The 55,787-nt window shown below is 71.5% G+C and carries 53 protein-coding genes and 3 pseudogenes (2 of these 56 only partly in view); 27 read left to right on the plus strand and 29 right to left on the minus strand.

The features are described 5' to 3' along the window. Both JK361_RS07035 and JK361_RS07040 read right to left on the minus strand, forming a co-directional pair. A protein-coding gene (locus tag JK361_RS07035) for a carbohydrate-binding protein (RefSeq protein ID WP_201814774.1) crosses the window boundary here: on the minus strand, window positions 1-186 show its 5' end (the start). The gene continues 1,182 nt to the left of window position 1, outside the view; only the first 186 of its 1,368 coding nucleotides appear in the window; its start codon is at window positions 184-186; its stop codon lies off the left edge, out of view. A 137-nt stretch (window positions 187-323) separates the two neighbouring features. Beyond that, the gene (locus tag JK361_RS07040; RefSeq protein WP_201814775.1) at window positions 324-1,307 is read right to left on the minus strand and encodes a LysR family transcriptional regulator; all 984 of its coding nucleotides are present in this window, start codon (window positions 1,305-1,307) and stop codon (window positions 324-326) included. 114 nt (window positions 1,308-1,421) lie between these two features. Between JK361_RS07040 and JK361_RS07045 the strand changes: the two genes are divergently transcribed. Then, window positions 1,422-2,360 carry a helix-turn-helix domain-containing protein gene (locus JK361_RS07045; protein WP_201814776.1) on the plus strand — a complete coding sequence of 313 codons (939 nt, stop codon included), beginning with the start codon at window positions 1,422-1,424 and terminating at the stop codon, window positions 2,358-2,360. A 192-nt stretch (window positions 2,361-2,552) separates the two neighbouring features. After that, window positions 2,553-3,446, plus strand: coding sequence for a dioxygenase family protein (locus JK361_RS07050; RefSeq protein WP_201814777.1), 894 nt, complete (start codon window positions 2,553-2,555; stop codon window positions 3,444-3,446). Between the two features lie 183 nt (window positions 3,447-3,629). Here the strand turns inward: JK361_RS07050 and JK361_RS07055 are convergent, their stop codons facing one another. Beyond that, complete coding sequence (locus JK361_RS07055) at window positions 3,630-4,700, minus strand: alkene reductase (RefSeq protein WP_201814778.1); 1,071 nt, start codon at window positions 4,698-4,700, stop codon at window positions 3,630-3,632. A gap of 253 nt (window positions 4,701-4,953) precedes the next feature. On the opposite strand from JK361_RS07055, the gene JK361_RS07060 reads away from it, so the two are divergent. Next, window positions 4,954-5,484, plus strand: a complete 531-nt coding sequence (locus JK361_RS07060; protein WP_201814779.1) for a MarR family winged helix-turn-helix transcriptional regulator — start codon at window positions 4,954-4,956, stop codon at window positions 5,482-5,484. 154 nt (window positions 5,485-5,638) lie between these two features. Here JK361_RS07060 and JK361_RS07065 read toward each other — a convergent pair whose 3' ends face one another. Then, window positions 5,639-5,992 (minus strand): hypothetical protein, encoded by a 354-nt coding sequence (locus tag JK361_RS07065; RefSeq protein WP_201814780.1) that lies wholly within the window; start codon window positions 5,990-5,992, stop codon window positions 5,639-5,641. A gap of 301 nt (window positions 5,993-6,293) precedes the next feature. On the opposite strand from JK361_RS07065, the gene JK361_RS07070 reads away from it, so the two are divergent. Then, window positions 6,294-6,674, plus strand: a complete 381-nt coding sequence (locus tag JK361_RS07070) for a hypothetical protein (protein WP_201814781.1) — start codon at window positions 6,294-6,296, stop codon at window positions 6,672-6,674. Window positions 6,675-6,907: 233 nt separating this feature from the next. Here JK361_RS07070 and JK361_RS07075 read toward each other — a convergent pair whose 3' ends face one another. The 6 genes from JK361_RS07075 to sigJ form a co-directional block, all read right to left on the minus strand. After that, on the minus strand, window positions 6,908-7,822 hold the full coding sequence (locus JK361_RS07075) for an NAD-dependent epimerase/dehydratase family protein (RefSeq protein WP_201814782.1): 915 nt from the start codon (window positions 7,820-7,822) through the stop codon (window positions 6,908-6,910). Next, a complete protein-coding gene (locus tag JK361_RS07080) occupies window positions 7,819-8,940 on the minus strand; it encodes a cytochrome P450 (RefSeq protein ID WP_201814783.1) in 1,122 nt (373 codons plus the stop codon). The genes JK361_RS07075 and JK361_RS07080 overlap by 4 nt, the downstream gene beginning before the upstream one ends. Further along, window positions 8,937-10,421 carry a class I adenylate-forming enzyme family protein gene (locus tag JK361_RS07085; protein WP_201814784.1) on the minus strand — a complete coding sequence of 495 codons (1,485 nt, stop codon included), beginning with the start codon at window positions 10,419-10,421 and terminating at the stop codon, window positions 8,937-8,939. Before JK361_RS07085 ends, JK361_RS07080 begins: the two co-directional genes overlap by 4 nt. Further along, window positions 10,421-11,161, minus strand: a complete 741-nt coding sequence (locus JK361_RS07090) for a glycosyltransferase family A protein (protein WP_201814785.1) — start codon at window positions 11,159-11,161, stop codon at window positions 10,421-10,423. The genes JK361_RS07085 and JK361_RS07090 overlap by 1 nt, the downstream gene beginning before the upstream one ends. Beyond that, complete coding sequence (locus JK361_RS07095; RefSeq protein ID WP_201814786.1) at window positions 11,158-12,186, minus strand: 3-oxoacyl-ACP synthase III family protein; 1,029 nt, start codon at window positions 12,184-12,186, stop codon at window positions 11,158-11,160. The genes JK361_RS07090 and JK361_RS07095 overlap by 4 nt, the downstream gene beginning before the upstream one ends. 149 nt (window positions 12,187-12,335) lie before the next feature. Then, on the minus strand, window positions 12,336-13,286 hold the full coding sequence (gene sigJ / locus JK361_RS07100; RefSeq protein ID WP_307787198.1) for an RNA polymerase sigma factor SigJ: 951 nt from the start codon (window positions 13,284-13,286) through the stop codon (window positions 12,336-12,338). A gap of 238 nt (window positions 13,287-13,524) precedes the next feature. Between sigJ and JK361_RS07105 the strand changes: the two genes are divergently transcribed. Then, window positions 13,525-13,953, plus strand: coding sequence for a YybH family protein (locus JK361_RS07105; protein ID WP_201814788.1), 429 nt, complete (start codon window positions 13,525-13,527; stop codon window positions 13,951-13,953). 180 nt (window positions 13,954-14,133) lie between these two features. Here JK361_RS07105 and JK361_RS07110 read toward each other — a convergent pair whose 3' ends face one another. Next, on the minus strand, window positions 14,134-15,441 hold the full coding sequence (locus JK361_RS07110) for a phosphatase PAP2 family protein (protein WP_201815017.1): 1,308 nt from the start codon (window positions 15,439-15,441) through the stop codon (window positions 14,134-14,136). 754 nt (window positions 15,442-16,195) lie between these two features. On the opposite strand from JK361_RS07110, the gene JK361_RS07115 reads away from it, so the two are divergent. Next, window positions 16,196-17,344 carry a DUF6215 domain-containing protein gene (locus JK361_RS07115; RefSeq protein WP_201814789.1) on the plus strand — a complete coding sequence of 383 codons (1,149 nt, stop codon included), beginning with the start codon at window positions 16,196-16,198 and terminating at the stop codon, window positions 17,342-17,344. 90 nt (window positions 17,345-17,434) lie between these two features. On the opposite strand, the gene JK361_RS07120 is transcribed toward JK361_RS07115, so the two are convergent. After that, window positions 17,435-21,001: a helix-turn-helix domain-containing protein gene (locus tag JK361_RS07120; RefSeq protein ID WP_201814790.1), complete on the minus strand. Its 3,567-nt coding sequence runs from the start codon at window positions 20,999-21,001 to the stop codon at window positions 17,435-17,437. 255 nt (window positions 21,002-21,256) lie between these two features. On the opposite strand from JK361_RS07120, the gene JK361_RS42000 reads away from it, so the two are divergent. Next, a complete protein-coding gene (locus JK361_RS42000; RefSeq protein WP_262418164.1) occupies window positions 21,257-21,391 on the plus strand; it encodes a hypothetical protein in 135 nt (44 codons plus the stop codon). Window positions 21,392-21,621: 230 nt separating this feature from the next. Here JK361_RS42000 and JK361_RS07125 read toward each other — a convergent pair whose 3' ends face one another. The 3 genes from JK361_RS07125 to JK361_RS41030 all read right to left on the minus strand — a co-directional run bounded on the left by JK361_RS07125 (window position 21,622) and on the right by JK361_RS41030 (window position 24,118). After that, a complete protein-coding gene (locus JK361_RS07125) occupies window positions 21,622-22,215 on the minus strand; it encodes an RICIN domain-containing protein (protein WP_201814791.1) in 594 nt (197 codons plus the stop codon). A 767-nt stretch (window positions 22,216-22,982) separates the two neighbouring features. Next, window positions 22,983-23,507: a hypothetical protein gene (locus JK361_RS07130; RefSeq protein ID WP_201814792.1), complete on the minus strand. Its 525-nt coding sequence runs from the start codon at window positions 23,505-23,507 to the stop codon at window positions 22,983-22,985. Window positions 23,508-23,734: 227 nt separating this feature from the next. After that, on the minus strand, window positions 23,735-24,118 hold the full coding sequence (locus tag JK361_RS41030; protein WP_236052520.1) for a hypothetical protein: 384 nt from the start codon (window positions 24,116-24,118) through the stop codon (window positions 23,735-23,737). A 299-nt stretch (window positions 24,119-24,417) separates the two neighbouring features. Between JK361_RS41030 and JK361_RS07140 the strand changes: the two genes are divergently transcribed. Continuing rightward, window positions 24,418-24,996, plus strand: coding sequence for a hypothetical protein (locus JK361_RS07140; RefSeq protein WP_307787199.1), 579 nt, complete (start codon window positions 24,418-24,420; stop codon window positions 24,994-24,996). A 127-nt stretch (window positions 24,997-25,123) separates the two neighbouring features. Here JK361_RS07140 and JK361_RS07145 read toward each other — a convergent pair whose 3' ends face one another. Beyond that, entirely contained in the window at window positions 25,124-25,795 is a 672-nt protein-coding gene (locus tag JK361_RS07145) for a hypothetical protein (protein ID WP_201814794.1), read from the minus strand. A gap of 421 nt (window positions 25,796-26,216) precedes the next feature. On the opposite strand from JK361_RS07145, the gene JK361_RS07150 reads away from it, so the two are divergent. The 3 genes from JK361_RS07150 to JK361_RS07160 all read left to right on the plus strand — a co-directional run bounded on the left by JK361_RS07150 (window position 26,217) and on the right by JK361_RS07160 (window position 28,166). Further along, window positions 26,217-26,702, plus strand: a complete 486-nt coding sequence (locus JK361_RS07150) for an SUKH-3 domain-containing protein (RefSeq protein WP_236052521.1) — start codon at window positions 26,217-26,219, stop codon at window positions 26,700-26,702. 178 nt (window positions 26,703-26,880) lie between these two features. Further along, complete coding sequence (locus JK361_RS07155) at window positions 26,881-27,588, plus strand: helix-turn-helix transcriptional regulator (protein WP_201814796.1); 708 nt, start codon at window positions 26,881-26,883, stop codon at window positions 27,586-27,588. A gap of 32 nt (window positions 27,589-27,620) precedes the next feature. After that, window positions 27,621-28,166, plus strand: coding sequence for a DUF3291 domain-containing protein (locus JK361_RS07160; protein ID WP_201814797.1), 546 nt, complete (start codon window positions 27,621-27,623; stop codon window positions 28,164-28,166). A gap of 25 nt (window positions 28,167-28,191) precedes the next feature. Here the strand turns inward: JK361_RS07160 and JK361_RS07165 are convergent, their stop codons facing one another. After that, complete coding sequence (locus JK361_RS07165; RefSeq protein ID WP_201814798.1) at window positions 28,192-28,830, minus strand: VOC family protein; 639 nt, start codon at window positions 28,828-28,830, stop codon at window positions 28,192-28,194. Window positions 28,831-29,076: 246 nt separating this feature from the next. Between JK361_RS07165 and JK361_RS07170 the strand changes: the two genes are divergently transcribed. The 5 genes from JK361_RS07170 (at window position 29,077) to JK361_RS07190 (ending at window position 33,237) form a co-directional block, all read left to right on the plus strand. Next, window positions 29,077-29,364: a metal-sensitive transcriptional regulator gene (locus JK361_RS07170; protein ID WP_201814799.1), complete on the plus strand. Its 288-nt coding sequence runs from the start codon at window positions 29,077-29,079 to the stop codon at window positions 29,362-29,364. Between the two features lie 581 nt (window positions 29,365-29,945). Then, window positions 29,946-31,304 (plus strand): MBL fold metallo-hydrolase, encoded by a 1,359-nt coding sequence (locus JK361_RS07175; protein ID WP_201814800.1) that lies wholly within the window; start codon window positions 29,946-29,948, stop codon window positions 31,302-31,304. Between the two features lie 46 nt (window positions 31,305-31,350). Continuing rightward, the gene (locus JK361_RS07180; protein WP_201814801.1) at window positions 31,351-31,716 is read left to right on the plus strand and encodes a rhodanese-like domain-containing protein; all 366 of its coding nucleotides are present in this window, start codon (window positions 31,351-31,353) and stop codon (window positions 31,714-31,716) included. Continuing rightward, entirely contained in the window at window positions 31,713-32,456 is a 744-nt protein-coding gene (locus JK361_RS07185; protein ID WP_201814802.1) for a sulfite exporter TauE/SafE family protein, read from the plus strand. The genes JK361_RS07180 and JK361_RS07185 overlap by 4 nt, the downstream gene beginning before the upstream one ends. A gap of 205 nt (window positions 32,457-32,661) precedes the next feature. Beyond that, window positions 32,662-33,237, plus strand: coding sequence for a rhodanese-like domain-containing protein (locus JK361_RS07190; protein ID WP_201814803.1), 576 nt, complete (start codon window positions 32,662-32,664; stop codon window positions 33,235-33,237). A 7-nt stretch (window positions 33,238-33,244) separates the two neighbouring features. On the opposite strand, the gene JK361_RS07195 is transcribed toward JK361_RS07190, so the two are convergent. After that, the gene (locus JK361_RS07195) at window positions 33,245-33,709 is read right to left on the minus strand and encodes a nuclear transport factor 2 family protein (RefSeq protein WP_307787200.1); all 465 of its coding nucleotides are present in this window, start codon (window positions 33,707-33,709) and stop codon (window positions 33,245-33,247) included. A gap of 85 nt (window positions 33,710-33,794) precedes the next feature. Here JK361_RS07195 and JK361_RS07200 point away from each other — a divergent pair, with 85 nt between their 5' ends. Both JK361_RS07200 and JK361_RS07205 read left to right on the plus strand, forming a co-directional pair. Further along, the gene (locus JK361_RS07200) at window positions 33,795-34,361 is read left to right on the plus strand and encodes a TetR/AcrR family transcriptional regulator (protein WP_201814804.1); all 567 of its coding nucleotides are present in this window, start codon (window positions 33,795-33,797) and stop codon (window positions 34,359-34,361) included. Between the two features lie 141 nt (window positions 34,362-34,502). Then, the gene (locus tag JK361_RS07205) at window positions 34,503-35,024 is read left to right on the plus strand and encodes a hypothetical protein (protein ID WP_236052523.1); all 522 of its coding nucleotides are present in this window, start codon (window positions 34,503-34,505) and stop codon (window positions 35,022-35,024) included. A gap of 235 nt (window positions 35,025-35,259) precedes the next feature. Here the strand turns inward: JK361_RS07205 and JK361_RS07210 are convergent, their stop codons facing one another. Beyond that, a complete protein-coding gene (locus JK361_RS07210) occupies window positions 35,260-36,159 on the minus strand; it encodes a hypothetical protein (protein ID WP_201814805.1) in 900 nt (299 codons plus the stop codon). After that, window positions 36,156-37,169, minus strand: a complete 1,014-nt coding sequence (locus JK361_RS07215; RefSeq protein WP_201814806.1) for an SPFH domain-containing protein — start codon at window positions 37,167-37,169, stop codon at window positions 36,156-36,158. The genes JK361_RS07210 and JK361_RS07215 overlap by 4 nt, the downstream gene beginning before the upstream one ends. Window positions 37,170-37,631: 462 nt before the next feature. Between JK361_RS07215 and JK361_RS07220 the strand changes: the two genes are divergently transcribed. The 3 genes and pseudogenes from JK361_RS07220 (at window position 37,632) to JK361_RS07230 (ending at window position 39,526) form a co-directional block, all read left to right on the plus strand. Continuing rightward, window positions 37,632-38,261 (plus strand): class I SAM-dependent methyltransferase, encoded by a 630-nt coding sequence (locus tag JK361_RS07220; RefSeq protein WP_201815021.1) that lies wholly within the window; start codon window positions 37,632-37,634, stop codon window positions 38,259-38,261. Between the two features lie 348 nt (window positions 38,262-38,609). After that, a pseudogene (locus JK361_RS07225) lies at window positions 38,610-38,750 on the plus strand (DUF4440 domain-containing protein); the annotation flags it as partial. 2 nt (window positions 38,751-38,752) lie between these two features. Further along, window positions 38,753-39,526: an alpha/beta fold hydrolase gene (locus JK361_RS07230; protein WP_201814807.1), complete on the plus strand. Its 774-nt coding sequence runs from the start codon at window positions 38,753-38,755 to the stop codon at window positions 39,524-39,526. A gap of 63 nt (window positions 39,527-39,589) precedes the next feature. Here JK361_RS07230 and JK361_RS42340 read toward each other — a convergent pair whose 3' ends face one another. The 3 genes from JK361_RS42340 to JK361_RS07245 form a co-directional block, all read right to left on the minus strand. After that, a complete protein-coding gene (locus JK361_RS42340; protein WP_201814808.1) occupies window positions 39,590-41,692 on the minus strand; it encodes a tetratricopeptide repeat protein in 2,103 nt (700 codons plus the stop codon). A 348-nt stretch (window positions 41,693-42,040) separates the two neighbouring features. Next, window positions 42,041-42,964 carry a DUF4232 domain-containing protein gene (locus JK361_RS07240; protein WP_201814809.1) on the minus strand — a complete coding sequence of 308 codons (924 nt, stop codon included), beginning with the start codon at window positions 42,962-42,964 and terminating at the stop codon, window positions 42,041-42,043. A 79-nt stretch (window positions 42,965-43,043) separates the two neighbouring features. Further along, window positions 43,044-43,520 (minus strand): type II toxin-antitoxin system Phd/YefM family antitoxin, encoded by a 477-nt coding sequence (locus JK361_RS07245; protein ID WP_201814810.1) that lies wholly within the window; start codon window positions 43,518-43,520, stop codon window positions 43,044-43,046. A 412-nt stretch (window positions 43,521-43,932) separates the two neighbouring features. Here JK361_RS07245 and JK361_RS07250 point away from each other — a divergent pair, with 412 nt between their 5' ends. Further along, window positions 43,933-45,378 (plus strand): GntT/GntP/DsdX family permease, encoded by a 1,446-nt coding sequence (locus JK361_RS07250; protein ID WP_201814811.1) that lies wholly within the window; start codon window positions 43,933-43,935, stop codon window positions 45,376-45,378. A 167-nt stretch (window positions 45,379-45,545) separates the two neighbouring features. Here the strand turns inward: JK361_RS07250 and JK361_RS07255 are convergent, their stop codons facing one another. After that, complete coding sequence (locus JK361_RS07255) at window positions 45,546-46,427, minus strand: vanadium-dependent haloperoxidase (RefSeq protein ID WP_236052525.1); 882 nt, start codon at window positions 46,425-46,427, stop codon at window positions 45,546-45,548. Window positions 46,428-47,055: 628 nt separating this feature from the next. On the opposite strand from JK361_RS07255, the gene JK361_RS07260 reads away from it, so the two are divergent. Further along, on the plus strand, window positions 47,056-47,349 hold the full coding sequence (locus JK361_RS07260) for a DUF1330 domain-containing protein (protein WP_201814813.1): 294 nt from the start codon (window positions 47,056-47,058) through the stop codon (window positions 47,347-47,349). A 201-nt stretch (window positions 47,350-47,550) separates the two neighbouring features. Here the strand turns inward: JK361_RS07260 and JK361_RS41040 are convergent. Beyond that, window positions 47,551-47,796, minus strand: a pseudogene (locus tag JK361_RS41040) (PadR family transcriptional regulator); the annotation flags it as partial. Between the two features lie 155 nt (window positions 47,797-47,951). On the opposite strand from JK361_RS41040, the gene JK361_RS07270 reads away from it, so the two are divergent. Further along, on the plus strand, window positions 47,952-48,392 hold the full coding sequence (locus tag JK361_RS07270) for a nuclear transport factor 2 family protein (protein WP_201814815.1): 441 nt from the start codon (window positions 47,952-47,954) through the stop codon (window positions 48,390-48,392). Window positions 48,393-48,583: 191 nt separating this feature from the next. Further along, a complete protein-coding gene (locus tag JK361_RS07275) occupies window positions 48,584-49,651 on the plus strand; it encodes an LLM class flavin-dependent oxidoreductase (protein WP_201814816.1) in 1,068 nt (355 codons plus the stop codon). A gap of 96 nt (window positions 49,652-49,747) precedes the next feature. Here the strand turns inward: JK361_RS07275 and JK361_RS42590 are convergent, their stop codons facing one another. Then, window positions 49,748-50,359 carry a CoA transferase gene (locus JK361_RS42590; RefSeq protein ID WP_372448694.1) on the minus strand — a complete coding sequence of 204 codons (612 nt, stop codon included), beginning with the start codon at window positions 50,357-50,359 and terminating at the stop codon, window positions 49,748-49,750. Between JK361_RS42590 and JK361_RS07285 the strand changes: the two are divergent. Next, window positions 50,283-51,043, plus strand: a pseudogene (locus tag JK361_RS07285) (FAD-dependent oxidoreductase). The gene JK361_RS42590 and the pseudogene JK361_RS07285 overlap by 77 nt on opposite strands. A gap of 65 nt (window positions 51,044-51,108) precedes the next feature. On the opposite strand, the gene JK361_RS07290 reads toward JK361_RS07285, so the two are convergent. Both JK361_RS07290 and JK361_RS07295 read right to left on the minus strand, forming a co-directional pair. After that, a complete protein-coding gene (locus tag JK361_RS07290) occupies window positions 51,109-52,521 on the minus strand; it encodes an MFS transporter (RefSeq protein WP_236052652.1) in 1,413 nt (470 codons plus the stop codon). Between the two features lie 316 nt (window positions 52,522-52,837). Continuing rightward, a complete protein-coding gene (locus JK361_RS07295) occupies window positions 52,838-53,419 on the minus strand; it encodes a winged helix-turn-helix domain-containing protein (RefSeq protein ID WP_201814819.1) in 582 nt (193 codons plus the stop codon). A gap of 123 nt (window positions 53,420-53,542) precedes the next feature. Here JK361_RS07295 and JK361_RS07300 point away from each other — a divergent pair, with 123 nt between their 5' ends. Then, complete coding sequence (locus JK361_RS07300; RefSeq protein WP_201814820.1) at window positions 53,543-54,490, plus strand: DUF2218 domain-containing protein; 948 nt, start codon at window positions 53,543-53,545, stop codon at window positions 54,488-54,490. Between the two features lie 187 nt (window positions 54,491-54,677). Here JK361_RS07300 and JK361_RS07305 read toward each other — a convergent pair whose 3' ends face one another. Beyond that, a protein-coding gene (locus JK361_RS07305; protein WP_201814821.1) for an FAD-dependent oxidoreductase crosses the window boundary here: on the minus strand, window positions 54,678-55,787 show its 3' portion. 6 nt of this gene lie beyond the right edge of the window; the window shows 1,110 of its 1,116 coding nt (coding positions 7-1,116); the start codon falls outside the window, past its right edge; it ends in the stop codon at window positions 54,678-54,680.

Below are 55,787 nucleotides of genomic sequence, written 5' to 3' on the forward strand. Positions count from 1 at the left end.
GAGGTCCCGCTGGAGCGCGCCGAGAAGGGCGGGGGACGTGTCGGCGGTGCGCAGGGTCTCGGCCGCCGTGGGCAGGGCGGGGGAGGTGGACGGCTGGGCGCTCGCGGAGCCGCTGAGCCCGGCCACGAGCAGGGCACCCGCCGCCGCGGCTGCGGCGCACGCGGCTCTGAGGTGTCGTTGGAGCATGGGGAGGTCTCCTCGGATTCGGTGGGAGTGCCGAAACCGTAGGGAGAGCCCACCGCTGCCGATAAGACGTCAGCCGACCCCCTGCCCCCGTGTTATGGCACGCGCCCGGCTCGCCCCGGGCGCCGGCGGCCGGCTCCTCAGGACGCGCGGTCGGTACGCCGGTGTGCCGCGGCGTCCGGTTCCCCGCGCAGGGAGAGCCAGCGCGCGTAGCTGTCGCCGCGCGCCGCCGCTCCCGCGTGCGCCTCGCGGGCCTGTGCCAGCACTGTCGCCGCGGTGCCCGGCTGCTGACCGGCCGGAAGCCAGCCCAGCAGGTGCCGCCACACCAGCGGTGTCCCGGCGAGCGGGCGGGTGGTGAGCCCGGGCGTCGGCGGGAAGGTGGCCCTGCACAGGCCCACCGCCCGGCCCACCTGCACCAGGTGGACGCACGAGGAGGTGTCCGTCTCGTACATACGGCGGGGCGTGAAACCGGCCCGGGCGCAGGCCGCGGTGAAACAGTCCGCGAAACAGCCGTCTCCCGGTACGCACGCCCACTCCTCGTCCGCGAGCGCGGCCAGGTCGATCTCCCGCCCGCTGGTGAGCGGATGGCCGTCGGCGAGCATGACGAAGACGGGGTCGACGGCGATCTCCTCCCAGACGAGGTGCGGCGTGTCGGGCGGGGGAGCGGAGCCGCAGACGCCGGCGAGCGCGAAGTCCAGGCGTCCCTCGGCCAGCAGCCCCGCCAGCTCCCGCTCCGACCAGGAGGCGCGGGTGGTCACGGTGGTGCCGGGAGCGGCGTCCGCGAGCCGGTCCACCAGCGCGCCGAGCAGCGGCCCGTGCGTGCCGCCGAGCCGCAGTCGCTCCCCGGCCCGCCGTGTGCGCGCGAACCGGGCCGCCTCCCGCTGGAGTTCGCTCACCGCGGGCAGCACGATCCGGGTGCGCTCCAGGACCAGCTCACCGAGGGCGGTGGCCCGCACGCCGTACCGTCCACGCTCGAACAGCGGCCCGCCCAGGGCGCGTTCGATGCGCCTGAGCTGTGCGCTGAGCGCGGGCTGCGCGAGTCCGAGCGCCGTCGCCGCCTTGGTCAGGCTGCCCGCCTCCGCGATGGTCCGAATGGTCTTGAGATGCCGCAACTCCAGCTCCATGAGGGGAGCTTGCGGTGCCGGAGGGCGAGGGGCAAGGGGTTGGTCTGTACCTGATCGGTGCCGGTGGGGTACCGATGAGTGACCCGACAGACCGTCGAGAGGGGAGCACGGCCGATGCGCAGCACCACCGTCCTACCGGGAACCCCCACCCTTCCGCCTCCGCCCGGGGACGTACCCCTGCACCGGCTGGAGATCGCCGGGCCCGGCGCCGCCCCGTTCGCCGCCGGCTCCTTCGAGGCGGTGGGGCCGCTGTCCCGGTGGGACCGGCCGCACCGGCACACGTTCTACGAGATCGTCCACGTCAGCGCCGGTTCCGGCACCCACGTCGTCGACCTCGCGCGCTGGCCGCTGCGCCCCCCGCACCTGGCCGTGGTCCTGCCCGGCCAGGTGCACCACTGGGAGGGCGGCCAGGGGCCGGAGGGCACGCTCGTGCTGTTCACCGACGACTTCCTGGTGGACCACCCCGGCGACCGCGAGGTGCTGCGCAGGCTCGGCGAGCAGTGCTGGTTCGGGCTGGACGCCGCACACGACCGGTCCGTCCGGCACCTGATGGCCGAACTCGTCGCCGAGCACCGGCAGCGGGCCCCGGGGCACGAGAGCGTCCTGCGCTCCCTGCTCCATGTCCTCGTCGTGCGCGCCTCCCGGCTGCCGGGCCCCGGCGGCACCGGCCGCGACCCGCGCGCCCAGGGGCGCCCGGCCGCCGTGGCCGAGGCCTTCACACGGCTGATCTCCCGCCCCGAGGCGGCCGGCTGGTCCGTACGCGAGTGCGCCGACCGGCTGGGCGTCACGCCCCACTACCTCACGCAGGCGGTGCGGACCGCCACCGGCCGCCCGCCCGGACGGCTGCTGATCGAGGCGCGCGCGTACCAGGCACAGCGGCTGCTCGCCCACACCCAGCTGTCGGTACGGCAGGTCGCCGCCCGCACCGGATTCGCCGACCCCGCCTACTTCAGCCGGTTCTTCCGGCGGGAGACCGGCAGCAGCCCCGGCGACTTCCGAAAACACCACAGCCGCCCACATGAGTCCCTCGAAGCGCCGCCGACGCCCGCCTAGGTTCGTTCCCGATCCGACCCGCAACGGTTCCGACCCGCAACGGTTCCGCCCCCGCAGGGGCTACGCCCCGCATCCGTTCCGCCCCGCGCAACGGATCCGCCCCCACGACGGATCCGCCCGCGGACGACCCGCCCCGGGACGGAGCCGCGCCCCATCGGATCCGTCCCGGCCCACCCGCCCCCAGGAGGAGACATGGACGACGGAGCAGGTACGCACGGCGCAGGTACGCACGGCGCAGGCAGGAACGGCACGGGCCCGGACGGCGAGGGGGCGGCGGGCGAGCCGAGGTCTCCACGGCTCGTCCGCCGCAAGACGGTGCTGCGCGCGGCGCTCGCGGCCACCGTCGCGGCCCCCGTCGCCCTGGCCGCCGGCCCCGCCCTCGCCCGCGACCTTGCCACCGGCGGCACGGCGCCCCGGCTCACCCCGCCGTGCGACGACGGTGACGATCCCACCCCGGAGCAGATGGAAGGCCCCTACTTCAAGCCCAACTCGCCTGAGCGCACCAGCCTGCTGGAGCCAGGACTGCCCGGCACCCGGCTCACCGTGACCGGCTACGTCTTCGGCCGGGCCTGCCGTCCCCTGACGGGGGTCCTGATGGACTTCTGGCAGGCCGACGCCAACGGCGGGTACGACAACACCGGGTTCCGGCTGCGGGGACACCAGTACACCGACTCCCGCGGCTCCTACGCGCTCACCACGATCGTGCCGGGCCTCTATCCGGGGCGCACGCGGCACCTCCACGTCAAGGTGCAGGCTCCCGGCCGGCCCGTCCTGACCACACAGCTGTATTTCCCGAACGAGCCCCGCAACAACACCGACACGATCTTCGACCCACGGCTGCTGATGACCGTTCGTGACGCGAACGGGGGCCGGCAGGCGGCATTCGACTTCGTCCTCGACGTTCCCCAGGACCCGGGTCCCGGGCCCGGCCCCACCCCGCCCGGAACCACCTGGACCGTGGGCGCCGCGTACCGGGCGGGAGACTGGGTCACCTACGCGGACCTCGCGTACGTCTGCGTCCAGCCGCACACGGCCCAGCCGGGCTGGGAGCCCCCGGCGGTGCCGGCTCTGTGGCACCCGGCCTGAGCCGGGGGACACAGGGGATGCTCAGGCCGTGCCCGGCGCCGGTGCGGTGACCTCCGACAGCCGCAGCACCTCAGGAGTGCCGTACTCGGAGAAAGTGATCGCTTTGGGCGTCATCGACTCCCACGGAGAGGGGGACCGCACGCGCTCTGACCCACTGTGCGGTCCTGCCGGCGTCCTCGCCGCTCAGGAGGTGAGGGCGGGGTAGTCGGTGTAGCCGCGGTGGTCGCCGCCGTAGAAGGTGGACGGGTCCGGGGTGTTGAACGGACCGCCGGAAGCGAGGCGCCGGGGCAGGTCGGGGTTGGCCAGGAACAGCGCCCCGTAGGCCACCATGTCGGCGGTGCCGTCCTCGATCAGCTTCAGCGCGTCGGGGCCGGTGGCATCGGGGTGGGTGAACGGGTTGAGGAGGAACGTGCCGGGCCAGGCCTTGCGCAGCGACGCGGTCAGGTCGCGGTCCGGCCCTTCCAGCAGGTGCAGGTAGGCGAGCCCCTGGCCGGCGAGCCGGTCCAGCAGGGCGGAGTAGACCTCGCCCGGGTTGTCCTCGGCGATGTCGTTGTAGGGGTTTCCGGGCGAGATCCGCAGACCGACCCGGTGGCCGCCGATCGCCTCGGCCACGGCCGTGACGACCTCGACGGCGAAGCGGATCCGGCCCTCGGTGCCGCCGCCCCACGCGTCGGTGCGCTGGTTGGTGCCGGGGGCGAGGAACTGATGGATCAGGTAGCCGTTGGCACCGTGCAGCTCCACGCCGTCGAACCCGGCCTCCACGGCGTTGCGGGCCGCGGTGGCGAAGTCGGCGATCGTCTGCCGGATGTCCGCCTCGCTCAGTTCCTTGGGGGTCACGAAGTCCTTCGGCCCCTCGTGGGTGAAGACCTGGCCCTTGGCGGCCACCGCCGACGGTCCCACCGGCACCAGACCGTCGGGGAGCAGGCTCGGGTGGCCGACCCGGCCGGTGTGCATCAGCTGCGCGAAGATCACGCCACCCGCACGGTGCACGGCATCGGTCACCGGCCGCCATGCCCGGACCTGGCCGGGCGTGTGCAGGCCGGGGGTGTCGGGGTAGCCCTGTCCGACGGCGGACGGCTGTATGCCCTCGGTGACGATCAGCCCGGCGCTCGCGCGCTGCGCGTAGTACGTCGCCATCAGCTCGGTCGGCTCCGCGCCGGGCCCGTAGGCGCGGCTGCGGGTCATCGGCGCCATGACGACGCGGTTGGCCAGGTGCTTGCCGCTCAGCTCGATCGGGTCGAATGCAGTGGTCATGGTCTCTTCCTCGGGATGAGTGCTGCTCTGCGGCCGGGGCCCGTGTGGCCCGGCGCCACGTTTACCTGTCCGAACAAGTAAATCACCTGTCCGAACAGGTAAATGCAGCGAGAGCATTCCTGAGGCGGGGTGTGAAGCGCATCACTCGCTGGCTGGCTGGCTGGTCGTGTCGCCGCCGAAGCGTGGACGGCCTGTCGGATCGCCTACCGGGAGGTAGGGTCAAGTTGTCCGGACAGGGAAGCGAGAGGAAGAAATGGCACAGGACACACCGGAAGCCGCGGAGGGTCCCGTGGGGCCGGGGCAGCAGGCCACCGTGCCCGTGCCGACCGCGGCCGGCAGCGGTCCGATCAGCCATGCGATCTTCCGCCTGGCCCGCCTGCACCGCATGTTCGCGGGACAGCTGCTGCGCCGTATCGGCCTGCATCCGGGCCAGGAGCTGGTCATGATGCACCTGTGGGAACTCGGCGCCCGGCGGCAGGCCGACCTGGTGCGTCTGCTGGACTCCGACGCCGCCACCATGACCCGGACCGTCCGGCGCCTGGAACAGGCCGGCTTCGTCCGCCGCCGGCCCGATCCCACCGACAAACGCGCCTCGCTCATCGAACCCACGGCGGCGAGCCATGCTCTGCGCCGCGAGGTCGAGCGGGTCTGGAGTCAGCTCGAGGACATCTCGACGGCCGGCCTCTCGGACGAGGAGCGCGCCGCGGCCCTGCTCACTCTGGAACGCCTGGAGCAGAACCTCGTACAGGCCGCCGCCTCCCCGGACGCCGTCGCGGAGCCGTGACGCCCGTCGCGCTCACGGAGCCGTGACGCCCGTGGTGCCGTCACGGAGCCGTGACGCCCGTCGCCGGTGGGGCGACGGCCAGTCCGGCGCGGTCGTCACAGTCGGGTTCCGGGGCCCGTGTTCCGGTTGCGCCCAGGGGGGCGAAGTACTCGCGTCATGTGCCCTGCCGTACGGCACGGTAGGCGGCGATAAGAGCTGTGAGCTGCCGGTTGAATCCCTCGGCCTCCTCCAGAGCCGCGTCCGGCATCGGGTCGTCGGCGGCGCACCCGGGAGCGGGGTGTCCGTCGAGGTGCCCGCACAGGGCGTCCAAGTGGTCCAGGAGGGCCGCACGGCGCGCCTGTTCGGGATCGAGTGACCGCAGCCAGGCGAAGCGTTCCGCGGCCGTCTCGGGACGCGGGGGCAGCGAGCGGCGGATGTCTTCGGCCCGCGCAGCGAGGGTGTTCCACACCGGCCTGCGCAGCGCCGCGACCAGCGCGTCGGGAGCGGCTTCCATCGTGGTGGGCGTCATGTGCCCACGGTCGCAGGGGGCACTGACAATGCGGTGCACCCCGGAAGCCGAGTCAGCCGTCCGGGGCCTGCTCTGAGTGCAGTCGGCCCAGCCGATGCCGGGTGTCGCCGCCCCACGGGGGGCTCGGCGCCTTCCTCCCGGACGACACGGCCGCGAGCGGCACGCGGCGTGTCGGGCGTCCTGACGGGCACGCTCCGTCGAATCCGTGCGGGGACGCATGTGAGTGACGAGGCACGCGGACCGCCTACGATGTTTCAATGCGGCGCCGGCCGGGGACCGGCGTCCTGGGGGAGGGAATCCAGTGACCAGAGCCAGGTTCACAGCCGCCGCCGCAACCGTGATCGCGGTCGCGCTGGCCATGGGTCTCGCCATCGGCTTCAACCCCAAGGGCACCGACGCCGCCGAAGGCCCCTACTACGGAGCGATGCCCTGCTCCCAGTGGTTGGCCAGCGACGACGACGCGATGCGCCGAGAGGCGGTGCGCTCCCTCCTACAGGTGGAGCGCAACAACTACGAGGACTCCAGCGGCGAGATGGAAGCCAGACGTGCATCCGCCGAGGTGGTCACGGAGTTCGAGGCGCACGTGGAGCGTCTGTGCGAGAAGGAGAGGGCCTCGGACCCGATGCTCCTCCAGGCGGCAAGCGACGCCTTCGCATCGAACAAGAGCTACTTCGCCCTCTAGGGTCTTTCGTTTTGATCGGACCGCGCGAGCCCGGCATGATTCCAAACCGCGGGTGCTAGCCGTCCGGCGCCACTCGATTCCGGGACCCGATGCCGCCTGCCCATAGCGAACAGCGCTCAGGTGCCGTGCCCGGGCCGGGACCTCGCCGTCGACATCACGCGGGACGACCACCGGCTCGGCAAGCCATGCCCGGCCCTACCCGCTGCGACCGCGCGGCACGGCTCTGGCGCCGCCTACGTCGTGACCGACAAGGCCGCCGTGTAGTCGGTCAGGACACGACGGGCCGTCCAGCCCTGGGACTCGGCCTTGGAGACGTCCAGGACGACCGAGTCGGCGAGCTGGTCGACCGCGTACAAGGTGAGCAGCGGCTCCGCACCCGGACGCAGCCGCCCCAGCAGCTGCGCGGCCCTCGCCGCGGCACGGGCGGCCGCCGGCGGAACATGCCGGATCCGCGCCCGTACCCCGTGGGCCCGCAAGACCGCCTGGACGGCCTGGTCCCGGTCGTACGGTGCCGGGTCGGCGATGTTGTAAGCCCCCGGCGGCCAGCCGGCGGCGGCCAGGCAGGCGTCGGTGAGGTTCTCCACGGCCGTAAGGCTGAGGCGGACACTCGGCCCCGGCAGCAGGAGCAGACCGTGCCGTACGCGCGACAGCAGCCGGGGCACCAGATGCGGATCCCCGGCGCCGTAGACCGCCCGGGGCCGCAGGACGACGGCGCCACCGGCGAGCGCCAGCGCCTCCCCGGCGGCCTTGGTACGGCCGTACGCGTTCAACTGGCTCCGCAACGGGTGGTGTTCGGTGACACGGGCGCGGCCGGGACCCGGCTCGTAGACGCTGGCGCTGCTCACCCACACCACCGGCCGGCCCCCGGCCGCCTCCAGCAGCCGCGCCGTACCGTCGACGTTGACGGCCCGCATCCGGGCCTCGGCGCGGGGGCCGGGCACCGGATCGCCGACCGCCGCCGCGCAGTGCACGACGAGGTCGGCGCCGGACAGGTCCGGCGGCCGGCGGGTGGCGTCCCACGGTATGTGCCGGCCGACCGGCCCGGGCCGCCGCCCGACGCACAGCACCTCATGGCCCCGGGCCGCGGCGGCGACGGCGACGTGGGAACCGCAGAAGCCGCTCGCGCCGGTGACGGCGATCGTGGTCATCGGCCCTCCCGCAGGGCGCTCGTGGCACGGACGGTCAGCGACCGCCAGCCGGGCAGCGCGCCGCGCCGGTCCACGCGTGCGCGTACGACGACGGGGCGGTACGGCGCCAAAGCTGCCAGGGTGTCATCCAGTTGGGCGTGGGCCAGCCGGGCGCCGGGGCAGGCGTGGGGCCCGGCACCGAAGACGAGCCGGGCCACGGCGGGTGGCGCGGGCCGGCGGGCGTCCGGAGGATCGGCGTGGGCCCGCGCGGCATGCCGGGCCACCAGGATCAGGCGGTCACCTGCCCGGACCGGACACCCGGCGAGGTCCGCGTCGGCCGCCGCCACACGGGGCAGCAGCGGGGAGGGCGCGGTCACCCGCAGCAGTTCGTCCACCAGCGAAGGCCGCAGCCGGTCGTCGGCGGCCTGGTCCCACAGCGCCGCGTCCGCGCACCAGGCGGCGGCGCGCGGGAGTGCCGCCACGGTGGTGTTGACGGCGGCGACCGCGAGCATCGCGCGCAGAGCCGGCTCCTCGCCCGGTGCGGCCCGGGAGAGCAGAGCCTCCAGCCGGGCCGTCGCCACGGCGGCCGCCCGGGACGTGCCGGGCGGCCGGGGCCCGGGCAGATGGTCGCGCACGGCCGCCGCCGCGGCGCGGGCGGCGGCCTCGGCGATGCGCTCCGAAGCTCCTGGGGCGTCCAGGAGCGCACGGACCGTGGCCCCGGCCAGTTCGCGGGCCACCGGTACGAGGTCCACGGCGCCGCCCGCGCCGAGCGGGGCCAGGCGGCGGGAGAGGACCTCCCGCCACACCGGGCGCAGCCGCTCCACACCGGCCGCACCCAGATCCTGGGCGACCGCGCGCCGGGCCGAGCGGTGACCGGTGCCCTCCTGGTCGAACAACGCACCGCCGGCGGAGAGTTCGCGGGCGGCACCGCCGGTGGTGCCCGCCGCGGCGCGGTCCAGCGGAATACGGGTGAGGGCGTGCCGGTACGCGTCGCCGTCATGCACCAGCACCGCACCGCCCAGGCGCGCCACGGCCCGGCGGCGGGTGACGGCGAGCAGCGCGAACAGCACGGGGTGGGAACGGGTGTACACCCGCCGATCACGACGGCGTGCCGCCCGCAGCCCGGGTGTGGTGGTCATCGCCGGCCCCCTTCCGCCTTCGCGAGGCACCGGGCGGCGAGCCGGGCGGTGGCGAGGCGGTCGGGTTTGCGGGACCGCCCGGACAGCGGGACCTCGGCGAGCAGCACCGCGTCCGGCCGGGCGGACCCCATCCGCCGGAGCGGACCGGCCAACGCGGCCCGCAGCGCCGCCCGGTCGGCGCCCCGCGACGGCTGCACGACGGCGACCAGACGCTCGTCGCCGTCCTCGGCCGGTACGCCGACCAGCAGCGCCAGTTCGACGCCGGGCACGTGCAGCGCGGGCTCGTACAGCCCCGGATAGATGTTCTCCGCACGCCTGAGGACCATGTCCTTGGTGCGGCCCTCCAGCACGATCCGCCCCTCCTCCAGACGGGCCCGGTCACCGGTGGCGACCCATGGGTCCGGTTCCTCGCCCAGACAGCGGTCGCGGGTCGCCGGACCGGACAGCAGCAGCTCACCGCCCACGTCCACCTTCGCCGACACCCCCGGCAGCGGAGCGCCGACCAGGTCGCCGCCACCCGTGTGGGCGGCCTTGTGAGCCTGCTCCACCGCCGCGGCGGGGAACAGCTCGGTCAGCGCGTACACGCCCCACGCCTCCGCGGCGCCCGCCTCCTTGACGCGGGTGAGCAGCCCGGCGCTCGCCGGGGCCGAGCCCGTCCACACCCGGCCGGTGAAACGGGCCCCGTGCGCCAGCGCCGACCGCAACTGCGGCGGCGTCAGATACGTGGCCTGCGGGGACAGTTCCCGCAACTGCCGGGCCAGGACGCGCGGGGAACGGGCGGGCAGCGCGACCGGAGCGCCGCTGGCGAGGGACGGCACGAGCACGAAGAACGTACCGCCCAGGACGGGCCGGTCCGCCCGCGGCCGCACCAGGCCGGCCACGGTGGTCATACCGGCGGCGAGCGAGGAGCGGGTGTGCACCACCGCGCGCGGCCGGGAGGTGGTGCCGGAGGTGAAGACGATGACCGCGTCCGCGTCCTCGTCCACCGGCCGGGGGAGCACCCCGGCCCGCACGCCGCCCTCCAGGGCGGGCGCGCAGCCGGGCAGCCGGCGTCCGACCGTGACCACCGGACCCAGCTCCGCAAGGTCGGGCAGCGCGAGTTGGGCCCGGCGGGCGAGCGGCCGGGCCCACCCGGCGACGGCCTGCGCGGTCGCGTCGGCGAGGACGAGGTGGGGCCGGGCGAGGGCAAGCCGGGCGCGGAGCACGTCCGGCCCGGCGCCGGGGTCGAGCACCGCCGCCCGCGCGCCGAGCCGGTGCACGGCGAGCAGCACGGCCAGCGCCCGGGGCCCGGGCCGTACGGCGACCCCGACCGTCCCGCCCGGACCGACGCCGCGTGCGTGCAGGGCGGCGGCGTAGCGGTCGGCGAGATCGGCCAGGTCCCCGTACGTGGCCTTGACGCGGGTGGCGCCCGTCCGGGTCGCGCCGAGGACGGCGGGCCGGCCGGCGTGGGCGCGCAGGGTGTGGGTGAGGAGGTCGAGCATCAGCGCGGGTCCTCCCCGTGCCGGCCCGGACCCCGGTCCAGGTACCAGCGGGCGGTGCCGAGCAGGCCGTAGGCGCGCAGCCGCCGCGTGGAGTTCTCCACGACCATGTCGCGGGCGTGCACGACGGCGGTGGTCCGGCGGCGCACCCGGTTCAGGAACAGCCGGTCGGTGGGGGAGGGACGGCGGGGCATCCCGCCCACGGCCTCGTACAGCGCGGCGGTGACGGCCATGTTGTTCCCGGCGTGCATCCGGTACGGGGCGAGGTAGCCGTGCCGGCGCCGGTGCGCCGGTCGTACGCGCCCGAAGAGGGCCGCGAGGCCCACCAGCCCCCGGAACACCGCCCGCCCCAAGGGCCCGTGCTCGTCGCGGCGTGCCTCGATCCGCCCGCACACCAGCCCGGCGCCACGCCCCAGCGCGTCGCGGGCCGCGGCCGTCCAGCCGGGCCGCGGCAGACAGTCGGCGTCGGTCCGGGCCAGCAGCGTCGCACCGTGCCCGATGGCGTAGCGGAAGCCGGTGTCCACGGCACAGCCCACACCCTTCTCCTCCTCGCGCAGCACGTGCACCGGGAAGGGAGCCCGGCGGGCGAAGCGGCGCGCCTGTTCGGCGGTGGAGTCGGTGGAGGCGTTGTCCACGACGACGAGCGTGAAGTCCCTGTCCCGCTGGGCCGCCAGCGCGTCCAGCGTCGCGTCGAGCCGCGCCGCCTCCTGGTGGGCGGGCACCACCACCCACAGGGCGCTCATGCCTTCTCCCAGACCATCGTCATGATGCTCACGCCGCCGCCCAGGCCCACGAACAGCACCCGGTCCCCGGCGCGCAGTCCGTGGTGCACGAGGTCGAGTTGTACGCCCAGCGTGGCGCTGGCCATGTTGCCCAGCTCCGGCACGGTGACGACGAGCCGGTCCCGGGGCACGCCGGTCAGCTCCACGAACCGCTCCAGGTACGGCACGGTGACCTGGTGCACGAGAACGTGCCGGAAGTCGTCCCAGCCGAGCCCGGTGCGCTGCCGCATCCGGTCCAGGACCGAGGTGCCCACCTTCTCGAACACCTCGCGCAGCTCGGCTCCGTCGCCCCGGAAGTAGGTGTGCTCGTCGCCGCGGGGATGGCGGGACCCCCCGCCGAAGATGCCGCCGACCCGCCAGTGCTCGGAGTGCGTCTCGGTGTCCACGTCGACGATGCCGCCCCGGTCCGCCATCTCCAGCACGACCGCGGCGCCCGCGTCGCCGAAGGTGTAGCCCGCGAAGCCGTCCCGGAGCTGTTCGGGGCCGGAGGGGGCGTGGCGCACCGCCCGGCTCGGGGTCTCCCCGGTGACCACGAGAGCCCGGCGGGCCCGGCCGGCCAGCATCATCGCCCGTGCCGTGTCGATCCCGTTGACGAAGCTGTTGCACGCGTTCGTCACGTCCAACGCGTGTGCCCGGGAGCCCAGTTCGGCCTGGACGATGTGTGCGGTGGCCGGCTCGGCGACGTCGCGCGTGGCGGAGGCGAACACCAGCAGGTCGATGTCGTACGGGGTGAGCCCGGCCCGGGCCAGCGCGGTGCGCGCCGCCCGCGTCGCCAGCGTGGAGGCGTACTCGTCGGCCGCCACGACCCGGCGCGCCGAGATGCCGGTGGCCCGTTCGAGCATCCGAGCCGGCAGGCGCAGCCCGGAGGCCGCGGCGACCTGCTCCTGGAGGTCCCGGGAGGTGAGCCGGGACTCGGGCAGGCAGGACGCCACCGCTGTGATGCCCGGCCGTGGCACCGGGGTGCGAGCAGCATGGTCTATGTGCATGGGGTGCACGCTATGACCGGTTCAGGACAGGCGGCCTGAGCACTCGTACCTAGTCGGCCTCGGTAATCGCACTCTGCCGGGGCCGGGGCGGCGACGGGCACGCGGGCCGCCCCACCGAGGCACGGCCCGACAGCGCACCGGCCCCGGCCTCACGGATACACGGTCCCGGTGGTCCACGGCCGCAGCTTCTCCGGGTTGCCCACGGCCCAGATGTGCTTGATGCGGTCACCGTCGATGTCGAACGCGTACACCGCCACGGTGGCCCCCGCCCGCTGGGCCACCAGACCGGGCCGGCCGTTCACGGCCCGCTCCAGGAACACCACGCCGGACGCCTTCTCGGCGAGTTCGAGCAGGAAGCGTGCCACCCGCTCACCGCCTTCGACCGGGTGGAGCACGGCGGTGACGCGGCCGCCTCCGTCGCCCACCGCCGTCACACCCGGGTCGAGGAGGCCGATGAGGGCACCGATGTCCTTGGCCTCCCAGGCGTGCTTGAAGTTCCTGACGATGCCGGCGTGGTCGGCCGGCATCGGGTGGGACGCCGGCCGAGCGTCGCGGAGGCGCCGGCGCGCGGAGGAGGCCAGCTGGCGGCAGGCGGCCGGGCTGCGGCCGACGATCTCGGCCACTTCGGCGAAGGCATAGTGGAAGACGTCGTGCAGGATGAACGCGACGCGTTCGGCCGGGGTCATGTACTCGAGTACGACGAGGAAGGCCATGTTGACCGACTCGTCCAGGGTCACGTGGTCGGCCGGGTCGCCGGCCGCGGCAACCGGGCCCCCGCCGGGCCGCTCGGTGGGTTCCGGCAACGGCTCGGGGATCCACTCACCCACGTACCGCTCACGCCGGGCCCGTGCCGAACGCAGCAGGTTCAGACAGATCCGGGTGGCGACCGTCGTCAGCCAGCCGCCGACCGACTCGACGGCGTCCTGCTGCTGCCGGGACATGGTGTACCAGCGGGCGTAGGTCTCCTGTACGACGTCCTCGGCCTCCGAGAGGGAGCCGAGGAGCCGGTAGGCGAGGTTGATCAGCCGCCGCCGTTCGCCGATGAGTGCGGCCAGGCTCGGATCGGGCAGGCCGTCTTCCGGCCCGGGCTGGATGGTCACGGTGTCCCCCGTCTGCTTGTGTCGCCATGCGCTGCCGACAGACAGGACAAGGCAGCCCCGTCGAATGTGAGGCCGGAGCGTCATCCGAACCGATCCGTTCGCCCCCCTGCGGTCCCGCGACCGTGGCACCTCACATCCCGTCGGGCCGCACGGTCTGACCAAGTGGGACCGCGGGGACCGATCCCGGGAATGGGGCCGGTGAGTCGGCCGCGGTCCGGATTCCTTGAAGGAGGGTGCGATGGTTTCGCACGAGTCCGACGTGAGGGCACTGCTGGAAGGCCGCGTCGACGCCAGCCGGTCGAAGGACGTCGACCGACTCATGTCACATTATTCCGATGACATCGTGTACTACGACGTCGTTCCCCCGCTCCGGTTCACGGGACACGAAGAGGTCCGCGGCAATTTCGTGCGGTGGTTCGACGAGTACGACGGTCCCATCAGTCTGGAGACCCGCGACCTCACCGTCGTGAGCGGTGAGGAGGTCGCGTTCGCGCACATGCTGCATCTGGACTCGGGCACCCGCAAGAACGGGCTGCGCACCGCGATCTGGGTTCGCTCGAGCGTGTGCTGCCGACGGTCGAACGGCAGGTGGCTGATCACACACGAGCACATTTCGGTGCCGGTCGACCCGGAGAACCTCCGGGCCTGGTTCCCGTCGGACATGTGAAGCGGTCCGACCGGTCCACGACTCTCCCGCCGGGGGTCCGCTCGCCCGTCGGGGGACCGCTCTCGCTTTGAGGGTCCGGCCTCCTCCAGGGGACCGCTCTCCCTCCGCGGGGCCGCGTCGCGGCAAGGTGTGCGGGTACCGCCTTGCCGCGACGCTTGTCGTTCCTCCGCCCGGAGAAGATCACGGGACGGGTCGCAGTTCGGGTTGCGGTTCCGGTAGCCGTCCTGGTGCCACCGTCGGGTCCCACAGTCTGGTGGTCCTCGTGTAGCCGTGGATCACCGAGATCATCGCCAGAATGAGCAGGGGCCCGAACACCCACGGGTGCTCGGCCATTTCCATCGGCACATAGCGATAGGACAGCAGGAGCACGGTGAAGACCGCCGTGCCGTAGGCGACCAGCCGCATTCCCGCACGGTCCCAGCCGCGGTCGAACGAGCGCAGGGCCACCTCCACCGTGAGTGCGAACACCACGCCGGCGACGAGATCCGTGCCGTAGTGGTAGCCGAACCCCAGCGTCGCGGCGAGCGTGGCCGTCAGCCAGAAGGCGCCCGCGTAGCGCAGAAGCCGCGGGCCCTTGCGGGAATGCAGGAAGATCGCGGTGGCCCACGCCGTGTGCAGGCTGGGCATGCAGTTGCGAGGGGTGATGTCGTCGTACGGCACCGGGTGCAGGGGATGCAGCGGTGGTGGCGTGTTCGGCCACAGGTTGGCCACCGCCCACTGCACGCCGCCGGTGCCGGAGGCGCCCGGACCGTAGGCGAAGACGGGTCCGACCACCGGGAAGATCATGTAGATCGCCGGCCCGACGAGACCGATCACCAGGAAGGTGCGCACCAGATGGTGCCTCGGGAAGCGCCGCTCGACCCCCACGTCGCGCAGCTGGTACAGCGCGACGACGACCGCGGCCACCGCCAGCTGGGCGTAGACCAGGCCGAGAACATGGCCGGTGATCGGACCGCTGGCTTCGAGGGCCCGGCCTGCCAGCCATGACGGGTTGCCCAGCGCGTGGTCGGCGGTCGCCACGTACGGGTCGAACACTGTCGGCCGGGTCCTGGACGTGATGAGCAGCCAGGTGTCACCGGTCTTGCGGCCGGCCACCAGCAGCAGGCCCAGCCCGACGCCCTTCAGCAGCAGCACGCGCTCCCGGCCGGTGCGACGCGTGACGGCGATGACCGCCCAGCCCAGCATGACCCACAGCGCGCCGTTGCCGAAGGTGTGGCCGTCGGTCATCTTGGCGCCGACCGCCAACCGCACCAGCACGAGGACGACGTCGATGCCGATCGCGACACCGGCCGCGATGAAGCGTTGCCGCCAGGTGAGCACCACCATCATCAACGCCAGACCTGCGTACAGCGGCCCCGGCTTGGGGGCGAACACCACCTCCCTCGCCTGCTCGGTCAGCGGCCCCGGTACGCCGGCGCAGCGACGGGCGATGATCTCCAGCGTGATGAGGAACCCGAGGCTCACCACTCCCGCCGCGGTCCACAGCATCGCCCGCGGCTGGCGCCACGCGTCGAACGCGGCTCTGCCGTTTATTCGCGAAAACACCCGCGAGACTATAGGTATCAATTGTTTGCCGATTTGTTAGATGTGGGCCAACGAGGTCACTCTGCGTGCCGGATGGCGTGCTTTCCCGTGCAGCACGGGCGACGAGGGCGCTCGTCGGAAGTCTGATGATGCCATTGGGGTCGTGCGGGTGGCTTCGCTGGTCAGCGCCGCGGTGCGCCCGGGGGCGAGCAGGCTTCGGTAGCCACACGGCAGGCCACCGGGTCGCGGATCCTCAAGTGGCGCCGGCGGGCCCGCCGATCGGCGCGCGCCTGTCGGCAGCGGGTCGTCGCCGCCCGCGACCGCCTTGGTGGATCCGGGTGCCGCTCTTGCTGCCGGGGGCCCGCGCGGCCGGAACGGCGGGAGTGGACACGGCAGGAGCGACGCCCACTGCGGCGGCAGAGGCACGGATGCGCATGTGTTGTCCCCACGTGTGGATCTGCGAAGTCGGATGACCCCCTCATAGGAGACGCGAGGCCAAAGGGAAAAGTTGTGCGACTGGTGAACATCTCGGGCTGTTCGCGACGCGTACGCGCCACGGGGGACCACCCCGCCGGGACTTCGGCTTCGGCTGGGTTCCGCGGGTTCTTCGGCTTCGGCTGGGTTCCGCGGGTTCTTTGGCTTCGGCTGGGTTCCGCGGGTTACCGGAATTGTGGCTTCCGCCACGGCGGACCCGGGATCGACCTGGTGAGATCGCCGGATGCTCGGTTTCCTCCTCCGGCTCCTGCCCTTCTGGGTCCGTGAGCCCCTGCTGATCGTGCTCGGGTCCGTCCTCGGCGTACGCATCATGTATCTCGCCGTCAGCGATCACGACTGGGGCGCCGCCGGTATCGGCACGGTGTTCCTCGTGTTCACCGCTGTACGTGTCCACGTGGTGGTCCGGGCCCTGCGTGCCCGCCGGAACCCGAGTCCGGCGGCTACCGCGGCCGGGGCACCGGTCGAGGTCGGCGCCTTCGCGGGCGGGGTGCCGGTCGACGCCGGCGGCCAGGCCCAGTCCCCGGTCCCGGCTCAGGCCCCGGTCCCGGCCCAGGCCACGGCCACGGCCACGGCTCAGTCCAGGATTCCGGCCCCGGTTCAGCCCCAGGCCGGAGCCGGGCCGTACCCCGGCCCGGCGACTGCGGGGCCTGCGGGGACTGCGGCGACTGCGGAGAAGGAGCCCAACGCGTGGGGCCAGGCCCTCGCGGCCGTGGCCGTGTTCGGGGCGATCGCGGCCGTGCTGTGGCTGGCACCAGACATCCTGCCGTCCGACGACAGCACGACGCAGGCCGTCTCGTGTCCGGGCGGGGAACACGAGAAGCTGCCCAGGGCCTACAAGGAGACGCCGGAGGCTGTGACCGGTGACGAACTGTGCAAGGCGCTCAACCGGCCCGATCTGGCCCAGCTCCTCGGAACCCCCGGGGAGACCGCGACCACTGCTTCGGGGTCCAACAACACCGCTCTCCTGACCGACGGAAAGGTCGCCCAGCCGGAGGCCGAGGTCTCGTTCGACACGTACACCGTGCACCTGTCGGCCACCTACAACGAGCTGTCGACCGCCCAGTACGTGAAGCTGATGAAGATCGGCGGAGAGCAGGAGACCAAGACGCTCACGGTTCTCGGCCGGCCCGCGGTCTTCTCCTCGGACCACACCATGAAGTTCGAGATCAATCTCGGGAGCGGCGGATCCGGCGGACCGGTCGAACAGGGCCCCCTGGCCAGGACGCTGTCCGTGGCCCTCGACCCGAAGGACCGGGGCGGCTCCTACGACATCACCGTGTGGAGCAAGTCCGGAGCCCTCCCCGACGACGGCGTTCTCGTCGGCATCGCGGAGAAGGTCCTGCCGACGATCCACGAACGGAATGTCCGTTGAGGCGCCGAAGACTTCCCGGCTCCGACAGCCACGGGACGCCGCGCCGTCCGGCAGCTCACCCGGACGGCCCGCTCCCTCCGCGCCCCGCGTTCACTTCGTCCGCTGCCGCAAAGTCAGATCGTTGCGAGCGGCACGCCGGCGCAGAAAGCGGAAGCTGCCCAGGACCAGTCCGCTGGCGTCGAGGGCCCACAGCACGTCGTCCGACTCCTGCCACCGCGCGTCCGCGACGAGCTCCATCACCGCCTCGAGCCAGTTGAGGTGGGCCGCCCGCCACAGGACCAACCGACAGGCGTCCGTACGCCCTTCGTCGCGCAGCAGCGTCGCCAGAAGGACGGCGCAGAGCATGTCGTCGGAGAACTGCTCACCATCACCCCGGAATCCACTCAGCAGATCCACGGCGTCCTCCCTGGCCCCGAGGCGCACGTAGTGCCGCGCCAGCGCATATCGGGCACCGGCATCGGACGCGGCACTTCGGCCGAGCAGCGCCGAAACCTCCGGAGTGCGGTCACCGGCGACGAGCAGTTCCGTCACGGTGAGCCAGACCGGGTGCGTCGAGTGCGGGGGAAACACCGTCAAGTGGTGCAGCAGCTCACCGACCGCCTCGTCCACCGCGCCGGTGCCTGCGAGAGCGCGCGCCAGCGCTCTCCGGTCGAAGGGGTCCCTGGGCGGAGTGAAGTGGTCCGCGACCTGGATGGACTGATCCCTGACCAGGCTGGACCGGTCCCGCAGGACGCGGATGGCGTCCTTGTACCTTCCCCGGCTGACCAGAAGCCTGCCGAGCCCGTCGCGTGCATCCCGAGCGTGTTGCGCCGACCCGTCACGCCACATCCTCTCCAGCAGTTCCGCGGCCTCGTCCGGCCGGTCCTGCCGAACCATGAGATCGGCCAGCACGAAGGCGTAGGAACCCTCACCGCCCTCGAACAGGTGCCGTGCCGCACGCTCGGCATCTCCCAGCCGCCCCTGCCCGACGAGGGCGTGCACCACGTAGTCGACGCCGGTGGGGATGACCTCGAACCGCCGGTCGTCAGGGGCGTGGGGCGGCACCACGGCCAACAGGCGCTCCCACTCCTGGGCCCGCCGGTACAGCTCCATGGCGGGGGAGGGGTCGCCTTCCCGCGCCCAGTCGTCCGCCAGGGCCATCGCCTGGTCCGCGAGGCCGCGCACGGCACACAGTTCCACCAGGTCCTCACGCAGGTGGTGCTCCGAGGCCTGACGGGCCGCCTCACTCAGTTCCCCCTGCTCCACCAGCCGGCCGAGACGAAGGTGGGCGTCCCTCTCCCCGTCACGCTCGCGCCAGGCCCGGCTTTCCGCCCGCCGACCGGTCAGCCGCAGCAGCCGAACCAGGACATGGGCGGCGCCATCGTCGGTGGCAGCCGCCTTGCGCAGCAGCTCCTCTGCTTCCCCGAGGCGACCCTGGGACCATTTGAGGGCGATCAACCCGTGCCACGCCTCGGACCGGGACCACGCCCCCTTGCGGGTGGTCGCCGCGAGCAGCTCCGCCTCATCGGGTTCGCGCCGGGTGACGGGGGCGGTCACCGGAACGGGCTCGTGATCGGTCGCCTCGCCAGGCTCGGACGCTTCGTCAGGCTCGGACGCTTCGTCGGGTTCGGCCGTTTCATCGGGTTCGGCCGCTTCGTCGGACGTGGACGGTGCAGCGGCTGAGCACTCCGGCGAGCGGTCGCCCAGGCGCTCGACGAGCTCCTCCACCCGGGCCTCCCACCAATGACGCCGGACACGCTCGGCGAACAGCTCGACCAGCTCGTCCTCGGTCGCCATGTGCCGCCCTTGCGGATCCCACTCGGCCAGCAGCCGCACACACCAGACGAGGTGTGCCGAAGCCATCTCGCCATCGGCTTCCCGGAACCGCCGCACAACCGTGCTCAGCTCTTCCCACCGGGCCAGGCCGGCCAGCACATTGCACAGCGCCCGTCGGGTCCCGCGGGCGCTGTCCGCCGTGGCCCGCCACCGGAACACGGCAAGGGCCTCCTCGTACCGGCTCCGCGCCGCGTACCAATCGATCGCCATCGACCCGGCCCACCAGTCGCCGCCCTGCGCCCCCTGCAACAGGTAGGGCAGTGCCTCCTCGGGCTCCGCACGCTCCATCAGCAGCCGCCCCAGAACCGCGGCCGCCCCGGTCGCCACCTCGGCCACGGACGAACGGGCCGCCCTGCGCCAGGCCGTGACCACGACCTCCGCCCGCCGCCACCGCTGGGCATGATGGCCGAGTTCCAGCGCCTCCTGTGGCGTCGCGGCGCCCAGCAGGGCCGACCACAGCGCGGCAGGCACCGGGGCCTGCGGAAGACGGGTCTGTGCCTGGTCGACCAGATAGTCGAAGGCCACCACACCGTCGCCCGACTCGTCGTCCACCAAGAGCCGGCTGAACCCGCGGCGCCGCCTTCTGGCCCACCGCAGGGACCGCTCGAACATCGCTTCGTCGACTTCCTGGCGCAGACCCGGCGGCACGTAGTGCGGCAGCAGTTCCCGCAGCACGGCGGGCGAGAGCGGACGGCGCCATCCCACCCGAGCCGCGTCCACACTGGCGTGAACCAGTGCGGCGCCACCGAACTGACCGTCCGGGGCATCGGTGTGCGCCCGCAGCAGTCTCAGCAGCTCCGGTCCTGCGGCCAGTGCCTCCGCCACGCCGTAGCGGCCGGCCGACTTGAGCGCATCCGCCAGCCGCGTGTCCTCACGCAGCTCCTCGGCGCGGTCCAGCTCGGCGGGCGAGAACATCCGCTCCAGCCGCACCCGGCGTGCCCGTCCCAGCAAGCCGGCCACCATCGCCGCCGTCCGCCGGTCCGGCAGTTCCTGCGACGGCCTGCGGCCGTCGTCACCGCCGGGGCGCTCCTCGTCCTCCTCGAGGTCGGACAGCTGATGCGCACGGACGGTGGCGATGACCAGGGGCTTCTCCGGCTGGGCCACGAGCCGCATCAGCGCCTCGGCCTGTCGCCTCCCGGCCCCCAGGTACACATCCAGCTCGTTGAGCCAGATCACCGTGCGGGTCAGGTCCAGGCGTACCCCGGCAAGGTGTGCCAAGGACTCCGGGACGACAGGCACCAGCAGTGCCCACCCGGCCAGCTCCGCCCACATGGCCTCTGCCGCGGCACGTGTCTTGCCCGCCGTCGACGGACCGTGGACGAGTACCAGGCCCCCGTGATCCCGGCCGTGACGGACGTGCCCGCGAAGCTCGCCGTCGGCGTCACGCAGCACATAGGACGGCAGCTCCGCATCCAGCACCACACCGGGCCGGCTGGACTGGAGGGGAGCGGCGGGGTGGATCCCCAGCAGCGCTCGGTCACGCACCTGCGAGACCAGCGGAAGATCGCCGTCGGGCCGAACGTGGGCGTGGCCCGCCAGGAGCCGGCGGCGCTGTTCCCTCTCGGGCGCCGACCGCGACCGGAAGACCGGCGGGGCGGTACGGGCGGCCGCGGCCCGTTCCAGCTCACGCCGCTCGTCCCGCTGACGCAGCCCTGCCGTGGATGCTTTGCGCAGCAGTTCGCGCCACTGGTCGTCGAGGGTGAGCCCGAAGGCCCGCAGCAGGCGTCGCAGCGTCTGCTCGGTCGGCGGCCTCACCGCCCGCAGAGCCTCGCTGACCACTGTCTCGCCGACTCCTGCCCGCTCGGCGAGTTCGGTGACGGTCCGCAGATCCGTCTCGGCCATCACGGCACGAAGTCGCTCGGCGAGCCCACGCATCTCGGCCGGAGCCGAACTCTCGACAGGCCCCAGCCTCCTGCCCACGACCATCCCCCGCCGTTTTCCCGCGCGGGTTTCCCCGCCCCATCGCCCGTTCCCCCTGCAATACCCCGCATTTTCCCCGCGCCACCCTCTGCGCCGGTACCGGGAAATCCCGCACCGCCCATGGTCGGACCACCTGCGGGCGACGGGCCCGCGGGGAAGTCTCAGGGAGGGTCATCCATGCAGGTCGTCTACGACATCTGTCACCATCTCGCGCTGCTCCAGCCCCTGTTGACCGCGGGCTCGGTCCTGGTCGGCGCGGCCAACCTCACCGTGGGGATCCTCCGCATGCGCCACGCGAAGATCACGAAGTAGGCCCGCCCCGGAGGCGAGACCACCGCTCGGCGCCGGCCGGGAACACCCTCGGGCCGTTCCCGGATCCGCGGCCATACGCCCTCCGCTCAACCCTCGACCTCAACTCTAGCTTTAGATCTGGTAGGCCCTTGCGGGGGCGAGCCGGCACGAGTGCCCGCCCGGCACCCGGTCGGTCTCGCCCCCTTCCGGCGTCTCACCTGCCGTAGCCCCGGCGAGGGCCTACCGCCCGGTCATCCGTAGTACGACCACTGCTGGTTGGCCGATCCGCTGATGCAGCCCCAGAGCTGGATCTTCGTCCCGTAGTTCGGGATGGTGTTGGCGTCGGCGTCCAGGCATGTGTTCGACGCGAGGTTCCGCAGGGTGTTGCCCGCGGGATACCACACCTGGTTGCGGCCGCCCGTGCACCCCCAGAGCTGGACCTTGGTCCCGTTCTGGGGAATCGTGTTGGCATCCGCGTCGAGACACTGGAAGCCCTGGCCGGTCTGAACGTAGTAGTTACCGGTGGACACGACGGAGAAGTACCAGACCTGGTTGTCGTTGCCGTTGCATCCCCAGAGCTGGACCTTGGTCCCGTTCTGGGGAATCGTGTTGGCGTCCGCGTCGAGACACAGGTTGCCGGTCGCCCTGCTGGTGATCCGCTGGTAGCGGTACATGATCCAGTCCGACGGCTTCCGTGTGGTGTGGGCGTTCGCGTCCGGGGGAGCGGGCAGTTCGCTGAGCGACGAGATGTCCACGATCCGGGGCCCCGTCGCGGCAGGGGCGGAGGGCGACGCTTCGACCGGCTGGGTGGCGCCCAGGGTCAGGGCGAGCGAGGCGACGCCCACGGCAGTGGTGGTACGGAGCCCGGTCCGGGCCTTCCGTCGTGACGGCTGACGAGACATGTAGCCTCCGTGTTCCCATGTGATTGACGCCGATCGCCCCGATGGGGACTTCGCGGCAAGTCGATCAGGCCCGGGGGTGTCAGGCAACGCGACACGGCCTCAAGGCCACCGGACGGCCCATCACCTCCCCGATTCCTCGGCATCGCCGCTCAGGGACATCCCGGAGAAGGCGAGGGCGACCGCTCGGGTCGCCCGCCACCCGGGACGCCACCGGTTCGGGTTCCCGCAGGGACGGTGTCTGCCTTCGGCGGACCCGGGCGGCATGCGCCGTGTGCGGCCGCAAGGTGCAAGCGGAGGCCGGCGAGTGGCGACGGAGAGAGTGACGGCGACACCGCAGATGCGTGTACCGAGGGCAGTGAAAAAGCAAGCTCCGCTCAGGGCTTGTGACTTGAGTGCGTGTGAAGCGGCCGCCCCGGCTCTGAGCGGTCCGTGGTGGCCTGCTTCGAGCTGTACGGAGTGAATGCCTATGTCCGCGACACCTACGGAGTTGGCGGTGGTGGAGTACGTCGTGCTCGCGCCCGAACCACTACTGGCGCAACGCTCGCCGCACCGGCCTCGGGTATTCGGCGAAGGAGAGCGAGGACGGCCTGGCGCTCATGCGGGCCTGGACCGGGACGAGTTGGCGGCCGACGCCTCCGCCGCGCCGGCTGCGGCGCGCACCGAGGCCGGGTCGGGGCGTGGCATTCCTCGGGCTCGGTATGGGCGGTTGGTCAGGCGGCGCGGCAGAGTTCCGCGGGGCCGGCCGGTGCCGCGGCGCGGGTCAGGGTCGCGGGCTCGGGACGGGCGGTGCGGACGGGGTTCGCAGCCTGCGAGCGGTTCCGTGCGAAGACGAAGAGGCGCAGCACCGCGAACCGCGCGAGGCCGGCGAATGCGGAGGCGGACAGGTAGACGACCTGCTCCAGCAGCGCACCGGGAGCCGCCACCAGCTGCTCCAGCACCAGCATCGCCACGCAGGTCACCGCATACGCGCCCGCCGCGGACCCGGCCGACTGAGCATGCTGGCGCCAGGTCGCGTGCCCGCCCGCGCCGAAGGTGAAGCGGGCGTGCAGCTCGGTGGCGAGGAGCGTGGAGACCACGGTGATCAGGGCGTTGGCCACGGGCCAGGGAATCCAGGTGGCGAGGGCCGCCACGGCGAAGCTGGAGGCCACCCCCACTCCGCCCCCGCAGACCACGAAGCGGACGAAGGCGGTAACGGCGCCGGGTGCCGCCGACCGCCGTCTCTGTGCTGTCTCCATGATCTCCCCCTGATGGCTCACCCCGTGAAACACGCACCTCGACCGGCCAGGGCCTCGGTCCACTGTTTCCAACACTGGAAACGCTACGTTGTCTTCATGGCGTCAGCAACTGATTTATTGCATGGGGAGGGTATCGCTGCAGGTGAGAGGATATAAATCGTTGCAACGATGGCGCCGGTAATGCAATGACTGCGCCTTCGATCATTGCAATGAAGCGACAGTGCCTGTCAGCGGGTCAGCAGGATCGCGGCTGCCGACGTGACGAGCAAGGATGCGCCGCAGAACGCGAGGTGTGAGCGCGGGTAGTCGTACCGCTCGCGTGTCACTCCCTGGTTGATCTCGTGCGCCCACTCCGCGAACAGCTTGCGAGTCGGGTACATGCCGATCGTCAGTCCGATGAGCGCGAACGAACACAGGACAAGCATGTTTTCCAGAGCGAACCCGCGCCATGCCCCGTACTTCACCGCTCCCGTGCCGCACACCACCCAGATGAAGGGGTACACCGCCCAGAACCTCTGGATCGGAACCCATTTCGCCATGGCGGAGCAGTGGAGCACGAGAGCCGCGATGGCCAACAGCCACAGCCACTCCGTGGCAACCGACGTGAGCACGGACTTCCCCCCGAGTCATGTGAACCCGCAGAGGGTAGCAGCGAGGGGCCGGGTAGCCCGGTGGGGGCTCGCCTGCCTGCGCCGCTGCGCGCCGGCCGGCGACTTCGCGCATCGCGCGGGCCGGTGTTGTGTCGGCGGTATGTCACGCGGACGGCAGCCAGCAGGTGATGCGTTCACCCCACCACCGGCGCACAGGCCGGATATCGTGCTGTGTCCCCGGCAAGAAAGGCGACGACGCCATGGACAGGTCTGCCCCCAGGAGCTTGGTCCGTGCGAGCCTCGGGCTGGTCGCAGCCCTGGTGTCGACCGTGCTCTGCGCCACGGCGAGTGGGGCCGCCCCCGAGGACACGGGGGGAGACACGGGAAGGACCACCGCTGCACATGCGAGCAGCGAACGCGGCTGTCCGGTCGTGTACTTCGACCTGGGTGAAACCCTCCTGCACACCGCCGACGACGGCAGCACCGACTATCAGCGGGGTGCGGCCTCCTATCTGCGCGCCCTACGTGAACGACACATCGAAGTCGGCCTCATCACCAATGTTCCGCCCTCCTGGGGCACGACCGACGCCGAGCGTGCCGCCAGGCTGAAACAGGAGGTCGACGCGACGTGGCGGGGTCCGGTTCCCTTCGCCTGGGCGGATTTCGAAGGCCGAATCCTCACTCCGCGCACTGAGGCCGAGCGCAAGCCGGCTCCGATCCTCTGGGAGCGCGCGAAGGCCGCCTCGGGCCGCTGCCGAGTCGTCTACCAGGCGGAGACGGCCGAAGAGGTCGAGGTGGCCGCCACGCTGGGCTTCGTGCCGTACCAGGTCGGCCGACCCCACCGGCCCACGTTCCTTCCGGTGGGGCTGATCGAACTCCTCGGCCGTCGGTCCCGCTGACCGAGGTGGACCGTGCGGGCGCCGGCCGCCGACGCTTCTCGGCCGTCGGTCCCGTTGACCGAGGAGGGCCGTGCGGGCGCCGGCCGTCGACGGTCTCTTGCCCGGCGATCGGCCGTGCGTCGCCCGGTCACTCGCAGCCGCGCCGCCAGTTCCATCCGATGAAGGTGTGCTTCAGCTCTACGTCGAAGTGACAGGAGGCACCGGAGCCGGCGTCGATCCGCACATACGAGTGGTGCGTGTTGGCGTACACGGTGCCGGAGGGGTCGAAGATGCCGGCGTAGGTGAAGGAGGCGTACGCCTCGGAGTTCACCACGGCGCAGTCGGTCGCACAGTCGTCCTTCTCGGACGACGACAGCAGCGACCAACCCGCGTTCCATGGCTCCCGGTTCCACTCCTGGCGGGCCCGGGTGGCGGCGTCCACGACGCGGCCCGAGGCGGTGTCCCAGGTCGACGTGGTGTAGAGGCCGGTCATGCGGATGTTGCAGCAGTCGTACATCTCGTTCCACGTGCGCAGTTGATGGGTGCCCGCAGCGGCGGCGTCCGTACCCGCGCCCTCGACCGCCTTCGTGGCCGAACCGGCCGGCACGTATCGGACCGCTCCCAGCTTCGGCTTGCAGTCGTCGCCGATGGTGACCTGCTGCTGAACCGCCATCCCCGCGGGCGGCGCGGGCAGCGAGCCGGACAGGTTCACGCCCCCACAGGACTTGGCAGTCTGCGCCTCACCGGCGCCCTGCCCCGTCCCGGCGGCCACCGCCGAACCGCCTGACGCGCCTCCCAGGGCGATCGTGGCTGCGAGCACACTTGCAATCCGCCTGGCCAAATTTCCCTCTCCTGCCTACGAGTTCACCGGTGCTGCGCTGGTCGGGGTCATCACTTCTCCGGGTCCAACGTACCGACGATTCGGTCGGACGTCCGGCGTCCGCGCCGCCCCGCGCCTGGCGGTCCGGTGCTTGACGTATGACCGGCGGCTGCAGACAGGGTTGAGGGCGACGAGTTCGGCGACTGCCGAAGCCGTCGATGGCCGGGGGCTGAGGGCATGTACTGGCGACGGCAGCGCATCACCCTGGAACCGGCCGACGCTGTCGAAACCGAAACAGCCGCACCGGAGACCCCCGGTGGCCGGCGTCCTGCGTCACCGGGGTCACGTGATACTCGGAGTGGCGCAGCCGACGGTGAACGCTGCCGCTCCTCGGTGCCAGGGCCGTTCGACGTGGGAGAGTATGGGAACTGTGCACATACTGAAGTCGTCCGAGGCGGTTGACGCCTGGCTGGCCGGTGCCGGGTGGCACCCGGGGCGCCGGTGTGACGACCTCGCCGCTGCCGAGGTGGAGTTCGCTGTCGAGAGTTTCCGCAACGACGGCGGAAGTCTCGATGTCATCGCCCCCGCTCTCTTCTTCCTGCGCGAGCACGTCGGCCTTGTGGCGCCCCGGCGCGCCTCCACCGAGGACAGGGTGATGTTCTACCCGCGTCTCATGTACGTGGGCGCAGCCGAAGACGTCCAGGACATCGCCGACGGACTGGGCAAGAAGGTCTTCCCCGTCGCCCACGACACGTACGACGGCGGGACGATTCTCATCGATGAAGTGGGGCGATTCTTCTACCTGCACCACAGCGGCGGATACTTCCTCGGCAATGACAAGCACTCGGCTCTGATGAGTTATTCGCGGGGGTACCCGCTCGATGATGCGGAGGACTACTACGCCTGAGCATGCGACGGTACCGACAGGGCGGCTGTCCGCAGCGCGCCGCGCACGGAGCCCTGGCGCCAAGCGACACCGGGCTCCGCGACCGTGCGGCCAAGGCGGGTCCGGCGAGCCGGGTGCGGTCCGGTCAGGCTGTGTGTGCCCTTCTATCGCGAACCTGTGTTGTTCCTAGAATGGCCATGTGGAGGACATCGATGCGATCGCGGCGCTACAGGATCCGGTCCGGCGCCGTCTGTACGAGTACGTGGTGGCACAGGGCCGTGAGGTCGGCCGGAACGAGGCCGCCGAGGCTGCCGGGGTGGCGCGCACGCTCGCCGCGCACCACCTGGACAGGCTGACCGAGGCCGGACTGCTGGAGAGCGGCAGCCGCCGCCTTACGGGCCGCTCGGGACCGGGAGCGGGCCGTCCCGCCAAGGTGTACACGCGGGCGCGGGCCGAACGGGCGGTGTCATTGCCCGCCCGCGACTATCGCACCGCCGCCGAACTGCTCGCCGAGGCCGCCGAGCAGGCCGGGCTCGACGCCGGGCTCTGCGCGGCCGCGCGCCGTCGGGGCGAGGCCCTGCGCGGCTCGGCGGCGCCCTGCGGCGGCCTCGAGGAGGCCATGGCGATGCTGGCCGCCCGCGGCTACGAACCGCACCTGGAAAGCGCCGGGGTCGTCCAGGACGCCGAGGGTGCCGAGGCTGCGACCGCCGAGGCCGGGACGGTCGTGCGGATGCGCAACTGCCCCTTCCATGCCGTCGCCGAACGCTTTCCGCCGCTCGTCTGCGGCATGAACCTCGCGTTGCTCGAGGGCCTGTTCGGCACGGACGGTCCCGTCCGCGCCCGCATGGACGCCCGGCCGGGGGAGTGCTGCGTGGTGGTCGAGAACTCTAAAAACAATCTCCATTGACATAGAAAGTGGCCGGGTGCTGGGATGTGACCATGACTGCATCCGTGCATGCCGCCCACCTCGCCCAACTCAACGTCGCCACGCTGCGGCACCCCCTCGACGACCCGCGCATCGCGCCGTTCGTCGAGATGCTCGACCCGGTCAACACCGCCGCCGACGGCACGCCCGGCTTCGTGTGGCGGCTCGTGGAGGAAGGCGCGGCCGACGCCACCGCCCTGCGTCCGGCGGGCGAGGACGTCATCGTCAACCTGACGGTGTGGGAGACCCCGGAGGCGCTGTGGGACTTCACCTACCGCAGCGGGCACCTCGAGGTGATGCGGCGGCGCCGCGAATGGTTCGAACGGCATGTCGAGGCGCACCTGGTGCTCTGGTGGGTCCCGGCGGGCCACCTCCCCACCGTCGGCGAGGCCCTGGAACGGCTGGCGGACCTGCGGGCCAATGGTCCGTCCCCGCGCGCGTTCACCTTCGCCTCCTCCTACACCGCTGCCGAGGCCGCCGAGCACCTTCAGACCGTGCCGCAGGGGCAGCACGTCCAGGGCCGCCCGTTCCGCGAGGGCGACCGGCTGCCGGCCGAGTAGCACGGTCGCAGGCCGGTGGTTCCGCTCAGGCCGTGGCGGCCAGCGAGGACCCGGCGCCGGCTTCCCAGGCGAAGTCGTCCAGGTCGTTGCAGGGGCCGGCGGCGCCGGAGAGCACGATCCGGTGCGATCCGGTGCCCTCGGCGGAGACGCCCACGTCCTTGGCCAGAGCGCGGCGCTTGTACAGAGCGAGCTTGACGTGCCCCGGGTCCGCGGCGAACTCGACGTACTTGCCGCCGAAGCTCCTGCCCACGCTCAGGCCCCGGTCGGCGTAGAACTGCTTGGTGGCCTTGACGTCCTCGACGCCCAGCAGGAGCACGAACTCGTCGAAGTCCCGGGTGACCGGGGCGGTGTCCTTCTTCGCCGACGTCGCGACCTTCAGGATCGTGCCGTCCGGGGCCTGGACGACGCCGCCGTAGCCCCACAGCGACTTCGAGGCCGGCTTGAGGGAGGTGGCACCGGCGTCGAGGGCGGCCTTGATCAGGGCGTCGGCGTTGCCCGGCTGGGACACCACCAGCGACAGTGAGAATCCGCGGAAGCCGGTCGTAGGGTCCCCCGACGCCCGCAGGCGCAGGTACGGCGAGTCGGGTCCGAGGACGGCGGAGTAGAAGCGGGTGGCGGCCGCGAGGTCGGCCACTTCCAGGATGACGGCGTCGATGGAGTTCATGCCTTCGAAGGTAGGGGCGGCCGGGCCTCCGGCGCTTCTCGAAAACTGACCGGTCGAGTGCTCGCCGACCGGCAGCCGTTTCCCGAGAGGATACGGCCGGTGAAGATCGCGTCCGGTCGGCGGGCATCGCGGGGCGCCTCGCCCACGCGCCGCACCCGTACGGGCTGAAGGGGAGGCCCCGAGCGGGGTCGCCGCTTCGCCGGACCGGGACGTAGAGTACCCCTAGGGGTATTGCGAGGAGTGATCGTGGAACTGGAGCTTGAGGGTGCGTCCCTGAAGTCCGTGCTGAACCGGCTGCGTCGCGCACAGGGCCAGATCTCCGGCGTGATCCGGATGATCGAGGAGGGCCGGGACTGCGAGGACGTCGTCACGCAGCTGGCCGCCGCCTCGCGGGCGCTCGACCGTGCCGGTTTCGCGATCATCGCCACCGGATTGCAGCAGTGTGTGACCGACATGGAGTCGGGCCGCAAGAACGGCGAGAACGCGGAGGCGATGCGCGCCCGCCTGGAGCGGCTTTTCCTCTCGCTGGCCTGAGAAAGTCCGGGTGCGGGCCCCCGGGTGTTGCCGGCCTGAGGGACTCCGGGGAGGGCAGCAGGTCACCGGATGGCGGGGCGCGGCTTCGGCTACCGCCGAGACCGGTCCGCTTCGGCTACCGCCGAGACCGGTCCACTTCAACTACTGCCGAGGCCGGTCCACTTCAACTACTGCCGAGGCCGGTCCAGCTTCAGCTACCGCCGAGGCCGGTCCGGCTACGGCTACTGCCGAGGCCGGTCCGGCTACGGCTACCGGCCGGCCCAGAGAGGCTGCGTTCCGACGTGCGGCCCCCGCAGGTGCGGTACGGCGCTGCCGCTGTCGGTCACCTCGCGGATGACCGCCCTTCGCCCGCCCGCACAGATCTGCCCGGCGTGAGCGGGAAACAGCCCGGCTCCGCATGCTGATCAGCCGTCTCCGACCGCCCGGCCCGGCTTCCCGCGAGCCGGGCCCCCGCAGATGAAACTGAACGGCCGGTCCTCCGGTCCAGGTCCTTCCACACTCCCAAAAATACCCCCAGGGGTATCCGTGTATGGTGGTGCGCATACCCCGGGGGGTAATCGCAGTGGGAAGGAAAGATCTCCGTGTTCTTCATCGACGCCATTGACCTCGAGGGCCTCGGCAACCGCAGCTACCTCGCCGGCGGCCGGCGGACGGCCGTAGCCGTCGATCCGCCGAGGGACTTCGACCAAGTGCTGGCAGCGGCCGCGCGTCGCGGAGTGCGGATCTCACACGTGGTGGAGACCCACGTGCACAACGACTACGTCACCGGCGGTCCGGAGCTGGCGCGGGTGACCGGCGCCGCCTACCTGGTGCCCGCCGGGGCCCATGTGTCGTTCACGCGGATACCGGTGGCCGACGGCGACACCGTCACCATCGACGGCGGGCTGCGCCTGCGCGCCGTCGCCACGCCCGGCCACACACCGCACCACACCTCCTACGTCCTACAGGAGCAGGGCGCGCCGGTGGCGGCTTTCACCGGCGGTTCGCTGCTGATCGGCACGGTGGGCCGGCCGGACCTGGTCGAACCGCGGCTGACCGAGCAGCTGGCCCGTGCCCAGCACGCCTCCGCACACCGCCTGGCGGCCGAGCTGCCCGACGAGACGCCCGTGCTGCCCACGCACGGCTTCGGCAGTTTCTGCTCCTCCGCGCAGGCGGACGGGAACGCCACCACCATCGGCGAGGAGAAGTCCGCCAACGCTGCGCTGACCACCGACGCCGACTCCTTCGTCGCGCAACTGCTCGCCGAGCTGGACGACATTCCCGCGTACTACACGTACATGGGTCCCGCCAATGCCGCGGGTCCCGCACCCGTGGACCTGACCCCGCCCGCCGTCGCGGATGCCGACGAGATATCCGCCCGGCTCGCGGCCGGCGAATGGGTCGTGGACCTGCGCAACCGGGTCGCGTTCGCCGAGGGCCACGTCGCGGGGTCCTTCAACTTCGAAGCCGACGGCAAGATCGCCACCTATCTGGCCTGGATGATCCCGTGGGGCAGGCCCGTGACGCTGCTCGCCGCATCCCCGGAGCAACTGGCCGACGCACAGCGCGAACTCGTCAGGGTCGGCATCGACCGGCCCGCGGCCGCCGCGACCGGTTCACCGCGGGAATGGCTGCCCGAGGGTGACCGCCCCGCCTCCTTCCCCCGCTCCACCTTCGCCGGCCTGGCCGAGCACGGCACGGACGGCATCGTCGTCCTGGACGTACGGCGTGACTCCGAGCGGGCCGCCGGCCACATCGAGGGCTCCGTCCACATCCCCGTCCATGAGTTGCACAAACGGCTCGGCGAGGTGCCCGCCGGCACCGTCTGGGTGCACTGCGCAGGCGGAATGCGGGCCGCGATCGCCGCCTCCCTGCTGGACGCCATCGGCCGGGACGTCGTGGCCGTCGACGACGGTTTCGATGCCGCCGAGACCGCCGGCCTGAACGTCGTATCCGGCTGAGCCGACGAGTCCGGACAACCGGCAGAACCCTCCGAGAGGTTGTGTGATGTTCCTTCTCCGTCGTAGCGCGGACCGTGTCACCGTGGACGAGGCCCACCGGCGCACCCACGGGCCCGACGCCGTAGCCGTCCTGCTGGACGTACGCGAGCAGGTCGAGTGGAGGGCCGGGCACGCCCCCGGGGCCGTCCACGCGCCGCTGTCCCGGCTGACCGCCGGCGCGGCACTGCCCGGCGCGGCCCGGGCACGGCCGCTGGTGGTGATCTGCCGCAGCGGGCACCGCTCACGGCAGGCCGCCGCACTACTGGCCGCACGCGGCGCCGACGCCGTCGACGTCACAGGCGGCATGCGGGCGTGGGCCGCTGCCGGTCACCCGGTCGTCGACGAACGCGGGAACAACGGCTCGACAGCATGACCGCCCTGATCCTCGCGCTCCTCGCCGGTGCCGTCATCGGCCTGGCCCTGGGCGGTCTAGGCGGAGGCGGCAGCGTCCTCGCCGTGCCCGCCCTGATCTACCTGGTCCATTTCACTCCTGCGGAGGCGACGACGGGCGGTCTGGTCATCGTCACCCTCACCTCGGTCACGGCATTGACCGCCCACGCCCGGGACGGCAACGTCGCCTGGCGCACGGGGCTGCTCTTCGCCGCGGCCGGCATCGTGCCCGCGATGATCGCCGGAGCGGTCTCAGGCCATCTGCCCGCCACGGTGCTGACCGGTGCCTTCGCGGTGATCGCCGGGCTCGCCGCCCTGCGCATGCTGCGGCCGGCGCGCACCGAACCGTCCGGCACGGTGCACCCCGGCAAGGCCGGAGCGGCCGGCGCCGGGCTCGGCACCGTCACCGGGTTCCTCGGTGTCGGCGGCGGTTTCCTCGCCGTTCCCGCACTGGTGAGTGTGCTGGGACTGACCATGCGCCGGGCGGTCGGCACCAGCCTGCTCGTCATCACGATCAACTCCCTGGCCGCCCTCGCCGCCCGGGCCGGCACCGGCATGCACCTGGACTGGGCGGTCATCGCACCGTTCACCGCGGCAGCGATCCTGGGCGCCTGGGACGGCAAACGCCTGTCACACAGACTCAAAGGCACGACACTCCAGCGGATCTTCGCCCACGTGCTCCTCGCTGTCGCCGCCTTCATGCTCGTCGATGTGCTCGTCTGACCATGTCGCCCGAGTTCACGGACCGAGCCGACAGGGCCAGGCCGGAGAGGAAGAGCTTCTCCTGGCACCCGCACAACTACGCACGGTCCGCACCGGCTTCCGGCGCCCGCCGGATCAAGTTCCGCGACCACTGCTCACAGACACCCCACGGGACACAAGCGCTCCACCGGTCGGGGCACCTCAACACCAAGGAACGACATCAGCCATGAACACCCCCGCCACTCTCGACCCCCGCCAGGCCCGCAGCCGCCTGCACGAACTCACCGTCATCGACGTCCGCGCCCCCGGCGAGTACGCCGACGGTCACATCCCCGGGGCCCTGAACATCCCCCTGGACCAGCTCGACCGGGCGCTGCCCGACATCCGTACCGCGGCCCGGCGCGGCGAGATCCTTGTCGTCTGCGCCTCGGGCGTCCGCTCCGAGAACGCGTGCCGGACACTCGCGGAGAACGGCATCCACACCGCCACGCTCGCCGGAGGCACAAGTGCCTGGGCCGCCCAGGGCCATGACCTGCACCAGGCCGACGGCACTCGGACCACCACATGGGGTATGGAGCGCCAAGTCCGTCTCGCCGCGGGTTCGTTCGTCCTGCTGGGCCTGGCGCTGGGCGAGGTGGTTCACCCGGCCTTCCGGCTGCTGTCCGCCGGCATCGCGGGCGGCCTGGTCTATTCCGTCCTGACGAACACGTGCGGCATGGCCGCCGTGCTCGCCAAGCTCCCGTACAACCGCCCCCGCACGGCCGACCTGGACGCGGCACTCGGCCGCCTGCGCGGCAACTGACCAGACGTCAGGGCCGATCGCGCGGTCCGGCGGCGCCGCCGTCCCCCGGCACCGGCGCTCCGGCGCCGGCGACTCCCGAGTCGTCCATGTAGTCACGGACTCGTGTGATCAGTCCGTCGCGGACCTGGAGTATCAGGAGGCCGGGGACGGTGAACGTGGTGGCCTTGGTCGTCAGTGTTCCCACCACGACGTGCTCAGCGATGATCACCTCTGGATCGGCGGTGTCGTAGGCCGCGATCCTCCTGACCTCCCGCACCCGGGCGGGGCTGGCCCCCCAGGCCGCCCGGTATCCCGCGCGCACGGCCTCACGCCCCTCGTAGAGCGGGGGGAAACCGGGAAAGGCGAAGGGGAACTCGTGGACCGCGTCCTCGGCATAGAGATCGGCGAGATCGTCCGGGGACTTGTCGAGCATGGCCTGGTAGTAGCGGCTCAGCACCTCATGAGGGGTGCGAGCAGCGTTGTCCGGATGCACAGTGACCTCCCGTTCGCTCAACACTTGTTGACCCACTCACCGTAGGGCCGGTCGCCAGTTCGGTCAACGGCTGTAGAGTGAATAGATGTCCACTCCTCGCCAATCCCGCGCCGACCGTCGCCGAGCGACCGAGGCGCGCATCCTGGACAGCGCCCGCGAGTTGTTCGCCGAGAAAGGATTCGAGCGCACCACCATCCGCGCCGTGGCTGCCGCCGCGAGTGTCGACCCGGCTCTGGTCATGCAGTACTTCGGCTCGAAGCGGGAGCTGTTCACCCAGGCTGTACAGGCGTTCCCCGCCCCGCTGACGGCCACTGACACCGACGTGCTCGTCGATCAGTTGCTGGCCTCGCTCGGTCTCAAGCTCGGCGGACTTCCCGAAGGCACGCTGGCGATGATGCGGTCCATGCTCACCGATCCGGCGGCAGCCGATCATGCCCGTGCCGCTCTGGGCCGGCAGATCGAAGGCGTCGGTGCCGCGCTTCCCGCTGCCGAGGATCCCGAACTGCGCGCCGCGCTGGTTGTCACGACGTTGCTGGGCGTCACCATCGGCCACCAGCTCCTCGGCTTGGCCCCCCTTCGTGAGGCGCCCGCCGATCGCATCGCCGCGTTGCTCCGCCCGGCCATCAAGGCCCTGGCAGAACCGCCGGAGTGAACACGGTGCAACCGATACCGGGAGCAGGGAGCGCGGCAGGTTCTCAGGGGCGCCGCCTGAGCACCTTGGGGGGACAGCCGTCCAGGTTCGCCCTCGAGCCTATCTGGTGCTGCTGTCACGGGATGGCCCAAGCTGGCGCGCATGGATTGGTTGCCACTGCTCTCCACCCTCGCCGGGGCCGCGATCGGCATCGTCGCCACTCTCATCGCCGACCGGAACCGGTGGAAGCGCGAGGATGCCAAGGACGCTCGTCGGCTGCGGCTCGACGTCTACACGCAGTACACCACCACCGTGAAGGTCCTCGGCGAGACCCTGCGGGCCCTCGCCCGGCAAGGGCACCCTTCCGGCGACGAGCGGTCACTTGCGCTGCGCGAGGCCTTTCGCGATTCGGGCCTGGCCGTCGCATCGGAACGGATGTGGCTCATCGCGCCCGAACCCGTCGTCAAGGCCTCCAACAGCGTGTTCCACTGCCTGCGACGCATCTGCGACGGCTACATCGACGGCACCGCTGTCGGCAGTCCGGAGGATCACGCCCGCTGGGAGGCGCGTGGCGAAGCAGCCGCCGACATGCGCAGGCTCATGCGTGAAGACCTCGGCGTAGGCCCGCTCACCGAACGTCACAGCCCCCGTCCGAACGACGAAGGAAACCCCGCCGCGCAGTGATCGTGGCCGTGGCACCGACGCCAGGAGACGGGCAGCCGCAGCAAATGCCCGACTCTCACGCTGCCGCCTGCCGCCTGCCGCCTGCCGCCTGCCGCCTGCCGCGTGCCGCCTGCCGCGTGCCGCCTGCCGCGTGCCGCCTGCCGGCACCGGTCACGGTGAGGCGTGAAGACGGACCCACCGAGGTCTGCCGCCGACTCGTCGCCGGCATGACGGCTGGGCCGGGCGGCCGGCGCGTTCACGTCACCAGGCGCAGCGACGTCGCCGCGATGCCCAGCCGTACGCTCTGGCCCCACGTCAGCTCCAGGGCGTCGGTCTCCATCCCGTCCCCGAAGACCACCATCCGGTCCGATTCCACGGTCAGCCGCAGTCCTTGCCCCGGCCCCAGCTCCCCGGCGACCCTCGACGTCCCGGTCGCGGGCGATGGCCAGGCCTCGCGCACGAACCACAGGAGCCGCGGGTCGCGGGGCGCGGGCATCGGCACGGTGCTGCCGCGCTCCAGCCACAGGGAGCGGAGCCACCCGGTGGCGCCCGTGCCGGTGCCGACCAGCACCCCGGAGGAGGCCTGGGCCTCGCCCGGGTCCGTCCCGCCGTCGCTGCCCAGGCGGTAACGGGCCGTCTGGTGGCCGGGCGGACCCAGGTAGATCTCGTTCAGCGCGAGGAGGCGCTGGGTGTCGTCGGCGACGGCCTCGACCATCGTCAGTTCCTCCGCCCGGCCCCCGGCGGCGGTCGCGGCCCGCAGCAGGGAGGCCGCGTCGCCGCAGCGGTGCCGGACCAGGACACCCGGATTGCGCCCCGGGTCGGTGTCGATGCCCACCACCGGCTGCCCGGAGAGGTACTTCGCGGTGTTGGCGACCAGACCGTCCTGGCCGACCACGACCACCACGTCCTCGGGGGCGAACAGGAAGCGGTCCAGGTCCGCCCGCTCCACCGTGGAGCTGCGCCAGGTGAGCGGCACCGCCGACGCCACGTCCCGCAGTGCCTGCCGCGTGTCGTCGTGGCGGCGGGCCACCTCGTCGATCGAGCGGCCCCGGCTGGAGAGGAAGAACGCGGCCTGTCCGTGCGTCCCGTGCCGGGCGAGCAGTTCCTCGTACTCGGTCCTGCGGTGCACGAGCACCGCACGCGGCGCCAGGCTCACGCCTCCTCCTGGCCTTCCGGACGCCCGAGCCTGGCCAGGAGTCCGGTGAGCACGTCGGGGGAGAGCGTGACGCTCTCGATCCGCGGCAGGTTCTCCGCCAGCCGGGTCGCCGCCAGGGCGTGCAGCGTGGCCGGGTCGACCTCGCCGTGCACCCGCAGCCAGGCGGCCTGCGCCTCGGCGCGCGCCGCGCCCGTCGCGCGTGCGGCCTCGGCGTCCGCGTGGGCCAGGCGGACCTTGCGGGCCGCCTCGGCCTCGGTCCGTACGCCGTCGGCCGCCGCCTTCTCCTCGGCTTCGCGCCGCGCGTTCGTGCCGCGCTGGTCGACCAACTGCTCCTCGCGCCGGGCCAGTTCGATCTGGCTGGCCAGCTCGTTCTCGGCGATGGCACGCTCGCGCTCGACGGCGACGGCCCGCCGCTCATAGGTGGCCCGGTCCGCCTCCTGCTGGATCTGCTCGCGGGCCGGGGTGCGCAGGGCGCGCTCCACCTCGGCCTCGGGCCGGATCGCGACGACACGCACGGCCACCACGTCGATGCCGGTGGCCGGGAGGCGGGGCTCGGCGGCGAGGCCGGTGGCGACCCGTTCCCGCACGGAGGCGACGCCGTCCACCAGGGCGACGGCCAGTGGGGTGCGGGCCAGTACGTCCAGCGTGTGCTGCTGCGCGGTCTCGGTGAGAAGGGTGGCGATCTGCTCCAGGGGTGCGCCGCGCCACTTCCCGCTGTCCGGGTCCACGGAGAAGTCGAGCCGGTTCGCCGCCTCGGCCGGGTCGCTGATCCGGTACGTGACGGTGGCCTGCACGGTGACGTCCTGGAAGTCGGCGGTACGGGCGTGGAACGCCATGGCCAGCTCCCGGTCGTCGACCGGCACTTCGGAGAGCGCTGCCGACAGCGACCGGTACCAGAAGCTGAGCCCCCGGCCGTCGTGGGCGAGTCGGCCGCGCTTGTGGTGGCGGATGTGGGCGGTGGGTGCGGAACGCAGATGGCGCCATCCGAAGCGCCGGGTGATGTCGGCCATGGTGGACCCCCCTTGATTTCGTCAGCGAGACGATAATGGAGAGTGTCGATCTCGTCAACAAGACGAAAACTGGTCGATCGGCCGGCCGTCACCTGGAGGGAGCTGCTCCATGGGGGACGGCTGGGGTGGAGGGTGCCCCGCGCCTGTTCCACCCTGCCGCAGTCCTGGCCGCAGGGCTCGTGAACAAGGCCCTACAAGTCCACCTGGCATCCGGACTCGTGTGGCGCCGGCCTCACCGACGGGGGCCTGCGACCCCTGGGGTCCGGACTCGTGTGGCGTCGGCCCCACCGACAGGGGCCGGCGACCCCGCGGTGTGATCCCTGGGGCCTGTCCCGTGATCACGTGACGGGGCGGCCGGTCTCCAGAGGGCAGTCGTTCTCCAGTGAACAGCCACTGTTCGGGGGCAAGTTGGCACGGGGTCGGCAGAGCTGCGCAGGAGCGGGGATGTTAGCTTCCCTTCCCGTGATGGAACACCAGGAGGAGACCAGGGCGGCGTACGACGGGGTCGTCGAGCTGTATGCGTCGATGTTCGCGAATGGGTTGGAGTCGCACCCGTTCGCGCGGAACATGATCGCCACCTTCGCCGAGCTGGTTCGCGCAACGGGGAACTTGCGGGCGGCCGACGTCGGTTGCGGGCCGGGGCATCTGACGGCCATGCTGCACGACCTGGGGCTGGACGCCTTCGGACTCGACCTTTCCCCGGGCATGGTCGACCACGCGCGGCGGGCGCACCCGGCGCTGCGGTTCGACGAGGCACGGATGGAGGCCCTGCCGGTCGAAGACGGCGCGCTCGGCGGCGTGCTGGCCCACTACTCGATGATCCACACGCCGCCCGGTGAACTGCCCGCGCTGCTCGCCGAGCAGGTACGCGTCCTGGCGCCAGGGGGCCTGCTCCTGGTCTCGTTCTTCGGAACCGGCGGACCGGAGCCGGTCCGCTTCGACCACAAGGTGACGCCCGCGTACAGCTGGCCGGTGGACCGCTTCGCCGAGTTGCTGGCCGGGGCCGGGCTCGTCCCGTTCGCCCGGCTGCTCCACGATCCGGCCTCCGAACGGGGCTTCCTCGACACCCACTTGCTGGCCCGCCTCGAATAGGGCACGCCGTAGCCGTTCGGGGGTTGGCTGGGCTGGTGGGATCGCCTCTGTGGCACGAAGTCCGCCTGAGGCGCCGTGACCTGACCCAACTCATCCCTATTGAGCACGCGACGGTCCCGTGGAGTAAGAACTCCTAACGAAATGATCTTTGTGGTGGTTGGATCCTTCCAGTACTGGGTGCTGGGCCGAGACCGCCCGCCGGCATCTGTCGCAAGGAAGTTGGCCGGTGCGGCCAGATCATCCGCTCGGGCGCTGAGCATTGGGTTATGTGGTTGCGGTGAGCCCGGTGGGTGGGGCGATGATGCAGCGCTGCGTGCTGGAGCGAATGAGGTCGAAGAGGCAATCAGGGGGGAGCTGCGGCTCATGGATGAGACGACGATCGAGGGACGGCGGGCGCGCCGGAGCTCGCTGTGGCGCAGGTTGGGCGAGGAGACGGGTTGGCGGATGTACCACCACCAGGCCACGCCCGTCCCGACCCAGGACGACTGACGGTGCAGGTCACCAGCGGCGACGGAGTTCGGATCGTCTTCGAGGTCGTGGGCAGCGGGCCGCCGTTGGTGCTGCTGCACGGCTTCTTCGGGGATCGCACGACGTGGCGGTCGGCTGGTTATGTCGACGCACTTGCCGGGAGCCATCGCCTGGTTCTCGTCGATGCTCGTGGTCACGGCGGGAGCGATGCGCCCCATGACGTGGACAGCTACCGGATCGACCGTCAGGTAGGTGATGTCGTGGCCGTACTCGACGCACTCGACATATCCCGGGTGGCCTTCTGGGGTGCGTCGATGGGCGGCATCATCGGTCTCAACCTGCTGGCTGGGCACCCGGAACGGCTGACCGCGCTGATTGCCGGCGGGGCACATGGCGGACGTGTCGCAGCTGCTCCGGCGGAGGTTCAGCAGGAGGTCGAACTGTTCCGCTCCCGGGGAACGGCTCCCTTCATCGAGATGCTGGAACGTCAAGGACCGCTCCCGGCATGGATGCGCGCGGCGATGCAGGCAGCCGACCCGCATGCGCTGGCAGCGCTGACCGCCGCCCCCGAGGCCCGCGACGGCGTCCTGGAAAGGCTCGTGCAAACCGCTGTACCGGTGCTTCTGCTCGCCGGTGACCGTGACCCCCGGCTACGGTCGATCCAGGACACCGCTGCTCGGATCTCGGGGGCGACCTGCGCCGAACTGCCCGGTTGCGGGCACTTCGACACATTCTTGCGCCTCGACCTCGCCCTGCCGGTGGTGCGTCCGTTTCTCGCCGCGTACGCGGCTGGGTGAGCCGGTCAAGGCTTCTTGGGCGGCTGGCCTGCTCGGCATCATCCTGGCCCGCCGGCCGTGGCCTCATCGGCGGGCTGTGACGACCGTCTGCGTGAGTGGATGGCTGCCGCCCAGCGCCCGCAGACAGTCTTCTTCGAGCGCGGCCAGCAGTGCGGCAGCCGTCCGTGCGCCTTGGGTGCTGCGCATGACCAGGGCGTGGTCGTAGCGGGTGGCCAGGGTGCGGGGGTGCGACGAACCGTGGAAGCGTTCTTGATCTGCGAGTACCGCGGCCAGAACCTCCTGGGCCTGGTCCAGGTCACCGGTCTGTGCCAGGAGCCGGCCGAGCTGGTGACGGGTGCTCAGGGTGCGTGAGTGCAGGCCGAGTATGCGCTCCTGGTCGCCGAGGAGCGCCTCCAGTTGCCGGATGGCCTCCTCGGGCTCCCCGGACTGGCCCACGAGGAGCGCCAGGTCGAAGCGGGTGCTGAGCGTATGGGGGTGCGCGGCGCCCAGGATGCGTTGCTGGTCCTCGAGGACCTCGGTCATGAGGACGCGGGCGTCGGTGGTACGGCCGGTACGGCCCAGGGTCCGGGCCAGTTCCTGACGTGTGAGCAGGACGTCCACGTGCTCCGGACCCAGAGCGGCCGTGAGGTCCGGCAGGACCTCCCGTAACTGGCGCAGCGCCCCTGGAGCGTCACCGCCGTCGCGCAGGAACCGGGCTTTGCTGGTGCGGGTGACCAGGGTCGCCGCGTGACGGGCCCCCAGGACACGCTCCCGGTCGGGAGCGAGGCGGTCCAGGAGGGCGACGGCTTCCGGCAGTCGGCCGGCCTCGGCGAGGTACCGGGCTATGTCGTGACGCGCCGCGAGGGTGTCGGGGTGGTCCGGGCCGAGCAGGGTGTCACGCTGCTGGTGCAGTCGGCGCAGCCGGCTCACGGCGGGCAGCGGCTGTCCTGCGTTGCCCAGGGCGATCGCGTGCGCGTAGTCGGCGTCCGGCACCTCGTGCCCCCGGGCGATGTCGAAAGCCTTGAGGGCGATGGTCGGCCGCATCAGGTCGACGGCCGCCCAGCCGATGTCGAAGGCGTCTTCCGCCGAGACGGCGGGAAGCAGCGTCTCCCAGCTGCGTTCCGGGATGGCCGGCAGACCGGGGAAGTCGATCAAGTAGTCGAATGCCAGATAACTGTCCTGGTCAGGCAGCAGAAGGCTGCTGGCCCCCTGTACCGGAGCGGTCGCCCACGCCAGCGCATCGGCAAGAGGCTCCGGGCGCAGGACGGCCCCGCCGCGAGCCGACAGATACACCTCGTGCAACGCCACCAGCAGCGACGCGGGTACGGGCCGGTGCAGTCCCATACGCCGGCAGTCGACGGCGGCGGCGACCAGGGCGGCGCCGCGCGGATGCTCACCCGTCTGCCACGCGTGCATCCAGTCGCTGAGCAGTTCCGGGCCGGCGGCGAGCACCTCCGCGACCCCGAAACGGTCGGACGCCTGTGCTGCCGCCCGCAGCCGCGGATCCCGACCCGCCCCCTGCGCCCGCTCGATCTCCCGCGGTGACCACAGACGATCGAGCTCCACCGGTTCCGCCGCGTGCAGCAGAACCTCCCGCCCCGCTCGCCAGGTAGCCGCGTCCGTGACATCCCGCTGACGCGCGCTGTACCGGTCGTACTCCTTGCTGCGCATCGACGCCAGCAGCACCACCTCCCGTTCCGGGCCGGCGAGCATGTCCTTGACCATCTGAAGCGTGAGGCCGCCCGCCCGCAGGAACTGGTCGAACTCGTCGAACCACACCACACTGCGGCGAAGCGCGCACACAGCGGAGGAGAACGCCTGCATGTCCTCCGACGGCCGAGCCTGGAGCAGCACGAAGTCGGGGACGGCCACGCGCATGGCCTCGTAGGCCAAGCGGGACTTCCCGGCCGTCGAATCACCGACGATCAGTACGAAGCCCCCCTGCGCGATCCGCCGTACGACCTCGTCGAACTGGTCCCGCTCGACGAAAGCGGGGACCCGGTCCGACTCGAGGCGATCGGTACGACGCACCGCGGAGGGATGGACACCCAGGCTGATCGGGTCCGTCACATCCCGCACCCGCTGCGCCCGCTCAGCCAGCCCCCGGTCGCGTACCTGAGCAGCGTGCTGCTGCTGCCGGTGCGACTGGAGAGCGGTCCTCGCCTCGTCCGCGAAAATACCGGTCACAGCGGCTGCGAGCGCCGCGGCCACGGCAGTCCAGCCGGCCGGCAACCAGGCCGATGCCGCCAGCACCACCGCCGCCGCTCCGCTCGAAACGCCGAGCAGGATCACCCATAAGCGAAGTGACCGCCACACCGTCCCCCCACGATCATGGTCGGAGCACGGCGTCTGCCGTGCCGGACGAACACGTACGCCCTCTCCGGGCATTGAAGCGCAGCAGCCCCATTCTGACCCCGACAGGCAGCGGATGTCCCCGGCCCGACGCACCTCCGCCATCCGGCCGGGGGCTGACGGCCCGAAGACGTCGCACGGTCCGCCGAGCGCTCCCTCGGCCTGGTCGTCCGTCCCGGGACCCTACTTCGACGGGCGGGACCAGGCGCGGACGGCCAGCTTGCCGGTCGTGCCGAGGTCGAGGTGGGGCGTCACGGTCACCGGATCGGCGCCCCGCTCGGCCCGCACCCTGACGTAGGGGACGTCGACGGGGGTGCCGGAACCCGTGGTGTTGCGCCACATGAGGCCCGAGACGGCGCTCTCGCCCGGCTTCAGGACCAGTGGACGGGCCGGCTCGTCGAATCCGGTACCGGTGCTCATGCCTCCGCTTCCATGCACGATCCGGACCCCTTCGACGGGGGACAGTTCCCCGTCCAGCAGTTCCAGGAGCGGGTAGCCGTCGAGGGAGTAGTCCTCCTTCCCGCAGTTCTCCAGGTGCAGCCCCACCACGCGCAGCCCCATCGCGGCATCGCCGTCGTCGGCGGAGACGCGGATGCCGGAGGGCGGGCACTCGCCGGAAGCCGGCGGCGCCTCGGCAGCGGGCACCTTCGTCACCCTGGCCACCGACACCCGGGTCACCCGGGACGCTCCGGGAGCCGACACCCCCAGCCGGACCGTGCCGCGCACGGTCGCGCCCGGGCCGACCGAGCGCACGGTCTCCTGACGGTTGCCCATGACTTCGCCGGCGTCCGTCGTGAAGTCGAAAAGGACCGAGAACGTCATCGCCTCGGCGCCGTCGTTGGTGACCTCGTAGGCGGCCGAGATCCCGGAGTCACCGGTGGGGAGGGGATCGGCGTGTACGGAGTACCCGTCGGAACCGGGGCTCGAGGCGGGAGTGCCGGACGGGATGGTCACCGAGGTGATGCGGACGCCGTCCAGGGGCCGGGTGGTGACCGCGGCCCCGGACGCGGACGCGGCCGCGCCGGGGGTGCCCGCCTGTTCGGATCCGCACGCCGTGAGCAGCAGCAGCGCGGCGAGGGACGGAAGGAGGAACGTGGCTCTGCGCATCCGGTCACCCCATCAGGAGTACCGGCACCGAACCATGGCGGAAGCCACAATTCCGGCCACGGGCGTGTCACCGTCCTGATCAGCAGTCGGTGCTCGCAGGCGAGTCCGAAGGGGGGGTGTGCCGTTCGGCGCTCTCGCCCACCGGTGGCTGACGGGCGAGGAACTCGGCGAACGCCGCCGACTGCTTCGGCCCCATGTACCCCTGACGCCCGTACATCGCCTGTTCCTCCAGCCACGCCACCGACCCGGCGTCGCGCAGCCCGGCCACGACCATCCGGTCCCGCGTCAGGGTCATTCCGCCGTGTGGATGGCTGTAGCCGATGTAAGGCCCGTACGCCGTCGGCCCCGGCGGGTACTCGAGCGCAGGCTCGTCCTCCTGCCGCGCACCCTTGTTGTGGCGCGCGGCCCAGTACTCCAGTGCGGCCAACTCGGCCGCCGGCAGCAGCACTCCGGTCGGCCCGTCGTCCGCGGTGAGCCGGACGCGCTCGCCGGTCTCCTCGACCCGGGCGATCAGCAGCTCGAACTCCGGTGACCCGTCTATCAGTTCGACGTCCATGGGCGCCCACGCTACCTGCGCGTCGAAGCGGAGCCGGACACCTGCACCTCTGGTGGAATGATCAAGATGGCAGGCGGTCACCACGTCGACCGGGGCATCGGCGTCCGGAACGACGGTCGGCCCTTCCCCGGCGAGCCGGCGCCGGACCTCTCGCCCCGGATGCCCGAAGCAGCCGCTGCCGACGACGGGCGGCGCGTCGAGACATCAGCCCGCACGGAAGCGTCCCCGCACGGATCCGCCGTGGATCGCGCTGAACGAGTGATCGCGACGGCCGCGTCCTCGTTGCGTCGGCCCGGTACCGGCCCGGTGTGGTGTCATCTGTCAGGTTGTCCATCCGCGACTGGGCGGTCCGTCAATCTGCCCCGGAGCCCGCGCACCGAACAAGGCGGGGAATGGGAACGGAGACCACTGGATGGTGACCTCAGCGACCGGGCTCCCGGCGGCGGATCAGGCCTGGACTTCTGAGAACACATGGCTCCTCGTGGTGGTGGGCGTGTCCATCGCCATCGTCGTCCTGCTCATCAGCTGGCTGAAGATCCACGCCTTCCTGGCCCTGACGGTGAGTTCCCTGACCGTCTCGCTCCTGGCCGGGCAGCCCGCCCAGAAGGCCGTCCTCTCCTTCATGACCGGGCTGGGCCGCATCACCGGCTCGGTGGGCGTGCTCATCATGCTGGGCGCGATCCTGGGCCGCATGCTGGCCGACTCCGGTGGCATCGAACAGATCGTGAACCGCCTGACCCGCATGGTCCGGCCGGACCGGCTGCCATGGGCCGTCACCCTGGTCGCGGCCCTCGTCGGTCTGCCGATGTTCTTCGAGGTCGGCTTCGTGATGCTGATGCCTCTGGTGCTGCAACTGGCGAAGCAGATCCACTACCCGGTGCTTCGGGTGGGAATGCCGGTCGTGGCCGGTCTGGCCACGGTGCACGCGCTCGTCCCCCCACATCCGGGACCTCTGATCGCGATCCAGGCGGTGCACGCGTCGATCGGTCTCACCATGCTCTACGGGCTTCTGGTGGCCGTGCCCTGCGCCATCGTCGTCGGCCCCCTGTTCACCGCCTACATCTGGCCCCGGGTGCCGGCCCATGTGCCCGATTCCGCCACGGCCGCCTTCACCACCGATGTGCACCACCGCGACCACGCGGCGGGCACCGATTCCGGTCCGGGGCATGCCGAAGGGGCAGCCTCCCACCGGATGCCCAGCCTTCCGGTCACTCTCGGCACGATCCTGCTTCCCATCGTGCTGATGACGCTCAAGGCCGTCTTCGACAGCATCCGGATGCCCCACGGCACGCTGTTCGCCGTCGTGGAGTTTCTGGGTACGCCGATGATCGCGCTGCTGGTCACGGTATTCGTGGCACTGATCACTTTCGGATATGCCCTCGGGTTCAGCCGGCGCCACGTCCAGGCATCCCTGGCCAGGAGCTTCGCACCCGTCGCGGGTGTCATCGTGATCGTCGGTGCCGGCGGGGGCTACTCACAGGCCCTTCAGGACACCGGTGTCGACCAGGCGGTCACCCAGGCCGCCGGGGACCTCCACATCCCGCTGCTCCTCCTCGCCTGGCTGGTCGCCGCGTTGATGCGGACCATCGTCGGTTCCGGCACCATCGCCACCATCACCGCGGCCGGCATCGTCGGTCCGCTCTCGCACGGCCTGGCACCCGCTCAGGCGTCACTGCTCGCCCTCGCGCTGGGGTCGGGCGCAGCCTTCGCGGGTCATGTCAACGACGCGGCCTTCTGGATGGCCAAGGAGTATTTCGGCACGTCGATCAGCGGCACGCTCCGGACCTGGACGGTCTCCCACACCCTGCTGTCCGTCACGTCCCTGGCCTGTCTGTGGCTGCTCAGCACCGTCGTCTGAGCACGCCGGTCACACGGGGCCCGTGCCGTCGGACCTCGCGTACCGTTCGCGTCCGATGCCCGGCGTGTTGCTCTCGCCGGCTCGGAATCCATGCGCCCCCCGGTGTCGCGGTGCCCGCCTCTCCGTCGCGGAGGCGGGCACTGCCGGATACAGGTCCTGCGGATCTCCTACGACCCCACGGCCTTCATCTTGTGCGTGAAGACCCACGTGGCGACGTTCTCACCCAGTGCCGAACCGTCGCTCGCGTCCCACGGATAGTGGACACCGAGCCAGACCCTGCTGTCCGCTACCTCGCGCGCGGCCTGGCTGAAGCTCGTGAACGTGCGGGTGGCGACCGGGGACTTCGGGTCGTCGGTCGAGGCCGTGAAGGTGATGTCGTCCGTCTTGAAGTACTGCCGCATGATCCCCGCCCATGCGGCACCGAACGCGGCGTGACCGGATGCCCAGGCCGGGAAGCACGGTGTCGTGGCGGACAGCGGTTTCCACGTGGTGTCCCCCAGGCCCTCGCGGATCGCCGAGACGGGACGCCAGAGGTCGATCGGCGTCTGGTACTTGACGTCCCACTCGGCGATGGCCGCGTCCGCCATGGCGACCGATACCAGCGCGAAGAGGCGGGCGTTCTGGTACGTCGTCAGTCCCCGGTCGCGCGACACCCGGGCGGTGACGTCGAGCAGTTGGCCCGGCGGCTTGTAGGTGCCGTTCGCGTCGTTGGCCCAGAACCAGGCCGCGGCGGTCTGGTCGGTCGTACGACTCGTGGAACCGGCGGCGCCTAGGTCGCGCACCTGCCGCACCTGCGCGGCGTAGGCCGGACTTGCGAGCAGGCTCTCGTACGAGGCGTACTGCCCGGGCGTCGAGGGCCGGAACTGGGAGCCGGAGGTGAGCGCCCACAGCTTGACCTTGCCCCACTCGGGGATGGCGGCCTGGCTCGCCTGGTTGCAGCCCGGGTCCGGCAGGTCCGGGTAGCTGGTGGGCCGCCAGGCGCCCGGCCTGCCGTCCGGTGTGTAGCCGGTGCGGCTGTCCGAGCCGTCCGCGTCCCGGAAGTTCCACATGTTGGCATGTGGGACGGATCCTCTCTGCCGATGCGTCGTGCCTTGTGTCGGTGGTGTGACGGTGCGGGGGTGTGGCAGTGCGGCAGTGCTGTGTCGTGCGCACCACAAACTAGGAGCGGCTCGACGGAGGCACATCGGGCGGGCGTAGGACACGACCGTCATCCCTGTGCGGCAGGGCCGGCCGTCGTAAACCCTGGCGGTATGTCACCGACGTGATCGGGACCCGCGCAGGGTGGCCGACCACGGCGAGCCGCCTCCCGCCGTCCACGGCGCTCACCGGTTCCACCGGTCGACCGGGGAAGGGTGCTGAGGGTTCGTCAGGGGCCTGGTCCTCGCACAACGCAAGTCTCAGAAGGGAGTCTGTCCCGGCTTCGAGTGGGAACGGGTTGTGAGAACCGATCGAGGGTCGGGCGGGGCCTGGCGGCCCGTTCTTGATCCCGTTCGCGCAAAGGACCGTTTGTGAGAGCCTGGGTGACCGCCACGGCGACGACGAGGCCCGGGTGATCGCGTACGCATGACCTCGACGGAGACATCTGAGAACCTCGACCCCCTGGGCCGTCGTCGGGATCGAGCAATCCGAGTGTCCATTCGAAGTCGGACGTGTCCGGCCGAACACAGGAGGTTTTCCATGGCCAAGGGCTACTGGGTCAGTGTCTACCCCGCCAGTTCCGACCCTGAGAAGCTGACTGCCTACGACAAGCTGGCCGGTGCGGCTGTCCGGGCCGCGGGCGGGCGCAGCCGGGCCCGTGACGGTCGAGTCGTCGCCCACGAGGCCGGAATCACGCAACGCGTCGTTCTGATCGAGTTCGACAGCTTTGAAGCGGCCGTCGCGGCATACGAGAGCGAGGCATACCAGAAGGCGCTGGTGGCCCTCCCGGACGGCTTCGAGCGCGACTTCCGCATCATCGAAGGCATCGACTGACCGGCGGACCCAGCCATCGCTGAGCATTCGTCACCTGCGTACCGGGTGTGAGTAGTTGCGGTACAGAAAGTGCCGCAGTGATTGATCGTGCCTGGCCGGCACACCTGCCGGGGCCCTCGCGGGGGTCACCTCGACAGCGAGCGCTGACCAGGACACCCCGACGCGTCGCCGGGACCGCCGGACAGCGCGTATCGGATCCACCAGCTCCGCGAGACCGGCATCCGTCGCCCGGAACAGCCGCTTGTCGGGCCGTGCCTCCTGGAGCACTCCGCCTCCGGCGATCAGCCCGTCCTTCTCCAGCCGGGTCAGCTCCGCATGGACCTGCTTGCCCTGCTGGGGGTGTGCGTGCCGGAAGTTGGCCACTCCGAGGTCTAAGGACTTCGCCAACTCGTAGTTCCTCAGGTCCCGTTCGAGCAACGCCGTCGGCGCCACATGCCGTAGCGCCATCGGCCGTCCTGCTCCACCGGTCCACTCTTGCGGAACTCCGGGCTCCTCTGTTGCCGGACCCTGCGGTGATGTTAATCATGAACCGCAGTAGTCATATTCAAGGGTAGTACGCGTCCGTCATGAAGTGGGATGCGTCCGTACGTGGAGGATGAGTCGTGACCGCCAAGACCACCGTCGAGCGTTTCCGAGCCGCCATCGAACAGAGTGACCTCGCGGCCCTGGAGGACCTGTTCTCCGACGACACCCGCCTCTACAGCCTCGCGAAGTCCAAGCCGCTCGAGGACAAGCAGGCGATCCTCGGCCTCTTCGGTGTCCTGATGCGCACCTTCGAGGACTTCCGTTACGTCGCCCAGTACACCGGCACCGCTGCGATGAGCGCCGATGGCACCGAGGTCCCCTCGGAGGTGCTGGTCTTCCGCGGCACCGTGGGCGGCGAGGAGATCCACGGGATCGATCAGCTGCACTTCGGGGAGGACGGCCGGATCAAGGAGTTCAGCGTCTTTGTCCGGCCGCTGTCCGCCGCGCAGGCGCTGAGCAAGGCGGTGCTCGCCGGGCTGGCGGAGGCGGGGCTCGTGCCGGCGCCGGCCGCCGAGTAGCGCGGGATCTGCCGCGGGCCGGTGCGGCGCCGGGCGCGCCAGCGACTGGCCGGTCCGGCGGACGAGGCCCGGCCCCACACCGGTCACCGCGGCACCTTGTTCAGCTCCGAGCCCACGCTCGGATTCACACCCGCCCGGTTGTTCGACATGACGACCGATATCAACGATGACGCTGACCGAAGGGACGATCAATGCCCACCAAAGAGTTATGGACCCTGGCTTCCTCCCACCCGACGCAGATCGCCGGGGCCGCGGAGCAGGCTGAGGCGGAGGGGTTCGACGGCATTGTCTTTCCCGATAGTCAGGGCATCGGCGGCGATCCCTATGTGGCCATGGCCGTCGCCGCTCAGGTAACCGATCGCATCCAGCTCGGCACCGGCGTCACCAACCCCTACACCCGCCATCCCGCCGTGGCCGCCGGCGCCATCGCCAGCATCCAGGCCGAATCGGGCGGCCGGGCCGTGCTCGGCATCGGCCGAGGCAACTCGGCTCTCGCGTTCCTAGGCCTTGCCCCCGTACCGCTCGGTATGTTCGAGCGCTACCTGGCCCGGGTCCAGGGTTACCTGCGCGGGGATGATGTCGAGATGGACCGCCCGGTAGAAGGCATGCGCTCGTCGAAATCACTGGCCCTGGGCACGGCGCCGCCGACGAGCCGGCTGCAATGGCTGCCCCGCCCCGAGCCCAAGGTGCCTGTCGACGTCGCCGCCACCGGCCCCAAGGTGATCGACCTGGCGGCTCGCCTCGGCGACCGGATCACCTTCACCGTCGGCGGCGAGGAGGAGCGCATCCGATGGGCCGTGGACACGGCGCGCGCCGCTCGCCGCCAAGCCGGCCTCGACCCTGATGAGATGTCCCTCGGGTGCTTCGTGAACATCGTCGCTCACCCCGACATCCACACCGCCCGCGATCTGGTGTCGGGCTTCGTCACTGTCATGTCCCGCTACGCCGTGCTGCACGGAGAGACCATCGGGCCGCTCTCCGACACCAATAAAAAGGTCCTCCACGACATCCGCAACTCCTATGACATGACCAAACACACCCAAGCGGGCACCGCCCAGGCGTCGGTGCTCACCGACAGCTTCATCGACAGCTACGCCGTGGTCGGCCCACCAAAGGACTGCGTGGCCCGGCTGGAGGCGCTCTTCGCCTGCGGCCTCGACCGCATCATCCTCATCCACGGTTCACCGGGAGCCGACGAGGCGGAAATGGCCAAGGCCCGCCGCCACCTGGTGGAGGAGGTCGTCCCGGCGCTCCGCTGAGACGGGGCCGAGCCGAAGCGCAAGACGGTCGTGATTCGGGACTGTCACGCTACCCGATAACGTCGTTCGCCCGCAGCTCCTCGATGCGATCCCCAGTCAGGCCCAGCTCCCGCAGCACCTCATCGCTGTGCTGCCCGGGCCTCGGTGTGGTCGCCGGGCCCCCGCCGGCGTGCGGTCGAAACGGGGAGCGGGGGAGGGCTGAACGACCCCGCCGACCGAGCTGAGGCCGCCTCGGGCCTTGTTGGGGGGCTGTTCTGAGGCCTCTCCCATGGACGACACCGGGACGAAGCAGGTGTCCGTCCCCTCCAGGAGGGCCCACCACTCGCCCCTGGTCCGCTGCCGGAAGACCGCCGACAGGTGTTCCTCGGCCTCCGGCCACCGGTCACGATCGCGCTGCGCCGGGCTGGAAGACCGCTGAAGATGTCGTGACGGGGCTGCTCGGAGATGGGCCGGGTTGCCCCGCTGGTCAGGCGGAGGTGGGCGTGTCCCCTGACGGACAGCTGATCTGCGGTGTCGGTGCCGTGTAGGAGCACTGTCGGTCGGATGTCGCCGGCTCGTCGGCGGGGGCTGGCACCTTTCCAGAGACGGCCGGCCGGAGCTCACCGGGTGGCCCGATCCCGAAGGAGCCACCATGCACACCCCAGTCACGATCATCGGCGCCGGACTCGGCGGACTCACACTGGCCCGCGTCCTGCACGTGCACGGCATCCCGGTCACGGTCTACGAAGCCGATCCCTCCCCGTCGGCGCGTACGCAGGGCGGGATGCTCGACATCCACGACTACAACGGGCAGCTCGCCCTCGAGGCGGCCGGCCTGATGGACGGGTTCCACTCCATCGTCCTCGAGGGCCGCCAGGCGATGCGGGTCATCGACCTGGACGGGAGCGTCCAGTTCGAGGAGGCCGACGACGGCACGGGCGGACGCCCCGAGGTGATGCGCGGCGCGCTGCGACGGATCCTTCTCGACTCGCTCGCGGCCGGCACCGTCCGTTGGGGGCACAAGGTCAGCAGCACCCGTGCCCTCGGCGAGGGGCGCCACGAGGTGACGTTCGCCGACGGCGCCACCGTCGTCGCAGGCCTGCTGGTCGGCGCGGACGGCGCGTGGTCACGGTGGGACCGGGTGCCGGGGTGACCCTGCTCGGGGACGCCGCCCACCTCGCAGCCCCGAACGGAGAAGGCGCCAACCTGGCCATGCTCGACGGCGCCGAACTCGGCCAGGCCCTCGCCGCGCACCCCGATGACATCGAGGCCGCGATCGACGAGTACGAGCAGGCCATGTTCCCCCGCAGCACCGAGGTCGCCACATTCGAAGGTGCCGGGGTCCACCGGATCGACTCCGACGACAACACGGCCCAGGGCCTGATCAACATGTTCACCGAGGAGGGCCGATGAGCCGCTCCAGCCCCGAACCGAGGTCCCCCTTACGCGCTCCAGGGTGTTCCGGGGAGGGGGAGGGTTCAGGCGGACGTGGTGTTCGGTTCGGCCGGCCGGGAGGGGGTGTGGCCGGGGGCCGAGGTACCGCTCGTCGTCCCGCGGGGGGTGCGCAGGACGACCGCGGCGGTCACCAGGGCGGTCAGGACGAAGCAGGAGCCGACGCGGAAGGCGAGCTGGTAGCCACCGGTCAGGGCCTCGTCCCGGCTCGCGCCGTCGTGCAGCAGGGCGCCGGTGTGCGAGGCCGCGAGGGTGCTCAGGACGGCGAGGCCGAGAGAGGCGCCCACCTGCTGCATGGTGTTGAACATGCCCGAGGCCAGACCGGAGTCCTGCGGGGTCGCCCCCGACATGGCCAGTCCGGCCAGCGAGGGCATCGCCAGGCCGAAGCCGATGCCGAGCGGCACGGTCGCCGGGAAGACATCGGTGAAGTAGGTGCCGTCCACCGGGATCCGGCCCAGTAGGCCCAGACCGCCGGCGATCAGGACGAGGGCGACGAGCAGGACGGCCCGAGCGCCGAACCGGGCGATGAGGCGGGGGGCGAGGAACAGCGACATCAGGCCGATCAGCACGGAGACGGGTACGACGCCGAGACCGGTCCGCACCTCGTCGAAGCCGAGCACCTTCTGCATGTACAGCACGGCCAGGAACTGGAAGCCGAACATGCCCGCGACCATGAGGGCGTGTGCGCCCAGGGCGCCGGAGACGTTGCGGTACCCGAACATCCGGGGTGGCAGCAGCGGGTCGTCGGCCGTGGCCTGACGCACGACGAACGCCGCGAGCAGGACGAGGGAGCCGAGGCCCGAGCCGAGGGTGCGGGCGGAGCCGAAGCCGTGGTCGGCCGCCTCGACGATGGTGTAGACGGCCAGCATGAGCGCGGCCGTGACCAGGACGGCACCGGGCGCGTCGGTGCTCCTGCCCCGGCTGCCGGTCCGCTCGGCGGCCAGGATCCGCCGGGCCAGGACGACGGCCGCGACACCGATGGGCACGTTGACGAAGAAGATCCAGTGCCAGCTCGTGGTCTGCGTCAGCACACCGCCCAGCAGGAGGCCGAGCGTACCACCCGCGGACTGCACGAAGCTGTAGACGCCGATCGCCTTGGCGCGCTCGCCGGGCTCCGTGAACATCGTGACGATCATGGCGAGGGTGACGGAGGACGTCACCGCACCGCCGGCTCCCTGAGCGAAGCGGGCGACCAGCAGCATGGCCGGGCTCTGCGCCAGGCCGCAGAGCATGGAGGCCGCGGTGAAGAGGGCCAGACCGCCGACGAAGACCTGCTTGCGGCCGAAGAGGTCGCCAATCCGGCCCGAGAGCAGCAACAGGCCGCCGAAGGGGATCAGATAGGCGTTGACGACCCAGCCGAGGCTTGACGAGGAGAAGCCCAGGCTCTCCTGGATGGACGGCAGCGCCACGTTCACGATGGTGCCGTCGAGGATCACCATCAACTGACCGGCGCAGAGGATCGCCAGTGCCGGCCAGTGAGACACCTGACCCGCTGATGAGGGCACGGCCCGAGCGGACATGAATACGCCTTCCTTGGGAGCTTCCTTGTTACGGGCCCCATCTTCTGTAACCGAACCAACCCACGGAAGAAGGCACTTTTATGTCTCACAGTCACATCGATGTGACGGGCCGGCGGGAGGATGTGGCATCCCGACCGGCGTAGCCCTGGACCGGACGCCCACTCGGGCCGGCCCCGCCTCCGGGTGTGCCCGGACGGGTGCCGAGCCCCGTCGGCACGGGCCCGGAGGCGCTGCGTCAGTGTCCGTCGTCCGGGGGCAGGCTGGGTACGTCGGCGCGGAAGAGGCTGACCAGCAGCCCGTACGGTTCTCCCCGCGTGGGATCCGTCGGAAGCTGCTCCGCGGTCATCGCGCGCAGCCGGGCCTCCAGCGCGTGCGCCTCGGTGTCGGAGAGCCAGATGTGGCGAAGCGCGGTGTGCTTGGCCCGGCCCGGCTCGTCGGGCAGCATCTCGCCGAGTGCGGCGTTGATCAGGAACTCCGGTCCGACCGGCGCCTCCTGATGCACCGTGAAGCTGCGGCTGACCAGTGCGAAGTACTGCTCGGTGCCGCCGCGCACCTGGCGGGTCTCGGACAGCCGGACCAGTCCGGCCTCGCGCAGCACGCGCACGTGGTAGCCGATGGTGCCCTTGCTCATCCCCAGTGCCTCGGCGAGCTGGCGCAGCGTCGCCGGCCGCTGCCGGAACACGTTGACCATGCGGTGCCGCACCGGATGTCCGAGGGCCTTGAACTGCTCGGGCGTGCGTAGCACGAGGTGGTCCTGCTCTTCGCGGAGCCGCTGGTCGGTGCCGTTCTCGCGCTCGGGTTGCCGCTCTTCTGCCATGGTCGAAAGTGTCAAGGAAAATAAACGCTTTTGACAACTCCGCCGTGCCGACCGCAGAATCCTGATCCAGGAAAGCGGCGAGGTTTCTCGCCGCTTAGCTCCGGGAGCCCCAAGGAGAGCCCGATGCCCCTCGCCATGGCACGCGTCGCCACCGACCGTCCCGCCCGCTACATCAAGCAGCTCGTCTCACACATGGGTCACAAGGCCACCACCGCACTCGCTCCCGACGGCCGCGGCACGATCACGGTCACCGCCGGAACATGCAGTCTCGCGCCCACCCCGGACCAGTTGGAGCTGACCGCCACCGCGGCCGATGCCGAATCGCTCAGCCACGTCCAGGATGTGATCACCCGCCACCTGGAACGCTTCGCCACCGAGGAGCGGCTCACCGTCGAGTGGACCGCCCCGATCGACGGCGGCGAACTGGATCCCACCCACCCCTGTGTCGACGCGTACCTGCTCGGCCACCACACGCCGGCCGACGACGTCCTCGCGGACCTCGCCCTCGCCACCCGCGAGGCCGCCGCCGGCGCCGCGCACATGCAGGTCTCCCCCGACGAGGGCACGCTGCTCACCCTGCTGACCCGGCTGACCGGCGCCCGCTTCGCTGTCGAGGTCGGCGTCTTCACCGGCTACTCCACCCTCTGCATAGCCCGCGGTCTGGCCGACGGCGGCCGGCTGCTCGCCTGCGACGTCAGCGAGGAGTGGGCCGCGGTGGGGCGCCCGCACTGGGAGCGTGCGGGCGTCGCCGACCGGATCGACCTGCGCATCGCCCCCGCGCTGGAGACGCTGCGCGCGCTCGACGCCGAGCCGGTCATCGACATCGCCTTCATCGACGCAGACAAGGGCAACTACCCCCTCTACTACGAGGAGATCGTGCGCCGCCTGCGTCCTGGCGGACTGGTCGTCCTGGACAACGTCTTCCTCGGCGGCCGGGTCTTCGACCCCGCCTACCAGGAGGAGCACCACCTGGCGATGCGGCGCCTGAACGACCTGATCACGGCCGACGAGCGGGTGGACTGCGTGATGCTGCCGGTGCGCGACGGGGTGACCGTCGCCCGACGCCGCTGACGCGCCGGGCACACGCGAGGCCGCGGCCTCCACGACGGGACGGCACCGGCTCGTCACGTCGGGGCGGCCTGGGCCCCGTGGAGGATCCACCTTTCGTACGTAGTCGTCCCGTGAGTCAGCCGGGGGACCCGAGCCGTGAGTGATCGCGCCGGCCGGGCGGTCGGTCGCCCGGTCGTATCCGGTTGCTTCAGCCGGGTTGGAAGAAGGCGAGCATCTTCCGGCCGGCGTCGGGCGACGCCAGGATCTCCTGGATGTACGCGGACTGCCGACCGGCAGCGCTGGTGCGTTCGAACATCTCGCGTTCGTACTCCTTGACGGCGGCGGGATGGTCGTCCGGACGGGCGGCCAGCGCGAGACCGAGCAGGACACCGTCGAGCAGCGCCATGTTGGCGCCCTGCCCCACCGGCGGCATCAGGTGCGCGGCGTCGCCGAGCAGCGTGACGCCCGGCCTCGACGGCCAGGTCAAGCCGACCGGGAGAGTGGTGACCGCCCGCGGCAGCACCGTGTCGTCGCATGCTGCGATCAGCGCGGTGAACCGTGCGTCCCAGCCGGCGAACAGCTCGATCAGCCGCACCCGGGCGGCGGCCGGGTCACCGAACGGGATCCCACTTCTCGCGAACCAGTCCTCGGCGGTGTGGTGGAAGCCGAGGTAGACGCGTACGCGGCCGTCGCCGTTGCGCTGCGCCGACAGGGATTGCCCGCTGCCGAGCACCCAGTAGTTGCCGCGCCCGACCATCGCCGCGAGGTCGGGGTGGGTGCGGTCGATGTCGGGAACACCGAGTTCGACGACGCTTTGGCCGGTGTGCACCGGCCGGGCGTCGGTGAGCAGCGCGCGGACACGGGAGTCCGCCCCGTCGGCGCCGACCAGCAGGTCGTACGGCGCGCTGCTGCCGTCGGCGAAGTGCAGCAGACCGGTGTCGGCGGATTCCAACGCGTGCCCCCAGTGCACCGCTTGTTCGGGGAGCGAGTCCAGCAGCAGGTTGCGCAGATCGGCACGGTCGACCTCGGGTCGCTCGAGCGGGGCGTCGTCGGGCGTGTCCTCCTGGAGCAGCAGGGTGCCGTCCGGCTCCAGAAGGCGCAGATCCTGGCCCGCACGACGGGCGATCGCGTGGAACCCGTCGATCAGACCCGCCTCGCGCAGGGCCCGCTGCCCGGTCCCGGAGTGGAGATCGAGCATGCCGCCCTGACCGCGCGCGCCGCGCGACGACTCACGTTCGTACACGACGGCGTCGATGTCGTTCATATGCAGCACACGGGCGAGGGCCAGGCCGCCCAGACCGGCTCCGACGATGGCGAT

Origin of the sequence: Streptomyces musisoli, assembly GCF_016741855.1 — a bacterium.
GTDB classification, from domain to species: domain Bacteria; phylum Actinomycetota; class Actinomycetes; order Streptomycetales; family Streptomycetaceae; genus Streptomyces; species Streptomyces musisoli.

Excerpts from the sequence above, each read along its gene's own strand:
- JK361_RS07250 (WP_201814811.1), top strand. The coding sequence starts at position 43,933 with ATGGTGACCTCAGCGACCGGGCTCCCGGCGGCGGATCAGGCCTGGACT.
- JK361_RS07110 (WP_201815017.1), bottom strand. The coding sequence starts at position 15,441 with ATGCTGTGGACCGCGGCGGGAGTGGTGAGCCTCGGGTTCCTCATCACG.
- JK361_RS07190 (WP_201814803.1), top strand. The coding sequence starts at position 32,662 with ATGAACACCCCCGCCACTCTCGACCCCCGCCAGGCCCGCAGCCGCCTG.
- JK361_RS07180 (WP_201814801.1), top strand. The coding sequence starts at position 31,351 with ATGTTCCTTCTCCGTCGTAGCGCGGACCGTGTCACCGTGGACGAGGCC.
- JK361_RS07165 (WP_201814798.1), bottom strand. The coding sequence starts at position 28,830 with ATGAACTCCATCGACGCCGTCATCCTGGAAGTGGCCGACCTCGCGGCC.
- JK361_RS42590 (WP_372448694.1), bottom strand. The coding sequence starts at position 50,359 with ATGCCGTGCACGTGCAGGACGCGGGCCAGTGTGAGTCCGCCGAGTCCG.
- JK361_RS07300 (WP_201814820.1), top strand. The coding sequence starts at position 53,543 with ATGCCCCTCGCCATGGCACGCGTCGCCACCGACCGTCCCGCCCGCTAC.
- JK361_RS07060 (WP_201814779.1), top strand. The coding sequence starts at position 4,954 with ATGGCACAGGACACACCGGAAGCCGCGGAGGGTCCCGTGGGGCCGGGG.
- JK361_RS07075 (WP_201814782.1), bottom strand. The coding sequence starts at position 7,822 with ATGACCACGATCGCCGTCACCGGCGCGAGCGGCTTCTGCGGTTCCCAC.
- JK361_RS07185 (WP_201814802.1), top strand. The coding sequence starts at position 31,713 with ATGACCGCCCTGATCCTCGCGCTCCTCGCCGGTGCCGTCATCGGCCTG.
- JK361_RS07085 (WP_201814784.1), bottom strand. The coding sequence starts at position 10,421 with ATGCTCGACCTCCTCACCCACACCCTGCGCGCCCACGCCGGCCGGCCC.
- JK361_RS07205 (WP_236052523.1), top strand. The coding sequence starts at position 34,503 with ATGGATTGGTTGCCACTGCTCTCCACCCTCGCCGGGGCCGCGATCGGC.
- JK361_RS07240 (WP_201814809.1), bottom strand. The coding sequence starts at position 42,964 with ATGCGCAGAGCCACGTTCCTCCTTCCGTCCCTCGCCGCGCTGCTGCTG.
- JK361_RS42000 (WP_262418164.1), top strand. The coding sequence starts at position 21,257 with ATGCAGGTCGTCTACGACATCTGTCACCATCTCGCGCTGCTCCAGCCC.
- JK361_RS07200 (WP_201814804.1), top strand. The coding sequence starts at position 33,795 with ATGTCCACTCCTCGCCAATCCCGCGCCGACCGTCGCCGAGCGACCGAG.
- JK361_RS07065 (WP_201814780.1), bottom strand. The coding sequence starts at position 5,992 with ATGACGCCCACCACGATGGAAGCCGCTCCCGACGCGCTGGTCGCGGCG.
- JK361_RS07045 (WP_201814776.1), top strand. The coding sequence starts at position 1,422 with ATGCGCAGCACCACCGTCCTACCGGGAACCCCCACCCTTCCGCCTCCG.
- JK361_RS07055 (WP_201814778.1), bottom strand. The coding sequence starts at position 4,700 with ATGACCACTGCATTCGACCCGATCGAGCTGAGCGGCAAGCACCTGGCC.
- JK361_RS07120 (WP_201814790.1), bottom strand. The coding sequence starts at position 21,001 with ATGGCCGAGACGGATCTGCGGACCGTCACCGAACTCGCCGAGCGGGCA.
- JK361_RS07150 (WP_236052521.1), top strand. The coding sequence starts at position 26,217 with ATGGGAACTGTGCACATACTGAAGTCGTCCGAGGCGGTTGACGCCTGG.
- JK361_RS07255 (WP_236052525.1), bottom strand. The coding sequence starts at position 46,427 with ATGTGGAACTTCCGGGACGCGGACGGCTCGGACAGCCGCACCGGCTAC.
- JK361_RS07050 (WP_201814777.1), top strand. The coding sequence starts at position 2,553 with ATGGACGACGGAGCAGGTACGCACGGCGCAGGTACGCACGGCGCAGGC.
- JK361_RS07160 (WP_201814797.1), top strand. The coding sequence starts at position 27,621 with ATGACTGCATCCGTGCATGCCGCCCACCTCGCCCAACTCAACGTCGCC.
- JK361_RS07095 (WP_201814786.1), bottom strand. The coding sequence starts at position 12,186 with ATGCACATAGACCATGCTGCTCGCACCCCGGTGCCACGGCCGGGCATC.
- JK361_RS07215 (WP_201814806.1), bottom strand. The coding sequence starts at position 37,169 with ATGGCCGACATCACCCGGCGCTTCGGATGGCGCCATCTGCGTTCCGCA.
- JK361_RS07295 (WP_201814819.1), bottom strand. The coding sequence starts at position 53,419 with ATGGCAGAAGAGCGGCAACCCGAGCGCGAGAACGGCACCGACCAGCGG.
- JK361_RS07115 (WP_201814789.1), top strand. The coding sequence starts at position 16,196 with ATGCTCGGTTTCCTCCTCCGGCTCCTGCCCTTCTGGGTCCGTGAGCCC.
- JK361_RS07245 (WP_201814810.1), bottom strand. The coding sequence starts at position 43,520 with ATGGACGTCGAACTGATAGACGGGTCACCGGAGTTCGAGCTGCTGATC.
- JK361_RS07040 (WP_201814775.1), bottom strand. The coding sequence starts at position 1,307 with ATGGAGCTGGAGTTGCGGCATCTCAAGACCATTCGGACCATCGCGGAG.
- JK361_RS07105 (WP_201814788.1), top strand. The coding sequence starts at position 13,525 with ATGGTTTCGCACGAGTCCGACGTGAGGGCACTGCTGGAAGGCCGCGTC.
- JK361_RS07090 (WP_201814785.1), bottom strand. The coding sequence starts at position 11,161 with ATGAGCGCCCTGTGGGTGGTGGTGCCCGCCCACCAGGAGGCGGCGCGG.
- JK361_RS07080 (WP_201814783.1), bottom strand. The coding sequence starts at position 8,940 with ATGACCACCACACCCGGGCTGCGGGCGGCACGCCGTCGTGATCGGCGG.
- JK361_RS07275 (WP_201814816.1), top strand. The coding sequence starts at position 48,584 with ATGCCCACCAAAGAGTTATGGACCCTGGCTTCCTCCCACCCGACGCAG.
- JK361_RS07130 (WP_201814792.1), bottom strand. The coding sequence starts at position 23,507 with ATGGAGACAGCACAGAGACGGCGGTCGGCGGCACCCGGCGCCGTTACC.
- JK361_RS07260 (WP_201814813.1), top strand. The coding sequence starts at position 47,056 with ATGGCCAAGGGCTACTGGGTCAGTGTCTACCCCGCCAGTTCCGACCCT.
- JK361_RS07290 (WP_236052652.1), bottom strand. The coding sequence starts at position 52,521 with ATGGTGATCCTCGACGGCACCATCGTGAACGTGGCGCTGCCGTCCATC.